Source organism: Duffyella sp. Ts4, from assembly GCF_051851875.1.
Lineage (GTDB): Bacteria > Pseudomonadota > Gammaproteobacteria > Enterobacterales > Enterobacteriaceae > Duffyella > Duffyella gerundensis.
The window spans coordinates 1-57,188 of record NZ_JBLYPN010000016.1 but is presented as its reverse complement, the minus strand read 5'-3'; the positions used below and the strand labels follow the sequence as shown (position 1 = coordinate 57,188).

The following is a 57,188-nucleotide window of genomic DNA, read 5'->3' as shown; positions in this document are numbered from 1 at the left end:
GACGCAGGCGGTTAATCAGTGCGTATCGAACCAGCTTTCAAGAATGATTACCGCCGACAGCGAGTCGACGCTGCCTTTGTTCAGCGCACGAAATCCGCCGTGAGCAAACAGCTCTGCCCGTGCTTCAACGGTGCTGAGACGTTCATCGTGCAGCTCAACGCGCACGCCAAAACGGCCATGCAGGCGCTGGGAGAATTTCCGTGCGCGGTCGGTTAACGGTTGTTCGGTGCCATCCATGTTGAGCGGCAAGCCAACCACCACGAAATCGGGCTGCCACTCTTTCAGCAGGCGCTCGATCAGCTGCCAGTCGGGAATGCCGTCACGTGCTTTAATGGCGGTTAGCGGACGGGCGCTGCCGGTGATCTGCTGGCCAATCGCCACGCCGATACTTTTGGTGCCAAAATCAAAGGCCAGAAGCGTATGCGACATCAGGCATGACCTGCTTCACTGGCGATATTGTGAATATCCACGCCAATGCTTTTCGCCGCTTCACGCCAGCGTTCAGCAATCGGGGTATGGAACAGGATGTTGCTGTCGGCGGAGGTGGTCAGCCAGGCATTTTCCAGCAGCTCCTCTTCCAGCTGATCTTTCTCCCACGCGCAATAGCCCAGCGCCACCAGCACATGCTGCGGCTGCTCTGGGGTGCCCAGGGATTCCAGCACGTCGCGGGAAGTGGTAATCACCGTGTTATCAGAGATACGAATGCTGGAGGCGAAAGTGCGCTGCGCAGAATGCAGAATAAAGCCGCGATCCTCCGCCAGCGGGCCACCGGAGAACACCGGTTTATCAAGCTTATCGGCCGGATCACGCGTGGTTGGAGAGATCTTCAGCTTTTTCAACATGCCGTCAACGTTGAGGTTTTCCATCGGCTTATTCACGATAATGCCCATTGCTCCCTCATCGTTGTGCTCGCAAATGTAGACCACCGAGCGTTTGAAGAGCGGGTCCTGTAGCGAAGGCATCGCAATTAAAAAATGATGCTGTAAATTCATTCTCACTCGTTTTATCTGCGGTCAATTGCTGTTGGCAACACACCGCGCCGCTTCATAATACGGCACTCTATCGACTCGCCTGGCTCATCGGCAGCAGGCAAGCGTAAGCGCAATATGAAGCTCGCGGTTTGTGCCGAAAGTACAATTAACGGGTTGGCAAAACGGGGATCACCCCCCGTTTGCTGAATCAGCCCAAACGCTTTTCAATGGCGTCCATTAACATGCCGGTAATGGAGATCGGGAAAGCGGCTTCGATTTCGCGAATGCAGGTTGGGCTGGTTACATTAATTTCGGTGAGTTTATCACCAATGATGTCGAGGCCAACAAAAATCAGCCCTTTGGCTTTCAGGGTTGGACCAACACGGCGGGCAATTTCCAGGTCGCTTTCGGTCAGCGGACGCGCTTCGCCACGGCCACCGGCCGCGAGGTTACCACGGGTTTCGCCCGACTTAGGAATGCGCGCCAGGCAGTAAGGCACCGGCTCACCGTCGACCATTAGCACGCGCTTGTCACCTTCGGTAATCGCAGGCAGATAGTTCTGCGCCATGCAGTAAAAGTTACCGTGTTCGGTCAGCGTTTCGATGATCACCGACAGGTTCGGATCCTCTTTCTTCACGCGGAAAATCGAGGCGCCGCCCATGCCGTCCAACGGTTTCAGAATGATATCGCCGTGCTCTTCCCAGAAGGCGCGGATCTGCTCTTTGCTGCGCGTTACCAGCGTATCTGGCGTCAGCTCGGCAAACCAGGCGGTAAACAGCTTCTCGTTACAGTCACGCAGGCTTTGCGGTTTGTTGACGATTAGCGTGCCCTGTTCTTCAGCGCGTTCCAGAATATAGGTCGCGTAGATAAACTCGGTATCAAACGGCGGATCCTTACGCATCAGTACGACGTTAAGATCGGCCAGCGCAATGTCCTGCTCGCTGCCGAATTCATACCATTTGTCGTAGTTCTGCTCGACGCTCAGCGTGCGCGTGCGGGCGCGGCCCACGCCGCCGCGCAGATAGAGATCGTTCATCTCCATGTAGTGAATTTCGTAACCACGGCGCTGTGCTTCCAGCAACATGGCAAAGCTGCTGTCTTTTTTAATATTAATGGACGCGATGGGGTCCATTACAATGCCTAACTTAATCATCTTATTCTCCCGGTGAGCCTTAATGGCTCGCTTCATTTATTCGTTTAGTTTAGCTGTGCAGTAGCATGCCACAAACAGGCCAGGCTGACTTAGCGCCGCGGGGCAACGTTAGCCGAGATCGCCAAATCGAACCTGCAATGCGGTAATGGCCGTCAACGCGGTGGTTTCGGTGCGCAAGACGCGCGGGCCGAGCAAAATATCAGTAAAGCCCTGATCCGCCGTCATCGCAATTTCTTCTGTGGTCAGGCCGCCTTCAGGACCAATCAGCAGGCGCACGCGTTCTACCGGCTGCGGCAGCGTATTGATGCTGTGCTGCGCGCGCGGATGAAGATTAAGCTTTAGCCCGCTGTCCGCTTCCGCACACCAGGCCTGCAGCGTCATCGCCGGGCGAATTTCAGGCAGCCAGTTACGGCCGCATTGTTCACAGGCGGCAACGGCAATTTTTTGCCACTGCTGAATCTTCTTTGCCAGCCGCTCAGCGTCTAACTTCACGCCACAGCGTTCAGAAAACAAGGGGGTAATGACGTTCACGCCCAGCTCAATGGATTTTTGGATGGTGAACTCCATTTTCTCGCCGCGCGACATCACCTGCCCAAGATGCAGATGCAACGGCGATTCGCGGTTATCCGCATTGCTGCTAACAACTCTTACTTTTACACGCTTTTTGTCCGCTTGCGTTATCTCAGCCGAAAAAGTCAGATTAGTGCCATCAAATAGCTCGAGTTGCTGACCGGCGCTCATGCGCAGTACGCGTCCAACGTGGTTGGCGGCATCCTCTTCCAGATCGATTTCGCTGCCAACGTGAAGAGGTTCTGAGTGATAAATGCGGGGTATACGCATGGGCTTCCTGAGAATAAAAAGCCTCGCGTTATAACGCGTGGCCAGGACGTAAGTGAAAGGCCGGGCCAGCGTTAACCGCAGGCCCGACGTAAAAGGGTGTCTTAGTGTAGGGCAGAGATTTTAGCGCTGGCAAGCACGCTGCACGTACGGATTATGGTTGCCCTGAACCCGCGCAATGCGCGTATCGCGCTCACATTCCCACGCCGATACCGGATACTGTTTATCCCATACTTCAAACAGCTGCGTTTGTGGGCGTGACAGGCGCAGCTTGTACTGGTCGCGCATGTAAAAGTAGGTGCGTGCGATGGCACCGCGGGCACGGGCGGGCGGCTCCGCCTGCTTATTTTTAAAGTCTACCTTCATCTCACACCGGCCATACTGCTGCTCGCTGCCGTTCCACTGGCTGTAGGGAAAATTGCCGCGATCGCCGTTCACTTCGCCGATGGCGGGCTGCAGGTTATGCAGGTCGCTTTCGATTTTGCGGTATACCGCATCTTTGCTGCAGTTTTTGCGGCCGCCATCCTGCCAGCACTGACGCTGATGACCAAACTCCCAGGCTGGCATCACGTGTTCCCATTCGATGCGGCTGGCACGTTCAGCGTTTTTACGCGGCTGATAGCCACAGGAAGCGAGATCGGGCGTGCCTTTCTTGCCCTGCCAGCTGATTTTACAGCCGCAGTAGAAAGAGGGCGCGCCGCTGTTGATCTCAACGGCATAGGTTTTCGCCTGCTGAAAATTATTCTGATGATAATTATTCAGGTTGAGGCTCTGTGCGGCGAAAGAAGTAAAAAGCAGCGCAGATGCGATGATTAATTTGCGAGGCATATTCCAGATTTTATCTTTAGCTAAGCGTGCTCGCAGGGTAGCAGATTTAGCTGCTGGCGGATAATTCCGCCTGCAAAACGTCGCCGCAGTGCACGCAACGATACTGCGTTTCGCCACGTTGCACGCGATTATGACGGCGAACCGTTAGCTGATGTTGCTGGCAACGACAGCGATAGGGAAAGGTATTGCGCCGCACCGAGGCGACGGCAAACTGATGAGTACGACGCGCCGGAACGCCGAGCACGGTTTCCATCATCCAGCGCCACTCTTTGCCGTGCGGCGGTACGCGGCCAAAATGTTTCCATACCAACAGATGCGCCAGTTCGTGCGGCACCACTTCGTCGACAAAGGCCTGCTGGTTTTCCAGCAACAGCACAGGATTGAGGCGAATCTCCCAGCTCTCCAGCCAGGCGGTGCCCGCAGCCGTGCCGCGTTGTTGATAATTGAGCGCGGGTTCCGGGTAGTGGGTTTTCAGCGCCTGATTAGCCTGCTGCAAATGGGTGCGCAACGACTGCATCACGGCCTGTTGCAGGGCGACGGGAAGACGAATCGGTTTCATGTCAGGGAGGATAAATCGCAGAAAAGGGGATGGCAATCAGTGAAAAGAAAAACGGCGGGAGGTCCCGCCGTTAATTTACTCTCAGTCGCGATGACCGATATCACGCAGTTTCTTACCGGCGAGCAGGTTACGCTCGATATGCTCCAGCGAAACGCCTTTGGTTTCAGGAATCAGCATCAGCGTCAGCACGATGAAGAAGAGGTTCAGACCCGCGTAAACCCAGAAGGTATTCGCGTTGCCGAGCGTATTCAACATGGTGAGGAAGGTGGCGCCGACAATCATGTTCGCGATCCAGTTGGTGGTGGTTGAGACGGTAACACCGAAATCACGGCCTTTCAGCGGCTGAATTTCAGAACACAGTACCCAAATCAGTGGACCCGCACTCATGGCAAAACCGATAATGAACATCAGCAGCATCGCGATGGCGAAGTACTGCGCGCCAACGGAGTGAATGCCCATGTGCAGCATGGTACCCAGAATGCCCATGCCCGCTGCCATCACCAGGAAGCCCAGCGTCAGTGTAGGCTTGCGGCCCCAACGGTCAACCAGACCGATAGCGATAAAGGTCGCCAGTACGTTGATCAGACCCACAATCACCGTGCCCCACATCTGTTCGGTGGTGTTGGTAAAGCCAGCGATTTCAAAAATTTTCGGCGCGTAATACATGATGACGTTCATACCGGTGAACTGCTGCATAACCTGCAACAGAACGCCCAGATAAACAGCGCGACGGAAATGGGTATTGGACTTAAACAGGCTCCAGCCACTCTGTTTGATCTTCAGGCTTTCACGAATCTCATCCAGTTCACGTTTCGCTTGTTCGCTGGTGTCACGCAGACGATCCAGCACGCGCTGTGCATCACGGAAGTTGCCTTTCGCTGCCAGCCAGCGTGGGCTGTTCGGCAGGAAGAAAACACCAACCAGCAGCAACAGAGCCGGAATAGTGATGATGCCCAGCATCCAGCGCCAGTTACCGGTGAAGCTGAACGCGGTATCGGTGAGATAAGCGCCCAGAATACCGATGGTGATCATCAGCTGATAAAGAGAGATCATGCTGCCGCGAATTTTTTCCGGCGCAATTTCAGAAAGGTAAAGCGGCGCGGTGTAAGAAGCGATACCCACCGCCAGACCCAGCAGCACGCGTGCCACGATCAGCATATCGGGGTTTGGCGCCATCGCTGACCAGAGCGAGCCGATCACAAACAGAACGGCACCGGCCATCAGGCTTTTCTTACGTCCCAGACGCGAAGACATCCAACCGCTGCCGATCGCACCGATCGCCGCGCCGAACATCATTGAGCTGACAATCCATTCCTGCTGGTGAGCAGTGACGTTGAAGTCTTTAGCAATAAACGGCAGCGCACCGGCGATCACGCCGATATCGAGTCCGAAAAGTAAGCCCGCCAGTGCGGCAAGAAAGCAGACAAATAAGGTCATTGCCTTATTTGAAGTCCTGCTTTTGTGTGTCTTCCCAGGCATTTTGCCTCCACATGTATCTATCATTGTTTTTATGAATGTTAAAAAACCCGCGCAGAGTAAAAAGTGAGACAGATCACACTGGTGTAATCGGTTACACACGCCGAAACCCTGTTTTTCAGCATTTATCACCCTGAATTGGTCAATAACCAGTAAGGTAGAGCAGTTGTTAAGTTTCTGACATCCTTCTGTTTATCGGCTATCAGACGACGCTGAAAATAGCGCATTTCAATGACGAAAACCACGACCTGAAATTCTTAAATTACAGATAACTAAAGCATTTCAAATTGTAATCGTTATCATTTAAATGCTTCAGCGGGCAGGGAAAATTGTGAATGAGAAGGATAAAAAACAGGGCGTCAAAGCACGATTATCAGCGGTTTTTTGGCAGGATTTGGGACGATTTTTCAGAAAAATCGCTATCAGAAAATAAGCATAAAGTTGCGCAGGAACAAAAAAAGCGGGCCAGAGCCCGCTTTAGTCGGAAATAAAATGGATAATCAGAAGCCAGCAGCTTCACGCAGCTGCACTGCTTTGTCCGTTTTTTCCCATGGGAAATGTTCGCGGCCAAAGTGACCGTAGGCAGCGGTTTCACGGTAGATCGGATGCAGCAGATCCAGCATCTGAATCAGACCGTAAGGGCGCAGGTCGAAGAATTCACGCACCAGCAGCGTCAGCTGCTCGGTAGAGATCTTCTCGGTGCCAAAGGTTTCCACCATGATGGAGGTCGGTTCTGCCACGCCGATAGCGTAGGAAACCTGAATTTCACAGCGATCTGCAAGGCCGGCAGCAACGATGTTTTTGGCAACGTAGCGGGCCGCGTAGGCCGCTGAACGGTCAACCTTTGACGGATCCTTGCCGGAGAAAGCACCGCCGCCGTGACGCGCCATGCCGCCGTAGGTATCAACGATGATTTTACGGCCGGTCAGACCACAATCGCCCATTGGGCCACCGATAACGAAACGGCCGGTTGGGTTGATGTGATATTTGGTGTCGGCGTTCAGCCATTCAGCAGGCAGTACCGGCTTGATGATGGTTTCCATCACCGCTTCCTGCAGGTCTTTCTGACCAATCTCTTCAGAATGCTGCGTGGAGAGCACGACCGCATCAATACCGACAATTTTGCCGTCGGCGTACTGGAAGGTCACCTGGCTTTTCGCATCCGGACGCAGCCATGACAGCTCGCCGCTTTTACGAACTTCAGCCTGACGCTGCACTAAACGGTGCGCATAGGTCACCGGTGCAGGCATCAGCACGTCGGTTTCGTTGGTGGCGTAACCAAACATCAGGCCCTGATCGCCAGCGCCTTGCTGCAGCGGATCGCTGCGGTCAACGCCCTGGTTGATATCCGGCGACTGTTTGCCGATGGCGTTCAGCACGGCGCATGAGTTCGCATCAAAGCCCATATCGGAATGGACATAGCCGATATCGCGTACGGTATTGCGGGTAATCTCTTCGATATCGACCCATGCGCTGGTAGTGATTTCACCACCAACCAGCACCATACCGGTTTTGACGTAGGTTTCGCAGGCTACGCGCGCTTTAGGATCCTGAGCGAGAATCGCATCCAGCACGGCATCGGAAATCTGGTCAGCGATTTTATCGGGATGTCCTTCGGATACGGACTCGGATGTGAAAAGGTGTTTAGCCATTTATCTGTACCTTAGAAATCGGTTTAGAAAGCACTGCATAGCATGCGTGGCTGCGCCATCTGCATGCTCCATCAGGCAACGCCGTGAGCAGCAAAAAAGGGTTTAGATGGATTAACATCTGGACGTCCATTCTAGGTTACAGCTCAGGCGAATTGCCAGTAATTTTTTTGTTAGATCGCGCGTGAGGCGGGAAAGATATATTAAATATTCGGACATCTGCTGCAAATTCAATATTTTGTTTTTGCATTTAACCCTTATCCGCTGTATAAAACGCCGCTGCTCTGTTGGCACTTAGTCAGGCGCGGGAAGGTTACGCGATATCTGATATTCATCCTCTTACCGTTTATCCACATGCTGACCGTATGTGTGGAGGTGATGCGAGTAATGAACCAGGCTTTTCTTCTCTCTTCCGGTTCGCTGCGCGGCTTCGTGCTTCAGTGCCTCATCCCGTTGATCTCTTCCTTCGCAATCAGCCGAAATTTTAATCGATTCGGTAATCATCACGACACGAGCGCCGGTTAAATTTGTGATTTCCGGACCTCTCAGCCTCTGCTGAGGGATGGCTTACGCTTTTTTATCATTCGTAACACGGAGTTTGGCGACGTGTTTTACACTTTATCAGTAACTACTTATATTGAGGTTCGCAATGTCTGACGACATGAAAAACATTAAGGGTTCGTCAGCAGGCGAACAGGGTGTACTCCGCTCCATGCAGGAGGTAGCGATGAGCGATCAGGATGCCAGCAAAATGCTGCGCACATACAACATTGCCTGGTGGGGAAATAACTATTATGACGTTAACGAATTAGGTCATATCAGCGTTTGTCCCGATCCGGATGTGCCCTCAGCGCGCGTCGATCTGGCGAAGCTGGTTAAAGAACGCGAAGCGGAAGGGCAACGACTGCCTGCGCTGTTCTGTTTTCCACAAATTCTGCAACACCGCCTGCGCTCCATCAATGCCGCATTCAAACGTGCGCGCGAATCCTATGGCTATACCGGCGACTACTTCCTGGTTTATCCCATTAAGGTTAACCAGCACAAACGCGTGATTGAGTCGCTGATCAACTCCGGCGAGCCGCTGGGTCTGGAAGCGGGTTCTAAAGCTGAGCTGATGGCGGTGCTGGCGCATGCCGGTATGACGCGCTCGGTGATTGTTTGTAACGGCTACAAAGATCGCGAATATATTCGTCTGGCGCTGATTGGCGAGAAAATGGGCCACAAGGTCTATCTGGTTCTCGAAAAAATGACCGAAGTGAAGCTGGTGCTGGAAGAAGCAGAACGGCTGAACGTGGTGCCGCGCCTCGGTATTCGTGCGCGTCTGGCGTCGCAGGGCTCCGGTAAGTGGCAGTCAAGCGGCGGCGAAAAATCGAAGTTCGGTCTGTCGGCGACGCAGGTGCTGGAACTGGTTAGAATCATGCGTGAAGCGGATCGTCTGGAAAGCCTGCAGCTGCTGCACTTCCATCTCGGCTCGCAGATGTCCAATATCCGCGATATCGCCACCGGCGTGCGCGAGTCGGCGCGCTTCTATGTTGAGCTGGCCAAGCTGGGGGTGAACATCAAATGTTTCGATGTTGGCGGCGGCTTGGGCGTTGACTATGAAGGTACGCGCTCACAGTCAGATTGTTCGGTGAACTACGGCCTGAACGAATATGCCAACAACGTGATCTGGGCGATTGGCGATGCCTGTGAAGAGCATGGTCTGCCGCATCCAACGGTGATCACCGAATCGGGCCGTGCGGTAACCGCGCACCATACGGTGCTGGTTTCTAACATCATCGGCGTTGAACGCAACGAGTTCAGCACACCGGTGGCGCCAGAAGCTGATGCGCCGCGTCCCATCATCAGCCTGTGGGAAACCTGGCTGGAGATGCACGAGCCAAACAATCGTCGTTCACTGCGTGAATGGCTGCACGACAGCCAGATGGATCTCTCTGATATCCATACCGGCTACTCGGCGGGCACTTACGATCTCGGCCAGCGCGCCTGGGCGGAACAGCTTTATCTGAGCATCTGCCACTATATTCAGCAGCATCTGGATCCAAGCAACCGCGCGCACCGTCCGATTATCGACGAACTGCAGGAGCGCATGGCGGATAAGATTTACGTCAACTTCTCGCTGTTCCAGTCGATGCCGGATGCGTGGGGTATCGATCAGCTGTTCCCGGTATTGCCGCTGGAAGGGCTGGATAAGGTGCCTGAGCGCCGTGCAGTATTGCTGGATATCACCTGTGACTCCGATGGCACCATCGATCACTATGTTGACGGTGACGGCATCGCCACTACCATGCCGATGCCGCAATACGACGTGGAAAATCCACCGATGCTCGGTTTCTTTATGGTTGGCGCCTATCAGGAAATTCTTGGCAACATGCACAACCTGTTTGGCGATACCGAAGCCGTTGACGTCTTTGCCTTCCCGGATGGCAGCGTTGAAGTGCAGCTCTCTGATGAAGGCGATACCGTTGCCGATATGCTGGAATATGTGCAGCTTGATCCGGAAGAGCTGATGACGCTGTTCCGCAATCAGGTGAAGCAAACCGATCTCGACGAAGAGCTGCGCGCGCAGTTCCTTGAGGAGTTTGAAAGCGGCCTGTACGGTTACACCTATCTGGAAGATGAGTAACCGCGTTACTGCCCTAAAGTTAACGTTGTCTGGTGACGTTAACTAACGTTATCGATCCCTTCCTCGTCGGGTTAACGACGCGGAGGGGATTTTTTTAGCCTGATACCGCTGTGCACAGGCAAAACAGAGGATTTGTTATGAATAACACCCTTGGTCATGAATATGACAACTCGCTGGTTTCCAACGCCTTTGGGTTTATGCGCTTCCCGGTTCACTTTACCCCGTGGGATAGCGATGCGGAGTGGGTTATTACCGGTATTCCATTTGATGCGGCGACCTCAGGCCGTCCTGGCAGCCGCCTTGGCCCGGGCGCGATCCGTCAAATTTCTACTAACCTGGCGTGGGAAGGCTGCCGCTGGCCGTGGAACTTTAACCTGCGCGAGCGCCTGAACGTGGTGGACTGTGGCGATCTGGTTTACGCCTTTGGTGATTCACAGGATCTCACCGACCGACTGCAGGCGCACGCAGAAAAAGTGCTGGCCAGCGGCAAGCGCATGCTGACTTTCGGCGGCGATCACTACATCACGCTGCCGCTGCTGCGCGCGCACGCCAAACATTTTGGCAAAATGGCACTGGTGCATTTTGATGCGCATACCGATACCTATTCCAACGGCGCTAAGTTTGACCACGGCACCATGTTCCATCATGCGCCAGGCGAAGGGCTGATCGATCCAGCGCATTCCGTGCAGATCGGTATTCGTACCGAATTTGATAAAGATCTCGGCTATACCGTGCTGGATGCCGCACAGGTGAATGACCGTAGCGTTGACGATATTCTGCAGCAGGTGAAGCAGATTGTGGGCGATTTGCCGGTTTACCTGACCTTTGACATCGACTGCCTCGATCCGGCGCACGCGCCTGGTACCGGCACGCCGGTGATCGGCGGTTTGACCACCGATAAAGCGACCAAGCTGGTACGTGGCCTGCAGGGCATGAACATCGTGGGTATGGATCTGGTGGAAGTGGCACCGGGTTACGACCAGTCGGACCTGACCGCCCTGGCGGCGGCGACGCTGGCGCTGGATATGCTGCACGTGCAGGCGGTCAATAAAGGTTGATAGCCGCTTCGCCGACTACACTTAACTCTGTTCAGAAGCTTGCAGGAGAGAAATATGGGATTACTTGATGATTTAAGCGGCGCGCTCGGCGGTGCTCAGGGCGGGAAGTTTAATCAGCTACTCGCTATCTGGAAATGGGTACAGGAGCAGGGTGGGCCGGATCGGCTGCTGGAAAAACTGCGCAGCGGCGGTCTGTCGTCGGTAGTTGACTCCTGGCTGAGCAACAGTGGTAACAAGCCGGTGAGCGGCGAAGAAGTGCATGCTGCGCTGGGCGAAGAGAGTCTGAAATCGCTGGCAGATAAGCTGGGCACGGATATTCACAGCGCCGCATCCACGGTGGCAAAAATGCTGCCGATGGTGGTAGATAAGCTGTCGCCGAAAGGCGAGCTGGATACCAGTTCACCGGGCAAAAGTGATGTTGGCGGCCTGCTAAAAGGCTTCCTGAAATAGAAAAAGGGGCGCAACTGGCGCCCCTTTTTGTTTCACTGATTTATTTGCCTGCGGCGATACGCTGACGAATGTGCTCAGCGCGGGCGCTGGATGACGGATGCGAGTCAAACATGCTGCTGCTCTGCTGCGCGCCTTCGAGTTTTGCCAGCTTCTCAAAGCTGGTCACCAAACCTTCCTGACTGATGCCGCGTTTTTTCAGCAGATCGAACGAGTAATCATCCGCCTGTGATTCCTGGCTCTGTGAGAACTGGGCATTCACCAGCTTTTCACCCATTTCACCCAGCTGTGACTGCGAAAGCGTGGCCGCAATGCCGCCCGCTGAAGCCGCCGCGGTGCGCGCCGCCGTGGTGCCGTACGCAACCTGCATCGCTTTGCGCGTATGGCCCAGCGCAACGTGACCCATCTCATGACCCACTACCGCGGTCACTTCATTGTCGGACATTAAATCCATCAGGCCGCTATAAACACGGATACAGCCGTTGGCCATCGCCCAGGCGTTGACGTCTTTGGTCAGATAAACCTTGTAGTTAGCGGGCGTGCCGTTGATGTTGTCGCCCAGCGCGGCAGCAATTTTATTCAGTCGTTGCTGATACGGATCGTTGGCATCCGCTACCTTATTTTCGCTGTCCATTTTCTGGCACGACTGATCGCTCAGGGTTTTCACCTGCTGATCGTTGAGCGTGACGGCCTGAAAAGCCTGCGCACCGGACTGCATCAGCGCATTGCTGTCGAAATTCTGGCAGCCGGCTAGCAGCAGGGTAACGCCGAGAGTGGCGGCGAGTTGGGTCATTTTCATCAGATTGTTTCCATTCAATAACAAGGCAAAAAAGCGTGTGTAAAGTAGCCTGCGCAACAGAGGCCAGCGCAGAATCTGTTGTTTATAACGGGAGTGTGCACAGATTTCCAGCAGCACGCCGCGGAATGCGCGAATTACGCATGATAAATCGCATTGTACGCCATGTACTTTCTACCCTTATTTCATGTACATTGATCGGCATCTTTCCCCTGGCTTTGCCTTATAATCCATTAATTACAATAGGTTAAGTGTGGCCAAGCCGTATATCCGATCTGGAGTAAAACATGTCTTCTCGTAAAGAGCTGGCCAATGCCGTTCGCGCATTGAGTATGGATGCTGTGCAAAAAGCAAAATCGGGCCATCCGGGCGCCCCGATGGGCATGGCGGATATCGCTGAAGTGTTATGGCGCGACTACCTGAACCACAACCCGGTAAATCCTCTGTGGGCCGATCGCGATCGCTTTGTGCTCTCCAACGGCCACGGCTCCATGCTGATCTACAGCCTGCTGCACCTCACTGGCTACGATCTGCCGATCAACGAGCTGCAAAACTTCCGTCAGCTGCACTCTAAAACGCCAGGCCACCCGGAATATGGCTACACCGCGGGCATTGAAACCACCACCGGTCCGCTGGGCCAGGGCATCGCTAACGCTGTGGGTTTCGCCATTGCTGAACGCACACTGGCCGCACAGTTCAACCGTCCGGGACACGACATCGTTGACCATAATACCTACGTGTTTATGGGCGATGGCTGCATGATGGAAGGCATTTCCCATGAGGTCTGTTCACTGGCCGGTACGCTGAAGTTGGGCAAGCTGGTGGCATTTTATGATGACAACGGCATTTCCATCGATGGTCATATTGATGGCTGGTTTACTGACGATACCGCGAAACGTTTTGAGGCTTACGGCTGGCACGTGGTGCAGGGCGTAGACGGACACAACGCCGATGCCATTAAAGCCGCGATTGAAGAAGCGAAAACCGTCAGCGATAAGCCATCACTGCTGATGTGTAAAACCGTTATCGGCTTTGGTTCACCGAATAAAGCGGGCACGCACGATTCCCACGGCGCGCCGCTGGGCGATGACGAAATCACGCTGACCCGCAAACAGCTGGGCTGGGAACACGCACCGTTCGTGATTCCACAAGACATCTACGCCCAGTGGGATGCCAAAGAGATGGGCCAGGCGAAAGAGTCAGCCTGGAACGAGAAATTTGCTGCCTATGCGCAGGCGCATCCTGAGCTGGCCGCGGAATTCAAGCGCCGCTCAACCAACCAGTTGCCCGCTAACTGGCAGCAGGAATCGCAGAAGTTTATTGAGCAACTGCAGGCAAATCCGGCCAAAATCGCCAGCCGTAAAGCGTCGCAAAACGCCATCGAAGCCTTCGGTAAGATTCTGCCGGAATATCTGGGCGGTTCTGCGGATCTGGCCCCGAGCAACCTGACCATCTGGTCTGGCTCAAAGCCAATCAACGACGATACTGCCGGTAACTACATTCATTACGGCGTGCGCGAATTCGGTATGACCGCTATCGCCAACGGCATTGCGCTGCACGGCGGCTTCCTGCCGTACACCGCAACCTTCCTGATGTTTGTGGAATATGCCCGTAACGCGGCGCGTATGGCTGCACTGATGAAAATCCGTCAGATCATGGTGTATACCCATGATTCCATCGGCCTGGGTGAAGACGGCCCAACGCATCAGCCGGTTGAGCAGATGGCCAGCCTGCGTACTACGCCAAACATGAGCCTGTGGCGTCCCTGCGATCAGGTTGAATCTGCCGTGGCATGGAAATATGCCATCGAGCGTCAGGATGGCCCAACCGCGCTGATCTTCTCGCGTCAGAACCTTGCCCAGCAGGATCGTACAGCCGAGCAGCTGGCCAACGTGGCGCGCGGCGCCTATGTGCTGAAGGATTGCGATGGCCAGCCTGAGCTGATTCTGATCGCAACCGGTTCTGAAGTGGAACTGGCGGTAGGTGCGTACAACACGCTGACCGCCGAAGGCCGCAAGGTGCGCGTGGTTTCCATGCCGTCTACCGATGCGTTCGACAAGCAGGATGAAGCCTATCGCGAATCGGTGCTGCCGAAAGCGGTCAGCGCACGCGTCGCCATCGAAGCGGGCATTGCCGATTACTGGTACAAATACACCGGCCTGAATGGCGCTATCGTCGGCATGACCAGCTTTGGTGAATCCGCACCGGCCGAGCAGCTGTTCGAGCTGTTTGGCTTTACGGTTGATAACGTGGTGGCAAAAGCGAAAGCGCTGCTGTAATCGCGTTTAATCACTTTGCCTGCAGAAAGGGGACGAGCATATCGTCCCCTTTTTTATTGCGGTTTGTTCTCACTGACGATGATCTGTTTGATGCGCATTCAGCAGCCAGAATTTTGCTGGTTTTGTGATGTGGATCGAAAATTCGCACGATGAATTGATCGCAATCATTCCGCTTATTCCTGCCTTCCATTATCGTAGCTGAACCGTTTCAGTAAAGGTGCCATATACACGTTACGCTGAAACAAGGGCGGCGAAAATTCCTGTACAAATTACGCTGTCTGACTCACGCTTACCGCCTTATTCACTGGGGTTGCAGGAAAAGTATGACTGTTCGTGTGGCGATAAATGGCTTTGGACGTATTGGGCGTAACGTATTGCGTGCCCTGTATGAAACCGGCCGTCGCGCGGAAATCACCGTGGTTGCCATCAATGAGCTGGCGGACGCGGCAGGAATGGCGCATTTGCTGAAGTATGACACCAGCCACGGGCGCTTCGCGTTTGACGTGCGTCAGGAACGCGATCTGCTGTGGGTCGGCGATGATACGCTGCGCCTGCTGCATCAGCCCGCCATCGCCGATCTGCCGTGGCGCGAACTCAATGTGGATGTGGTGCTGGATTGCACCGGCGTGTATGGCAGCCGCGCGGACGGTGAAGCACATTTGCAGGCGGGCGCCAAAAAGGTGCTGTTCTCGCATCCTGGCGGCAACGATCTCGACGCAACCGTGGTATTTGGCGTTAACGAACAGGCGCTGCAGCCTGATGACCGTATCGTTTCTAACGCCTCCTGCACCACCAATTGCATTATTCCCGTCATCAAGCTGTTGGATGATGCATTTGGTATCGAATCGGGCACGGTCACTACGATTCACTCGGCGATGCACGATCAGCAGGTGATCGACGCCTATCACAGCGACCTGCGGCGGACACGCGCGGCCAGTCAGTCGATCATTCCGGTGGATACGCGGCTGGCGGCTGGCATTACCCGTATTTTTCCTAAATTTAACGATCGCTTTGAGGCGATTGCGGTGCGGGTGCCTACGATAAACGTGACGGCCATTGACCTGAGCGTCAGCGTTGAACAGGCGGTGACGGCAACAGAGGTTAACGCCTTGTTACGCAAGGCGGCAGAAGGGGCATTTCGTGGTATAGTTGACTATACGGAATTGCCGTTAGTCTCAGTAGATTTTAACCACGATCCGCACAGTGCCATTGTGGACGGCACGCAAACGCGGGTCAGCGGTCAGCACCTGATCAAGACGCTGGTTTGGTGCGACAACGAGTGGGGCTTTGCTAACCGGATGCTCGATACCACGTTAGCCATGGCCGCAAGCGGTTTCAGGTAAGGCGCGGACTGCGTCTGACAAAATTAGATGAGAATCAACGAGAGGGTTCACCATGTCTGTAATTAAGATGTCCGATCTGGATCTGGCAGGTAAACGTGTTCTGATCCGTGCGGATCTGAACGTACCGGTAAAAGCAGGAAAAGTGACGTCCGACGCACGTATTCGTGCTTCGCTGCCAACCATCGAAGCGGCGCTGAAGCAGGGCGCTAAAGTGATGGTAACGTCTCATCTGGGTCGTCCAACTGAAGGCGAGTATAACGAAGAGTTTTCTCTGCTGCCGGTGGTTAACTACCTGAAAGAGAAACTGAACGGCACCAACGTTACGCTGGCAAAAGATTACCTTGATGGCGTTGAAGCAGGCGCAGGCGAACTGGTTGTGCTGGAAAACGTGCGCTTCAACAAAGGTGAGAAAAAAGACGACGAAGCCCTCTCGAAAAAATACGCGGCACTGTGCGATGTATTTGTAATGGATGCCTTTGGCACCGCACACCGCGCGCAGGCTTCGACCCACGGCGTGGCAAAATTTGCACCTGTTGCCTGCGCTGGCCCGCTGCTCTCTGCTGAACTGGAAGCGCTGGGTAAAGTAATGAGCAACCCGGAACGTCCGCTGGTGGCGGTGGTTGGCGGCTCAAAAGTCTCTACCAAATTTGATGTACTGCAATCGCTGGTGAAAATTGCTGATACCGTGATCGTTGGCGGCGGCATCGCGAATACCTTCGTCGCGATCGACAACAAGGTCGGTAAATCACTCTATGAACCAGACTTCGTGGCAGCAGCGAAAGACCTGCGCGATCAATACGGTATTCCAGTACCGACTGATTCCCGCGTCGGCATGGAATTCTCTGAAACTGCCCCGGCAACGGTGAAAAAAGTTTCCGACGTTCAGGAAAACGAAGAGATTATGGACTTCGGTGATGAAACCGCACAGGCGATGGCTGACATTCTGAAAAATGCCAAAACCATCCTGTGGAACGGCCCGGTAGGCGTGTTTGAGTTTCCTAATTTCCGCAAGGGCACTGAAATTGTGGCCAATGCAATCGCGGACAGCGACGCGTTCTCTGTGGCTGGCGGCGGCGATACCTTAGCGGCTATCGATCTGTTCGGCATCGAGGATAAAATCTCCTACATCTCAACCGGTGGCGGTGCTTTCCTGGAATTCGTGGAAGGTAAAACATTGCCAGCTGTTGCTATGCTCGAAGAGCGTGCGAAACAGTAACCTTATGGAGGCAGGCGCAGTGTCCTGCCTGAAATATTGCCCGCAAGGGCGCTAAATCCCTTGTACCCCGTATACACGGCCGACAAAACAGGACCTATGAGATGTCTAAAATTTTTGATTTCGTAAAACCAGGCGTTGTCACCGGTGATGACGTGCAGAAAATCTTTAAAGTCGCCAAAGAGAACAAGTTTGCTCTGCCCGCAGTGAACTGTGTGGGTTCCGACTCCATCAATGCCGTACTGGAAGCTGCCGCGAAAGTCAAAGCGCCGGTCATCATCCAGTTCTCCAACGGTGGTGCCGCGTTTATCGCGGGTAAAGGTTTCAAAACTGACAAGCCACAGGGCGCCGCTATTTTCGGTGCTATCGCCGGTGCACAGCACGTTCACCTGATGGCCGAGCAGTATGGCGTGCCGGTTATCCTGCACACTGACCACTGCGCCAAGAAACTGCTGCCGTGGATCGACGGTCTGCTGGACGCGGGCGAAGAGCACTACAAGAAAACCGGTAAGCCGCTGTTCTCTTCACACATGATCGACCTGTCTGAAGAATCACTGGAAGAAAACATCGAGATCAGCAGCAAATATCTGGCGCGCATGGCCAAACTGGATATGACGCTGGAGATCGAATTAGGTTGTACTGGTGGTGAAGAAGATGGCGTCGACAACAGCCACATGGACGCATCAGCCCTTTATACTCAGCCAGAAGATGTGAACTACGCGTATGAGAAACTGAGCGCTATCAGCCCACGTTTCACCATCGCCGCTTCCTTTGGTAACGTGCACGGCGTTTACAAGCCAGGCAACGTGAAGCTGACCCCAACCATCCTGCGTGATTCTCAGGAATTCGTGACCAGTAAACACAATCTGCCGCACAACGCGCTGGATTTCGTGTTCCACGGTGGTTCCGGTTCTTCTGCTGCAGAAATCAAAGAATCTATCAGCTACGGCGTGATCAAGATGAACATTGATACCGATACCCAGTGGGCAACCTGGGACGGCATTCTGCAATATTACAAAAAGAACGAAGGCTATCTGCAGGCGCAGCTGGGTAACCCGGAAGGCGCTGAGAAGCCAAACAAAAAGTACTACGATCCACGCGTATGGCTGCGTGCGTCACAATCTTCTATGGTTGTGCGCCTGGAGCAGGCATTCCAGGAACTGAACGCGATCGACGTGCTGTAAGCTGCGAAAGTTTGTACAAAACAGGGCCCTTCGGGGCCTTTTTTTATGGAATTAGCTCAAAAAACAGAGCAAATTCAACGGGGATTTGGCGTATCCGTTATTTATTAGTTACCCTTTCTCTGTGGATTGCCGAAGCGCTTCGGCAATAATGCTTCTTTTCAGGAACAACAACAGGGCTAACAGATGGAAGATTTGCATGTAGTTGATGGCATTAACAGCGCCGGGAGCTGGCTGGTGCGCAATCAGGCGCTGCTGCTGAGCTATGCGGTGAACATTGTGGCCGCTATCGCCATTTTGATTATCGGCATGCTCATTGCGCGCATTATTTCTAACGGTGTCAAACGCTTGCTGCGTGCACGTCATATTGATGACACGGTTTCTGACTTCCTGGCCACGCTGGTGCGTTATGGCGTAATCGCCTTTACGCTAATCGCCGCACTGGGGCGGGTTGGCGTGCAGACAGCATCGGTGATTGCCGTGCTGGGTGCAGCCGGTTTGGCCGTTGGCCTGGCACTTCAGGGATCGCTCTCTAACCTGGCGGCTGGCGTGTTGCTGGTTACGCTGCGTCCGTTCCGCACCGGTGAGTTTGTCGATCTCGGCGGCGTGATGGGCACGGTATTAAGCGTGCAGATCTTCTCTACCACGTTACGTACCGCCGATGGCAAAATTGTGGTGGTGCCGAACAGCAAAATTATCTCCGGTAACATCGTCAACTTTTCGCGCGAGCCGGTACGACGCAACGAGTTCATTATCGGTGTCGCGTATGATGCGGATGTCGATCAGGTGCTGACGCTGCTGCGCGAAGTGGTTGATGCCGATTCACGCGTACTGCAGGAAAAAGGCGTGCAGATTGGCCTGAACGAAATGGCAGCGTCATCGCTGAACTTCGTGGTGCGCTGCTGGAGCAACAGCGGCGATCTGCAGAATGTGTACTGGGATCTGATGAAGAACTTCAAGCTCAAGCTGGACGAGCACGGCATCGGTATTCCTTATCCACAGATGGATGTGCATCTGCATCGCGCTGAGCCTGCGCAGCCGGATGCTGAGCAAAAAGTGTCGCTCAGCAAATAACACGCTGTATTGAATAAGGGAGCCTGAGGGCTCCTTTTTTTATGTCGGTTGTCAGGTTATCAGCTGCGCTAATGCTCTATCACTATTTTGAATTTCCACTAATAGTGGTCGCGATTTACACTGCGTCTGTTCATAGCCATAACGGGAAAACGGCATGCTCTCCTATTATTTTCAAGGCGTTATGCTTGGTCTGGCGCTTATTTTACCTTTAGGCCCACAAAATGCGTTTGTGCTCAATCAGGGCGTGCGTCGACAGTTTCACATTATGACCGCCGCGCTTTGCAGCCTGAGCGATATGGTGCTGATCTGTGCCGGGATTTTTGGCGGCAGCGCGTTGTTAACACAGTCACCGCTGCTGCTTAATCTGGTGACCTGGGGCGGCGTAGCATTTCTGCTGTGGTATGGCTTTGGTGCATTACGTATTGCCTGTAATCGCAACCTGTCGCTGGCTGACGAAACGGTGGCAAAGCAGAGCCGCTGGCGGATTGTTGCCACCATGATGGCGGTGACCTGGCTTAATCCGCACGTTTATTTAGATACTTTTGTGGTGCTGGGTAGCCTGGGCAGTCAGCTACCGCAGGCGGCACGTGGCTGGTTCGCTTTTGGCACCATCAGTGCCTCGCTGGCCTGGTTTTTTGGCCTGGCGCTGTTAGCGGCATCGCTTTCACCGGTTCTGCGCACGGCCGCCGCCCAGCGCATTATCAATTTGCTGGTGGGTGTCATCATGTGGTTTATCGCGTTTCGCCTGGCGCAACAGGGCATTGCCGGTTTTCACTAAAGAGTTCGCGCGCGTTGGCGGAACTTTTGCCACAATGAAAACTCAGAACATCGCACATGGAAAACCGCTTGCTGCTCAGGCAAGCTGGCGTTGTAATCCCATCTTTTAGCGATAACCCCTCAAGGAGGACTTTGGTGAAAATGAAAGCTCTGGCTCTTTCAGCCCTAATGGCAATGGGCACGCTGCCGCTGGTTTCTCAGGCGGAAGAACTGCCTAACGGCCCGCACGTTGTGACGTCTGGCCAGGCCAGCGTTGACGCAACGCCTGACATCGCCACGCTGGCTATCGAAGTGAATGTTTCGTCTAAAGAAGCCGCAGAGGCAAAGAAACAGGCTGACGATCGCGTCGCACAGTATTTTGATTTTCTGAATAAAAATGGCATTGAGAAAAAAGATATTGATGCCGCTAACCTGCGTACGCAGCCGGAATATGATTACACCAAAGAGGGCAAAGCGGTGCTGAAAGGCTACCGTGCCGTGCGTCAGGTGCAGGTCACATTGCGCCAGCTCGATAAGCTTAATGAGCTGCTGGACGGTGCGCTGAAGTCGGGTCTGAATGAGATTCGCTCGGTTGAGTTAGGTGTAGCCAACCCGGAAGCGTTCAAGGATAAAGCGCGCCAGGCAGCAATTGCCAATGCGACCCAGCAGGCACAGGCACTGGCTGAAGGTTTCCACAGCAAGCTTGGCGCGGTATGGAGCGTGCGGTATCACGTCTCAAATTATCAGCCAATGCCGGTGGCTCGCATGTATAAATCAGCTTCGGCAATGGCGGACACGACCGCGCAGCAAACCTATGAGCAACAGAGCATCCACTTTGACGATCAAGTTGATGTGGTGTTCCAGCTTCAGCCGCAGTAAATCAGTTAACAGGGCGGCATCCCGCCCTATTTTTTAGATCATCTCCGCATCCTGTCTTAACACGCGATGACCATGCGCCAGCAGCGCATCCGTTACCCGACGCATCAGGCGACTTTCGGGCGCAAAACGGTGCCAGTAAAGCATGCGTCGCTGCAGCAGTCCTGGCGTTAAATCCACCAGTTCGCCATTCGCCAGCTCGCGCTCAATCTGCAAGTGCGGGATCATACAACAGGTTGAACCCTGTCTTGCCAGCTGCACAAAGGCCTCTGACGAGTTGACGATATGGCAGGGTACGCTGCCCGGAGAGAGATCGAAGTTCTGCTGCAGAAACGCCTGATGCATATCATCAAGATGGTCAAACGCCACCGCGGGTGCCTTCAGCAGCGCTGAGCGGGTGACGCCGTTGGGAAAATAGCGGGCGGCAAAGTCGGGCGAGCCAACAAACAGATAGTCCAGCGCGCCCAGCTGATCGACCAGGCAACTGGGTAATGGCTGCGGCTGGATACTTACCGCGCCGACCACTTCACCGCGGCGCAGGCGCTCCTGAGTGCGTGTTTCATCTTCCACCTGCAAATTGAGGCGCACCGGTGAATCAGCCAGCACATCTTTTAACGCAGGCAGTAACCAGGTCGCCAAACTGTCGGCATTGACCGCCAGCGACAGCAGCAGTGGTGTGGTGCCGCTGTTCTCATCGCCCAGCCACTCCTCTTCCAGCAACTCAACCTGATGCAGCAGTGCCAGCAGTTTTTGTCCCTGTTCGGTGGGGCGGGGCGGCACGGTGCGCACCAGTAGCGGCTGGCCAAACAGATTTTCCAGTTGTTTGATACGCTGTGAGACCGCTGACTGCGTAATGCAAAGCTTTTGTGCCGCGCGCTCAAAGCCGCGTTCACGAATCACTGCGTCCAGCGCCTGAAGCGTTCGATAATCCGGGCGTTTCATTAGCGTTCTGTTTCTCTCTCAGGATGGTTTTCTGCACTATGCCATAAAACAGCCTGTTGCCGGGTACTTCTCGTTACAGCGTGTTTTGTGGGCTGGCTTACAAAGCTGCGAATCGCTCTCTGTGCTATGCGCACTTTCACAGAAGCTTGATTTATACTACGCGCCTCAACTTAGTGGCAGCACAGGTTTATATCATGACTCAGGATGAACTGAAAAAGGCCGTAGGCTGGGCCGCGCTGGAATATGTCCAGCCCGGCACGATTGTTGGCGTGGGCACCGGCAGCACCGCCGCGCATTTTATTGATGCGCTGGGCACGATAAAACACCAGATTGACGGTGCGGTATCCAGTTCGGAAGCTTCGACGTTAAAACTGAAGGCGTTGGGCATTCCCGTTTTTGACCTGAACGAGGTCGATTCGCTGGCGATATATGTCGATGGCGCAGATGAAATCAATCCGCAAATGGAAATGATCAAAGGCGGTGGCGCGGCATTAACGCGCGAAAAGATCATTGCCGCCGTGGCGACCAGGTTTATCTGCATCGCCGATGCGTCAAAAGAAGTCGACGTGCTGGGGCACTTTCCGTTGCCGGTTGAGGTGATCCCGATGGCGCGCAGTTTTGTTGCCCGCGAGCTGGTTAAGCTGGGTGGTCTGCCGGAATATCGCCAGCATGTGATTACCGATAACGGCAATATCATTCTGGATGTGCACAACTTGCGTATCATGGAGCCGATTGCGCTTGAGCAGGCCATTAACGCGCTGCCTGGCGTGGTGACGGTAGGGCTGTTTGCTGCCCGCGGAGCCGACGTGGCATTGATTGGCGGTCCAAATGGCGTGCGAACCATTGAGAAATGATCTGCAGCGCTGAGTTTTTTCCGCTAAAACGTAACTTTTGTTAACCCGCAATATTTAGTGACTTATGTCACAAACAGCACGCTGACATTGCTAACATTCTGGGGCTAAATTCCTTAGCCAGATTTTGTGCCATGTCGCAGCAACAGGCGCTCTGCCTGTGCTGCATGTCAGGCAATCGTTTGTATTGCTCCATACGTAAATTTTGTTATTTTGGCAGAAGGCTGGCTTATATCTGGTTAGCTGACGCAGGCAGAAGAGAATTGTCCGGTTGGTCACCGTGCTGAATCGTGACGGACAGGAGAAACGCTCTTTTGCATGGGTACAGCTACCGATCATCAGCTCCATCTGAAGTCTGCATAATAAGGTCGGGAAATGGCAAAGGTATCACTGGAGAAAGACAAGATTAAGTTCCTGCTGGTGGAAGGCGTGCACCAAAGCGCGCTGGAAAATCTGCGTGCTGCGGGTTACACCAACATCGAATTTCATAAAGGTGCGCTGGATACAGAAGCACTGAAAGCGTCAATTCGCGATGCGCATTTCATCGGCATCCGTTCGCGCTCGCAGCTGACAGAAGAAGTTTTCGCGGCGGCAGAAAAACTGGTGGCGGTTGGCTGCTTCTGCATCGGCACTAACCAGGTTGATCTCAATGCTGCGGCGCAGCGCGGTATTCCGGTGTTTAATGCACCTTTCTCTAATACCCGATCTGTTGCAGAACTGGTGATCGGCGAGCTGCTGCTGCTGCTGCGCGGTATTCCGGAAGCGAATGCCAAGGCGCACCGTGGTATCTGGAACAAGCTGGCGGTTGGCTCCTATGAAGCGCGCGGCAAAAAGCTCGGCATCATTGGCTATGGCCACATCGGTATGCAGCTTGGCGTGCTGGCGGAAAGCCTGGGCATGCACGTCTATTTTTACGATATCGAGAATAAACTGCCGCTGGGCAATGCCACTCAGGTTAACCAGCTCAGCGAACTGCTGGGAATGAGCGATATCGTCACGCTGCACGTGCCGGAAACTGCCTCAACGCAGGATATGATCGGTGAGAAAGAGCTGGCCTGGATGAAGCCAGGCGCGCTGCTGATCAACGCCTCGCGCGGTACAGTAGTAGATATTCCTGCGTTGTGCGATGCGCTGAAGCGTAAACACCTTGCTGGCGCCGCAATTGACGTTTTCCCTACCGAGCCGGCAACTAATAGCGATCCTTTCACGTCGCCGCTGTGTGAGTTCGACAATGTGATTCTGACGCCGCACATTGGTGGTTCCACCGAAGAAGCGCAGGAAAATATCGGCATTGAAGTGGCCGGTAAGCTGGCGAAGTACTCCGATAACGGTTCAACGCTCTCTGCGGTTAACTTCCCGGAAGTCTCTCTGCCAGTTCATGGCGAGCATGTCAGCCGACTGCTGCATATCCACGAGAACCGTCCTGGCGTGCTGACTGCGCTCAACCAGATCTTTGCTGAGCAAGGCATCAACATCGCCGCCCAGTTCCTGCAAACCACGCCGTATATGGGCTACGTGGTGATCGACATCGATGCCGATCAAACGGTAGCGGATAAAGCGCTACAGCTGATGAAGGCCATTCCAGGCACCATGCGCGCGCGCCTGCTCTACTGATTTAACGACGCTCACTGCTGATGTCCCGGCCCGCATGCCTGTTTCAGGCGGCGGGCTATTTTGTTTCCCCCTATGCTCTGTAAGCGCATCCGTTCTCTCCTCATGTTAGATCCCATTGCCACAGTTTTGCTGGCGTAATCACTGCGCTCAGCGGTACATCCCATTCTGCGACCGGTAAGGCATCCACATGCTGACAATCGTGCGCCAGGCCGATCGTGGCCAGGCGATGCTGCTGCCAGTGCTGTAACGTGCGATCGTAAAATCCACCGCCCATGCCCAGCCGCTGGCCGTAACTGTCAAAAGCAACCAGCGGCATCATGATGATATCCAGCTGAGACAGCGGAATAATATGACGCACGTCCAGTGGCGGTTCCGGAATGCGCAGACGATTAAGGCGCAGGTCGCTTTCTGGCGTATAGCGCAAAAACAGCAGCTGACCGCGTGAAAAAGGATGCAGGACAGGCAAAAAGACGTTTTTATGCTGCTGCCAGAGACGCGCTATCAACGGCCGGGTATTCAGCTCGCCGTCGAAGGAGAGAAACAGAGCGATGTTCTGCGCTTGTGAGACCGGGGCGAAGTTGATGGCGTGTTCAGCAACCCGATCGGCTGCCGTCTGCTGTTGCGCAGCAGAGAGCGAGCGGCGCAGATGCCGAATATGGCTGCGGATATCCTGTCTGTCACGTAATGAGAGCGACGGCATTGAGTTACCTGCTAACGCGGAAAGTGAATAAAATCACTATAACAGGATGATTAACGAGAAGAAGTGCAGGATGAAAAAAGCGTTGCTCACAGCAAGAGTTAAGACAAAAGAAGATGCTTTTTTTTAGAAGTGGGTTTTTTCACGTGTAACGCGCTGGTACTTAAAGGGTGATAGAAGAGGGGAGATCTCCGAGATGCCGCCGCAGGCTGTAACCCTTGAACCCTTGGTTCAAGGTGAGTATGCCGTCGCAACCATTAGGCTTCTCGGACGGACCGAGCATGCACACAGGTAGCAGAGCGTCACACTCTGTTGGTATGAAATATCGGCTCAGGGGACTGGCCCGCTTGCAAACATCTCAGAGAAAATTTGCTTCACCGTTACTCTATCACAGTAACCATGAAGTACTATTCGAACTTAGCACCCTGGCGTTCAGTAATGCGACCTTGCTCAAGTAATGCCTGCTCAATGGTCTGCTGCAGCATTCGGATGCGTTGTTCCATGTTAGCAGCATAGTCGCGGGTCTTGCTTTTTTCCTGCGCCAGCTCATGGCAAATATTCAACGCAGCGATGAACACCAGCTGCTCTGTATTTGTGACTCTAGTGCGAACTTTTAAATCTTGCAACCGCTGATTGAGATCTTCCGCCGCCAAATTTAAAGCATCTTGCTGTTCTGGCGGACAATTTACTCGTAAAGAACGGCCAAAAATATGTATATCTACCGGTTGTGCCGACATTGAACCTTCCCGACTGATTACTGCGCCCGCTTCACCCTTACCGTTCAATGGCTTGGGAGGGGCGCCACTATATAGACCCGCTAAATAAGTTACAACCCCTTTTCTGGAATCGTTGCGGCACCTGGTGGTAGCATACCATGAACTTATTCCGCCAACGACGATGAATACTTATGTCTTTACAGAACTCTGCGCCAGACTACGACACCCTGGCAGCCGTACTTACCCAGCAGGGCGTCGGCATGACGCCCGCCGAAATCCACGGATTACTGAGTGGCATTATCTGCGGCGGCAATCTTGACCACAGCTGGAAACCGCTGGTTAACGATTTGATTAATGAAGGTTTGGCTTTTCCACAGGCGGTTTCCCAGCCGCTGCTGCTGCTGCACGGCAGCGTGCTGGATGCGCTGGAAGATGATGGCTTTATGTTCCAGCTCTATCTGCCAGAAGGCGACGATATTACTGTCTTCGATCGTGCAGATGCATTGGCCGGGTGGGTTAACCACTTCCTGCTGGGTTTAGGCGTGACGCAAACGAAACTGGATAAGGTCACCGGCGAGACGGGCGAGGCGATTGATGACCTGCGCACCATTGCCCAGCTTGGCTATGATGAGGATGAAGATCAAGAAGAGCTGGAGCAGTCGCTGGAAGAGGTGATCGAATATGTACGCGTTGCCGCCGTGCTTTGCTTCAGTTCTTTTACCCATCAGTCACCCACCGCGCCTGAAGTGCAAAAAAAACCGACGCTACACTAACTTAGCCGCGCGTGGCGCAGTGACCGCCGGGGTATAAACGTCCATTTAACAGGGAGTGCAGATAATGATTACGCTGAACACTTTTCAGCAACGTCGTCAGGCGTTGCTGTCTCGTATGGCCCCAGCCAGCGCCGCGCTGATTTTCGCCGCACCGGAAGCGCCGCGCAGCAACGACACCGAATATCCTTATCGCCAGAACAGCGATTTTTGGTACTTCACCGGTTTTAATGAGCCGGAAGCGCTGCTGCTGCTGATTAAAAGCGACGAAACGCATAACCACAGCGTGCTGTTTAACCGGGTTCGCGATCTGACGGCGGAGACCTGGTTTGGCCGCCGTCTCGGGCAGGATGCCGCGCCTGAGAAACTGGGTGTTGATCGCGCACTTCCCTGGAGCGACCTGCCGGAGCAGCTGCATCTGCTGTTAAATGGTCTGGATGTGGTGTACCACGCGCAGGGCGAATACGCTGACGCCGATCGCCAGCTGTTCGACGCCCTGGAAACACTGCGCCGCGGCTTTCGTCAAAACCTCTCGGCGCCGGCAACCGTAACTGACTGGCGTCCCTGGGTACACGAAATGCGTCTGTTCAAAAGTGCTGAGGAACTGGCCGTGCTGCGCCGTGCCGGTGAGATCAGTGCGCTGGCTCACACGCGCGCCATGCAAGCCTGTCGGCCCGGTATGTATGAATATCAGCTGCAGGGCGAAATTGAGCATGAATTTATTCGTCACGGTGCTCGCTTCCCGGCCTATAACACCATTGTCGGCGGCGGCGTAAACGGCTGTATCCTGCATTACACCGAAAACGAGAGTGAGCTGCGCGACGGTGATTTGGTGTTGGTTGACGCCGGTTGCGAGTTACACGGCTACGCTGGCGATATCACGCGCACCTACCCGGTTAACGGTAAATTTACCGCCCCGCAGCGTGCCATTTATGACATCGTCCTTGATTGCCTGAATCAGTCGCTGGCGCTGTTTCGCCCCGGTATCAGCATTCGTGACGTCAATGATGTTGTTGTACGCACTATGGTCACCGGCCTGGTGAAGCTGGGCGTTATGCAGGGCGATGTTGATGAGCTGATTGCAGCTTCTGCACATCGTCAGTTTTACATGCATGGCCTCGGCCACTGGATGGGGCTGGATGTGCATGACGTCGGCAACTATGGCACCGCGGATCGCACCCGCACGCTGGCACCGGGTATGGTGCTCACCATTGAGCCTGGACTCTATATTGCGCCAGATGCTGACGTGCCTGCTGAATATCGCGGTATCGCTATACGCATTGAAGATGACATCGTGATTACCGAAACAGGTAATGAGAATCTCACCGCCAGCGTGGTTAAAGAGGCGGCTAAGATTGAGGCATTAATGGCGGCGGCAAAATGAGCATCATCATTGCGGGCGGTGGCATGACCGGCGCCACGCTGGCGCTGGCCATTTCCGCGCTGACCCAGGGCACGTTACCGGTTACCTTAATCGAAGCGCGCCAGCCGGGCAGCAATGGGCATCCTGGCTACGATGGTCGTGCAATTGCGCTGGCTGAGGGTACCTGCCAACAGCTGGCGGCCATTGGTTTATGGCCTGCGCTGCAAAGCCTGGCCACGCCGATTACCCATGTGCACGTAAGCGACCGCGGCCACGCGGGTTTTGTCTCTCTCAATGCACAGGATTATGGGTTGCGGGCGCTGGGGCAGGTGGTCGAGCTGCACGACGTCGGCCAGCGCCTGTTCACGCTGTTGCAGCAGGCACCGGGCATTAGCCTGCGCTGCCCGGCATCGGTAAAAACGGTTTCCCGGCAGCAGGATAACGTCGAGGTTACGCTGGCTGACGGCGAAACGTTGACGGCACAACTTCTGGTCGCTGCCGATGGTACGCGTTCGCCGCTGGCCGCCTCCTGCGGCATTCACTGGCAGCAGGAGGCGTATCAACAGGTGGCATTGATCGCTAACGTCTCCACGCAGATCGCGCATCAGGGCCGCGCTTTTGAGCGCTTTACCGAACACGGGCCGCTGGCGCTGTTGCCGATGTCAGGCGGGCGCAGTTCACTGGTTTGGTGTCATCCGCAGGAAAAGCGTCACGCGGTTGAAAACTGGAGCGATACGCAGTTTCTCGCCGAGCTACAGCGCGCCTTTGGCTGGCGGCTGGGACGTTTCACGCAAGTCGGCACGCGCAGCTGTTATCCGCTGGCGCTGCAGCAGGCCAATCAGCAGATCAGCCACCGTTTGGCGTTGGTGGGCAATGCGGCGCAAACGCTGCATCCGATCGCTGGCCAGGGATTCAACCTGGGCATGCGCGATGTGATGTCGCTGGCGGAAACGCTGGCCGCGGCGCATCACCAACAGAGGGATATCGGCAGCTTTAACGTTCTCCAGCAGTATCAACAGCGTCGGCAGCCCGATCGACAGGCAACCATTGGTGTCACCGACAGCCTGGTGCGCCTGTTTGCCAATCGCTACTCTCCGTTAGTTGTGGGCCGTAATCTGGGGCTGATGACCATGGACAATTTACCGTTACTGCGCAACCAGCTGGCGTCACGTACGCTGGGCTGGGTTAAGCGTTAACATGAGGCTTTGAATGCAAACTTATGATGTGATAATCGCCGGTGGCGGAATGGTTGGGCTCGCCGTGGCCTGTGGTTTGCAGGGCAGTGGATTGCGCGTGGCGGTGCTGGAAAAGGCGCAGCCGCAGCCCTTCCAGCCTGATGACGCGCCGGGATTGCGCGTATCGGCGATTAATGCAGGCAGCGAGACATTGCTGCAGCATCTGGGCGTCTGGTCTTCCATTCTTGAATTACGCGCCAGCTGCTATCACGGTATGGAAGTGTGGGATCGGGACAGCTTTGGCACCATTAGCTTTGATGATGAACAACAGGGGCTGTCGCATCTTGGCCACATCGTTGAGAATCAGGTGATTCATCAGGCGCTCTGGCAGCGTGCATCTTCGCTCAGTGAAGTGACGCTGATTGCTCCGGCGCAGCTGCAGCAGGTGGCGTTTGGCGATAACGAAGCGTTTGTGACGCTGCAGGATGGCACCATGATGAGCGCTCGCTTGCTGATTGCCGCCGATGGCGCCAACTCCTGGCTGCGTAACAAAGCGGATATTCCGCTCACCTTTTGGGATTATGAACATCATGCGCTGGTCGCTAATGTGCGCACGGATCTACCGCACGATGGCGTGGCACGTCAGGTGTTTCATGGCGAAGGCATTCTGGCGTTTCTGCCCTTAAGCGATCCGCATCTTAGCTCGATCGTCTGGTCGATTTCACCGCAGGAGGCTTCACGCCTGCAATCGATGCCCGCTGCGCTGTTTAATCAGCAGCTCTCGGTAGCGTTCGATATGCGTCTTGGTCTGTGTCAGGTTGAGAGCGAGCGACACACCTTCCCTCTGGTGGCGCGCTATGCGCGTAATTTTGCCGCGCACCGGCTGGCGCTGGTCGGCGATGCCGCCCATACGATTCATCCGTTGGCCGGGCAGGGTGTCAATCTTGGCTTTATGGATGCCGCCGAGTTGATTGGTGAAATTAAGCGGTTGCATACACAGGGCAAAGATATCGGTCAGCATCTTTATCTGCGTCGTTATGAACGCAGCCGCAAACACAGTGCCGCTATGATGCTGGCAGGCATGCAGGGTTTTCGTGAGCTGTTTGCCGGTACGCATCCCGCTAAAAAACTCTTTCGCGATGTGGGCCTGAAGCTGGCAAATAACCTGCCGGGCGTTAAGCCGCTGATGCTCAGGCAGGCGATGGGTCTGAATGACCTGCCGGAATGGCTACGCCAGCCGCGCTAATCCAACAGATAACTGGCCAGCTTGCTGGCCTTTTTTATACTTCTGGTTTGCTCAACCCTCGCTGTTTTGCCGCCTTTGCACTCTGCTGGTGCGCGCCTGCCCCGAAACGATCCTTCATTTGAATAATTCTAATTTTGCTGCGTAATCGGATTAGATTTTCTCATTCGAAAGACGAGGTGATGGTGAATAAAAAAATCAACAAACGCGAGCCTGCGCACAATTTTACTGGTTGCAGCCTTTAGATGCGGTTCAATCCTCTGCTTTCATAAAAATAATTGGTTATATTCGCTGTTAGCGCTTGCGAGTAGAAAGCGCAGCGCAACGGTTTCGACCCTGTTTTGCTTATGGTTAATCCCGATTGAAGGTGATAACGTCAGAATAAAGATAACGTTTGCGTCGGCCATTACGGCCGGTAAAAACGCCAGAAAATAACGACTTGCTTATGCACAGGATAGTTATGACTCAACAGACTCCATTGTATGAACAGCATCAGGCCTGCGGTGCACGTATGGTCGATTTCCATGGTTGGATGATGCCGCTGCATTATGGCTCGCAGATGGACGAGCACCATGCGGTGCGCAACGATGCCGGCATGTTTGATGTCTCGCACATGACCATCGTTGATCTGCACGGCAGCCGCACCCGTGATTTTCTGCGTTACCTGCTGGCCAATGACGTCGCCAAACTGACGCAGCCGGGCAAGGCGCTTTATACCGGCATGCTTAACGCCTCCGGCGGCGTTATTGACGATCTGATCGTCTATTTCATGGCGGAGGATTTCTTCCGTCTGGTAGTGAATTCCGCCACGCGTGAAAAAGATCTGCAATGGATCCGCGAACACGCCGCGCCTTTTGCCGTGGAGTTGACCGAACGTGACGATCTGGCGTTGATTGCCGTGCAGGGTCCGCAGGCGCAGGCAAAAGCGCACTCTTTACTCAGCGACACGCAACGGCAGGCCGTGGCCGGCATGAAGCCATTCTTTGGCGTGCAGGCTGACGATCTTTTTATCGCCACCACCGGTTACACCGGCGAAGCAGGCTATGAGATTGCCCTGCCTGCCGCGCAGGCCGCTGACTTTTGGCAGCAGCTGATCGCTGCTGGGGTGAAACCGGCAGGGCTGGGCGCGCGTGACACGCTGCGGCTGGAAGCGGGCATGAACCTGTATGGTCAGGAGATGGACGAAGGCGTCTCGCCGCTGGCCGCCAACATGGCATGGACGGTGAGCTGGGAACCGGCCGATCGTCAGTTTATTGGTCGTGAGGCACTGGAAGCGCAACGCGCCAATGGCAGCGAGAAGCTGGTGGGACTGATCCTGCGTGAAAAAGGCGTGCTGCGTAATGCGCTGCCGGTGCATTTCACCGATGAACTCGGTCAGCAACAGCAGGGCATTATTACCAGCGGCAGCTTCTCACCGACGCTGGGCTACAGCATCGCCTTAGCACGTGTACCGGCCGGAATTGGCCAGCGTGCCATCGTGCAGATTCGCAACCGCGAAATGCCGGTTGACGTCACTAAACCCGTTTTTGTTCGTGCCGGTAAGCCGGTCCAGTAATTTACGTCAGGAGAGAATGGCGATGAGCAATGTACCTAATGAATTGAAATATCGCGACAGCCACGAATGGGTGCGCAAAGAGACCGACGGCACTTACACCGTTGGCATCACCGAGCATGCACAGGAGCTGCTGGGCGATATGGTGTTTGTCGATCTGCCTGATGTTGGCGCGATTTATAACGCTGGCGATGACTGTGCCGTAGCCGAATCAGTTAAAGCCGCATCCGATATTTATGCACCGTTAAGCGGCGAAGTCGTGGCGGTGAATGATGCGCTGACGGACTCACCAGAGCTGGTTAACAGTGGCTCTTATACCGATGGCTGGCTGTTTAAAATCAAGGCCAGCGATGCATCAGAACTGGACGACCTGTTAGATGCTGACGCTTACAAGGCGTCTATCGAAGAGTAAACCCGCGTTGGCCCTTTTTGTCCGCGAGAAAGGGCCTGGGCGAGGCCAGCCTCGCCTGCACCCTTTGCTTATCGAAGGGATTTTTATTCACCATGCCCGATGCAGGATTTACCGCTAATGACCCAGACTCTCAGTCAGCTTGAACATACCGGTGCATTTATTGAGCGCCATATCGGCCCGTCACTACAGCAGCAGCACGACATGTTGCAGGCGATCGGCGCAGATTCTCTCGATGCGTTGATCGCTTCCATTGTACCCGCGGATATTCAGCTGCCGGGGCCTCCGGCGGTCGGCGAAGCGATGACGGAACATCAGGCGCTGGCCGAGCTAAAAGCGATTGCCAGTCAGAATCAGCGTTACAAATCTTACATCGGCATGGGATATACCCCGGTGCTGACGCCGCCGGTTATCCTGCGCAATATGCTGGAAAACCCCGGTTGGTATACCGCTTACACCCCTTATCAGCCAGAAGTGTCGCAGGGTCGTCTCGAAGCGCTGCTGAACTTCCAGCAGCTGACGCTGGATTTAACCGGGCTGGATATCGCCTCTGCCTCGCTGCTGGACGAAGCCACCGCCGCCGCCGAAGCGATGGCGATGGCGAAGCGCGTCAGCAAGCTAAAAAACGCCAATAAGTTTTTTGTCGCTGACGACATTCACCCGCAGACGCTGGACGTGGTACGCACGCGTGCTGAAACCTTCGGCTTTGAGGTACTGGTCGATCGCGCAGAGAAAGCGATTGAGCATGACTCGCTGTTTGGCGTGCTGTTACAGCAGGTGGGCACCGGTGGCGAAGTGCATGATTATCGTCAGCTGATTGCCGAACTCACCGCACGTAAAGTGGTGGTCAGCGTAGCGGCAGACTTTATGTCACTGTTGCTGCTCGAGGCGCCAGGCAAGCAGGGCGCCGATATCGTATTTGGATCGGCGCAGCGTTTTGGTGTGCCGATGGGCTACGGCGGGCCACATGCGGCGTTTTTCGCTGCCCGCGACGAGCACAAACGTTCGATGCCGGGACGCATCATTGGCGTATCGCGCGATGCTGCGGGCAATACCGCGCTGCGCATGGCGATGCAAACGCGTGAGCAGCATATTCGTCGTGAAAAAGCCAACTCCAACATCTGTACTTCACAAGTGCTATTAGCCAATATCGCCAGCCTGTATGCAGTATTTCATGGCCCGGTTGGCCTGCAGCGCATTGCCAGCCGCATCCATCGCCTGACCGATATTCTGGCTGCCGGCCTGCAGCAGGGCGGCCTGAAATGCCGCTATACCAGCTGGTTCGACACCTTAACCATTGAGGTCGCCGACAAGGCAGCAGTGCTGAATCGCGCGCTGAGCTTTGGCGTCAACCTGCGCAGCGATATTCTCAACGCCGTCGGTATTACGCTGGATGAAACCACCAGCCGTGAAGATGTCGCTACGCTGTTCGCTATCCTGCTTGGCGACGATCACGGTCAGGATATTGAGGCGCTCGATCGCGCGGCGAGCAACAGTAGCTCTATTCCAGCAGCACTGCAGCGTCAGGATGCCATTTTGACGCATCCGGTATTTAACCGTCATCACAGCGAAACCGAGATGATGCGTTACATGCATAGCCTGGAGAAAAAGGATCTGGCGCTGAATCAGGCGATGATTCCACTCGGCTCCTGCACCATGAAACTGAACGCGGCGGCGGAAATGATTCCGATTACCTGGCCGGAATTTGCCGAGCTGCATCCTTTCTGCCCGGCAGAACAGGCGGGCGGCTATTTGCAGATGATCGGCCAGCTGTCGCAGTGGCTGGTGCAGCTGACCGGCTATGACGCACTCTGCATGCAGCCAAACTCTGGCGCTCAGGGCGAGTATGCTGGCCTGCTGGCTATCCGCCGCTACCATGAAAGCCGCAATGAAGGTGAGCGTGAAATCTGTTTGATTCCGAGTTCGGCGCACGGCACTAATCCAGCATCGGCGCAGATGGCGGGTATGTCGGTGGTGGTGGTCGCCTGTGACAAACAGGGCAACATTGACCTGCACGATCTGCGCATCAAGGCCGAACAGGCGGGCAGCAAACTCTCCTGCATTATGGTGACTTATCCGTCAACGCACGGCGTGTACGAAGAAACGATCCGTGAAGTGTGCCAAATCGTGCATCAGTTTGGTGGCCAGGTTTATCTGGACGGCGCCAACATGAATGCGCAGGTGGGCATCACCACGCCAGGTTACATCGGCGCGGATGTTTCGCACCTGAACCTGCACAAAACCTTCTGCATTCCACATGGCGGTGGCGGTCCAGGTATGGGCCCTATCGGCGTTAAAGCGCATCTGGCGCCGTTCGTGCCAGGTCACAGCGTGGTGCAAATCGACGACTTGTTGACGCAGCAGGGCGCGGTGTCCGCTGCCCCGTTCGGCAGCGCATCGATTCTGCCGATCAGCTGGATGTATATCCGCATGATGGGCGCGGAAGGGCTAAAACAGGCCAGCTCAGTGGCGATCTTAAACGCTAACTACATCGCCAGCCGTCTGAAATCAGCCTACCCAATTCTCTATACTGGTCGTGATGGTCATGTGGCGCACGAATGTATTCTGGATATTCGACCGCTGAAAGAGCAAACCGGCATTAGCGAGCTGGATATCGCCAAGCGCTTAATCGATTACGGTTTTCATGCGCCGACCATGTCATTCCCGGTAGCCGGCACGCTGATGGTGGAGCCGACGGAATCGGAAAGCAAAATCGAGTTAGATCGATTTATCGATGCCATGCTGGCGATTCGTATGGAGATCGATCGCGTTGCCGCAGGCGAATGGTCTGCTGAAGACAACCCGCTGGTGAATGCTCCGCATACGCAGAAAGAGATCGTCGGTGAATGGACGCATCCTTACAGCCGTGAGCTGGCGGTGTTTCCTGGCGGCAGCGAAAACAAATACTGGCCAACGGTGAAACGCCTTGATGACGTCTTTGGCGACCGCAATCTGTTCTGTTCCTGCGTGCCGATCGGCGACTACCAGTAATTTTGCTCATAAAAAAAGCCGGGCAATGCCCGGCTTTTTATTGTGTGTTATCAGATAAACAGCGCGGTGTGTTACAGCTGCTCACCGTTGCTGGCAATCACCTGCTGATACCAGCTGAAGCTCTTTTTCTTCGCGCGGGAAAAATCGCCGCTGCCGTCGTCATGTTTGTTGACGTAGATAAAACCGTAGCGCTTATCATATTGTCCGGTGGTGAAAGAGACGCAGTCGATGCAGCCCCACGGCGTATAACCCATCAGCTCCACGCCATCGTCAAACACCGCTTTTTTCATCTCTTCGATATGCGCACGCAGGTAATCGATACGGTAATCATCTTCAATGATGCCGCTGTCGCCGATTTTGTCGTAGGCACCAAAACCGTTTTCCACGATGAACAGTGGTTTTTGATAGCGCTCATACAGTGCCGACAGCGCATAACGCAGGCCAACCGGATCGATCTGCCAGCCCCAGTCGGTGGCTTTCACATGCGGGTTCGGTACGCTGCCTTTGAAGTCAGCCACGCCGGAGGCATCACCCTCGGCATCGGCCTTGACCGCATTGCTCATGTAATAGCTCAGGCCGATGTAATCCGCGCAGCCATCGCGCAGCGTCTGTGCATCTTCTGGCGCCATGTCGATCTGATAGCCTTTTTTCGCCCACTCCAGCTGTGCATAGGTAGGCCATGCGCCGCGCATCTGTACATCACTGAAGACATAGCGATGACGCATCGCTTCCTGGGCATACATCACATCATCAGGATGACAGGAGAAGGGATAGATCGGCACCATGGCGATCATGCAGCCAATGTGTAAATCAGGGTTGATCGCATGGCCCAGTTTCACCACTTTCGCGCTGGCTACAAACTGATGGTGCATTACCTGGTACATCGCCTGTTCAGGCTTTTCATGATCGGTAAACACCACACCAGAACAACAGTAGCCAAACAGCGGATATTTCCAGTCGCGCTGGTTGTTAATCTCATTGAAGGTCATCCAGTACTTCACTTTGTGCTGGTAACGCGCAATCACCACTTCGCTGAAGCGTACGAAGAAATCAACCACCTCACGGTTTAGCCAGCCGCCATAATGCTTAACCAGGTGGTAAGGCATCTCAAAGTGAGAAAGGGTGATCACCGGTTCAATGCCGTGCTTCAGCAGTTCATCAAACAGATCGTCATAAAATTGTAGGCCAGCTTCGTTGGGTTCCTGCTCATCGCCATTGGGGAAAATGCGCGTCCAGGCGATGGAGGTGCGAAAACATTTAAAGCCCATTTCCGCCAGCAGCGCCACATCCTCTTTATAGCGGGAATAAAATTCCACGCCCTGATGATTGGGATAGCTGTAACCGGGCTGTACGCCATCGGTCATTACGCGATCGACACCGTGTGAACCGCCGGACAGCACGTCAGCGATGCTGACGCCTTTGCCGCCCTGATCCCAACCGCCTTCAACCTGATGTGCGGCAACCGCGCCGCCCCAGAGGAAATCTTTTGGTAACTGCTGAAACTGGCTCATCAAACCCCTCATTTATTTTGCTGGACTGATAACATTTTTCTGTTAATGCGGCGAGTTTAGCAAAGCGGAATTGAATGTCACGATATAACGCCGGAGACAATTTGTAATTTGTCACACTGAAAAAACAGGCTGTTTTATTTCGGCAGATATTGCGCCAGCTGACGGCCAATGGTTTCCAGAATATAGAGCACCGGCACCTGAGTCGTAATATCAAAGCCGCCGTTTACGCGAATAAGGGGCATGTGATAAGAGAGATTGAAATCGGCGATTTTGGCCAGCGAGGAGTTTTCGCTGTTGGTCAAACTAATGATTTTGCAGCGATGTAGGCTGAACTGGCTGGCAAGGCGCAATATTTCCGGCGTTTCACCCGACACGGATAAAATAATTGCCACCGCATCTTTATACATATCGCTATTAACCGGAAAATAAGGGTCATCAATGTGACTGCTAAATTTACCGATATTAGAGAAGAAGCGTGCGCCATATTTACCCAGTGTGCCTGATGTGCCGGCGCCAACAAATATAACCCGCCGTGCGTCAATAATATGCGCAACCGCCTGTGCTATTAAATGCTCAAACTCATCGTTATTAATGCTTTTAAAAAAGCTGACGATTTCATTCACGCCATAATGAATAGGCGGCTGCTGTTCCTGCTCAAGATAGAGCTTCAGGCGCACACGAAATTCAGCATAACCCTCGCACTGCATTTTGCGGCAGAAGCGCAGCACGGTGGTGGTGGATACGCCTGCCGCATCGGCCAGTTCGCGAATCGTCATGTACATTACATTCGATTGCTTAATAACCACCTGATAAACCTGCATTTCAAGATCGTTAAGCGAAGCCAGTGCGGTATGAGTGAACATAACAAAAGCGTTTCCTGAAGCAATGAAGCGCGAGTTTATCAGACTTTAGGGCAGGGCTGATATCGTCTGTGGCGCACGGCGCGCTTTCCGTTACCGTGCTACACAAAATATTACGGCGTACACGTGTACACTGAAATAATTCTCAGATAGGCTATTCGTGCTGCATCCTGCGGCGCGATAACAGCATTTGAGGAACCTATGGCGAAAACCCCATTACCCGCGCAGGGATATTCTGTGGCGGAGGAGATCGCCAACAGCATCAGCCACGGCATTGGCTGTCTGTTTGGCATTATCGGCCTGGTGCTACTGTTGAATCAGGCCTGGGCGGCGCAGGCTGACGCAGTGGCTATCGTCAGTTACAGCCTCTACGGCGGCAGCATGATTCTGCTTTTTCTGGCTTCTACGCTCTATCATTCCATTCCGCATCCTGCTGCGCGGTACTGGCTGAAAAAGTTCGATCACTGCGCCATCTATCTGCTGATTGCCGGGACCTACACGCCTTTCCTGCTGGTAGGATTAAAATCTCCGCTGGCGCACGGCCTGATGGTGGTGATCTGGGGTCTGGCGCTGGCGGGCATTATTTTCAAATCCACCATAGCGCACCGTTTTGAAAAACTTTCCGTAATAACCTATCTGCTGATGGGCTGGCTTTCGCTGGTGGTGATTTATCAGCTGGCGCTGATCCTACCGGCGGCAGGTATCTGGCTGTTGGCAGCAGGTGGCGTGATCTATTCGCTGGGAGTCATCTTCTACGTCTCGGAACGTATCCCTTATAACCACGCCATCTGGCACGGTTTTGTGCTCGGTGGCAGCCTGTGCCATTTCCTCGCCATCTATTTATACGTGATGTAAAAAAGGGGCCGTATGGCCCCTGAATCCGTTATTCAATCACATAAGGCAACGGTTTGATCGCCAGTGCGCCGCCTTCATCGCCCTGCAGGCGAAACGGGGTAGCGGGTTCCAGGTCGTTGTTCATGACCGCCTGCACCCATACTTCACCGGTATCGAGCTGCACGGCGCTGAGAATGGTGCCGGTGCGGCGCCAGTTTTCACCCAGCTTCATCTCCAGCGCATCGCCTGCTACCGGCACATGACCGGCGCTGCCAGCCAGCCAGTAAAGGGCGCGCTTGTTGGCACCACGAAACTTGGCGCGTGCCACCATCTCCTGGCCGGTGTAGCAGCCTTTTTTAAAGCTGATCGCGTCCAGCGACTGAAGATTGGTCGCCTGAGGAATAAACTGCACGCTGTTTTTATCTTCGATAATCGGCAGTCCCGCTTCGATATCCAGCGCCAGCCATTGCGCGCTGTCGCTGAGCTGCGCTTCACCGGCCAGTTTGTTTTGCAGCGCCTGCGCCTGCTCCAGCGAGGTAACAATCATGAAGCGCTCGGCTGGCTGTTCAAACCACAGCAGCGTGCTTTCACCCTGTTGCACCACCGGCGACGCGGCATCAGGCAAGGTATCAAACAGCCCGGTCAGCGCGGCACGCGCCTGAAAACCGGCAACGCCAACCAGCACCGCATCTTCATCGGCGGCAATGGTCACTTTGGCAAAAATGGCATATTTCTTTAGTTCAGCAATCTGCGTTTCATGCAGGTTGCGACGCTCAACATACGCATAACCCTCACCGCGATGAAACAACCGCAGGTTGCTCCACATTTTGCCTTTGGCATCACAGTGGGCGGCGAGTTTATGCGCACTGGCATCCAGTGCGGCGACATCCAGCGTCAGCTGGCCCTGCAGATAAGAGGTGCTGTCTGCGCCTTGCACGGTGACCAGCGCCCACTCTTCCAGAGAAATCAACGTTAAAGGCAGGCGAGCCGAGGCGGCGGGCTGACGTGGCGGTAAGCTAAAGCGTGGCATAAAAGTATCCTGGCAATGTACGACAATGGTATTCATGTTAAAAGAGCATCGCGTCTTTGCAACCTGTTTCCGGAAAAGGGCGCACAAAAGGCGTGATACGTCATGAGCCGCACTGATGCCAGCTGCGAGGGGTGCCGCAAAGCGCTAATTTGGCTTCGGCAGCGTGCTAAAAAACCGCTACACTGAGCGCCATTATTTTCGTTGCGGATGACTGAGCTTATGGATATTCACGAAAAATCACGCATTCACTGGGCCTGCCGTCGCGGCATGCTTGAACTGGATATTTCCATCATGCCGTTCTTTGAATATGAATATGATTCACTGAATGATGAGGATAAACAGTTATTTATTCGCCTGTTAAAAAGTGACGATCCCGATCTGTTTAACTGGATGATGAATCACGGCGAACCCGCTGATGAAGAGTTAAAACGCATGGTGCGCCTGATTCAGCAGCGGAACCAGCAACGTGGTCCGGTGGCGCGCTGATTTACAGGCCTCCGTGCTGGCACAGCGCTGGGGCCATGGGCTGTTTTTGACAGCGGCGCTGCTGGTGACGCTATTGCCGCCGTGGCAGCTGAGCTATGGGTTACTGAACCTGCTGCTGTTGGCCGCGGTGATGTATGAGTGGCGACGCCATCATCACGTGCTACAGCGACGCTGCGGCGCGCTGGTATGGAAAGAGAATGATGACTGGCGCTGGCAGCAGCGCCACTGGCGGCTCTGCCCGGCAACCTGCTGCCTGAACGCGGCGATCCTGCTGCGTTTACGCGGTGAGGCGGGGCAGCAGCAGTTTTGGCTGATGCGTGACAGCATGAGCGAGGCGGAATGGCGCGCGCTGCGCTATCAGATTCTGACGGCTGGTCCGCCTGATTCGCCTGTTTAGTCTTGCATATTGAGCAGGCAAGCTGAGCAGATAACGACCGCTACAGCAGCTCAGCCGTTTCGGTCAGGATCTGTTCGCACCACTGTTGAATGCGTTCATCGCTGAGCTCAAACTGGTTAACATCGTCGAGCGCCAGGCCGACAAACTGTGTGCCGTCAGCGGTTAACGGCCGCGCGCTGGTGAACTCATAGCCTGCCAGCGGCCAGTAGCCCACAACGCGCACGCCCATTGGCGTCAGCAAATCGTGCAGCATGCCCAGCGCATCAAGAAACCATTCGCCGTAACCAAACTGATCGCCCATGCCGTACATCGCAACGATTTTCCCCTGCAAATTCACTGCGGGAATTTCCTGCCAGATCGCCTCCCAGTCCTCCTGTAGCTCGCCAAAATCCCAGGTGGGAATGCCAAGAATCAGCAGATCGTACTGCGCCATCAGCGCCGGAGAATCGTCTTTCACATTGTGTAAGGTCACCAGCTCAGCACCGATAAAATCACGGATCTTTTCCGCAACCATTTCGGTGTAACAGGTGCTGGAGCCATAGAAGAGGCCAATTTTCATGCGGGTAGAGCTCATATTGACGTACCGTTGGCGCAAGTGTACCAGACAGGGGCGGAATTCAGGCATAATGAGCACAAATTCACACCCTTCACGCGTGGTTTTACTGTGCAAGATACTGAACTGCTTGAGCAATTTCTGGATGCGCTCTGGATCGAGCGTAATCTGGCGCAAAATACGCTTGCCTCTTATCGGCAGGATTTGCAGACGCTGACCGGCTGGCTGGCGCATCAACAGCTCACGTTGTTGCAGGCTGGCGCGGCTGATCTGCAGGCGTTCCTCGCTGAGCGTATCGACGGCGGCTATAAAGCTACCAGTTCGGCGCGGCTGCTCAGCGCCATGCGTCGGCTGTTTCAGTATCTCTATCGTGAAAAGCTGCGCGATGACGATCCCAGCGCGCTGCTGGCGGCGCCCAAATTGGCGCAGCGTTTGCCGAAAGATCTCAGTGAAGCGCAGGTGGGGCGCCTGTTACAGGCGCCGGTAACCGATCAGCCGATTGAGCTACGGGATAAAGCGATGCTTGAGCTGCTCTACGCCACCGGGCTGCGCGTCACCGAGCTGGTGAGCCTGACGCTCAGCGACGTCAGTTTGCGCCAGGGCGTGGTGCGCGTGATTGGTAAAGGCAATAAAGAACGGCTGGTGCCGCTGGGCGAAGAGGCAGTGCACTGGCTGGAGCAGTATTTGGAACACGGTCGCCCCTGGTTGACCAATGGTCGCACGCTGGATGTCCTGTTTCCCAGCAATCGCGCGCAACAAATGACCCGGCAAACCTTCTGGCATCGCATCAAACATTATGCCACGCTGGCGGGTATCGATAGCGAAAAGCTCTCGCCTCACGTATTACGGCACGCTTTTGCCACTCATCTGCTGAACCATGGCGCCGACCTGCGTGTCGTACAGATGTTGTTAGGCCACAGCGACCTGTCGACCACCCAAATTTATACGCACGTTGCCACCGAGCGACTGCGTCAACTTCATCAACAGCATCATCCACGCGCATAGCCAGAACACAAGGAATCAGGATGTATAAGCGTATTGCAGTTCTCTCTTTACTGGCGGCTTCGCTGACGAATGTCGCCCACGCAGACGATGCGGCCATCCAACAATCACTAAAAAAACTGGGCCTGCAGCAGACCGAAATTCAGCCGTCGCCGCTGCCCGGCATAAAAACGGTGCTGAGCGAAAGCGGCGTGCTTTATGTCACTGAAGATGGCAAACACTTCATTCAGGGTCCGCTGTATAACGTCAGCGGCGCGCAGCCGGTCAACGTCACCAACCAGTTGCTGCAAAAAAAGGTCGATGCGCTGAGCAAAGAGATGATCGTGTATAAAGCGGCGAAGCAGCAGCATGTGATCACCGTGTTCACCGACATCACCTGCGGCTACTGCCACAAACTGCATGAGCAGATGGCCGATTACAACGCGCTGGGCATCACCGTGCGCTATCTCGCGTTTCCGCGTGAAGGTCTGAACGGCCAGGTGGAAAAACAGATGAAGTCGATCTGGTGTGCGGCGGATCGTAACAAAGCCTTTGATGAAGCGATGAAAGGCAATGCCGTCTCGCCAATCGCCTGCGATATCAAACTGGATGAGCAGTACAAGCTGGGCATTCTGTACGGTATTCAGGGCACGCCAGCCATGCTGCTGGAAAATGGCATGATGATTCCGGGCTATCAGGGACCGAAAGAGCTGAAACAGGTGCTGGATAGCCAAAAAAGTGGTGGTTAAGTCTGCGTGAAAGGGTCTTCTGAATTACGGCGGCGCGAAGCCGTTGACAACACGCTGCCCGTTGAGCTGCATCCATTGCTGCGTCGCCTTTACGGGCTGCGCGGCGTGCGTCAGCCTGAAGAGCTGGAGCGCGGTGCGAAAAATCTGCTGCCCTGGCAGCAGCTCAGCGGCATCGACAGCGCCGTCAGGCTGCTGCATCAGGCGCTGCAAAGCCAGCAGCGCATTATGGTGGTGGGCGATTTCGATGCCGATGGCGCCACCAGCACCGCGCTAAGCGTGCTGGCGTTGCGCAGCATGGGTGGCGCTAACGTGCAGTATCTGGTGCCGAACCGCTTTGATGACGGCTATGGACTGAGCCCGGAAGTAGTGGAGCAGGCGGCGGCGCGCGGCGCTGAGCTAATTCTGACCGTGGATAACGGCATCTCTTCCCACAGCGGCGTGGAGCTGGCGCATCAGAAAGGGATTCCGGTACTGATCACCGATCACCATCTGCCGGGCGACACCTTGCCGGCCGCTGAGGCGATCGTTAACCCTAATCTGGCTGACTGCAATTTTCCTTCGCGCGCGCTGGCGGGCGTTGGCGTGGCGTTTTATCTGATGCTGGCTCTGCGTGCGCACCTGCGTGAACAGGGCTGGTTCAGTGATGCGCGACCGATGCCGAACCTTGCGGAATGGCTCGACCTGGTCGCGCTTGGCACGGTAGCCGACGTGGTGCCGCTGGATGCCAACAACCGCATTCTGGTCTGGCAGGGCTTGAGCCGTATTCGCGCCGGTAAATGTCGGCCAGGCATTCGCGCGCTGCTGGAGGTCGCCAATCGTGAAGCGCATCAGCTGGCGGCCAGCGATCTCGGCTTTGCGCTCGGGCCGCGGCTGAATGCAGCAGGGCGGCTGGACGATATGTCAGTGGGCGTTGCGTTGTTGTTGACCAACGATGTGGCGCAGGCGCGCATGCTGGCCAGCGAACTTGATGCGCTGAACCAGACGCGCAAAGAGATTGAGCGCGGTATGCAGGCAGAAGCGCTGGCGCTGTGCGACAAGCTGGAAAATACGCACGAAACGCTGCCGTTGGGCCTGGCGTTTTACCATCCGGAGTGGCATCAGGGCGTGGTGGGTATTTTGGCATCGCGGCTGAAAGATCGCTTTCATCGGCCGGTGATCGCCTTTGCGCCAGCGGGCGACGGCACGCTAAAAGGGTCGGGCCGATCGATTGCCGGGCTGCATCTGCGCGATGCGCTGGAGCGACTGGACACGCTCTGTCCGGGCCTGATCATTAAGTTTGGCGGTCACGCTATGGCGGCTGGCTTGTCGCTGAATAGCGAACGCTTTGAGGAATTCAGCGAGCGTTTCAGCGCGCTGGTGGGCGAATGGCTTGATGGCGAAGCGCTGCAGGGCATTATCTGGTCCGATGGCGAACTGCAGCCCCAGGAGTTTTCGCTGGCTACCGCCGAGCTGCTGCGTGATGGCGGCCCGTGGGGCCAGGCGTTCCCGGAGCCGCTGTTTGACGGCAAGTTCAAGCTGCTGCAGCAAAAACTGGTTGGCGAACGTCATCTGAAAGTGATGGTGGAGCCACTGGGCGGCGGGCCGCTGCTGGATGGCATCGCCTTTAATATCGATCCGCTGATCTGGCCCGACAACAGCGTGCGCCAGGTTGAACTCGCCTATCGTCTCGACATTAACGAGTTCCGCGGTAACCGCAGCGTGCAGCTGATTATCGAACACCTGCGTCCACTGTAACCTTCCGCTCAGCCCATGTCGGCATTCTGCTGTTTTTTAACGGCAGAATGCCGTGAGAAGGGCAAAGCAGCGCTACAAACTACCCACCATTTCAGGTAAACTTCGCCGTTACATTATCGACTTTCTGCGAAAAAGATCCGAAATCATGTTTGAAATTAATCCGGTCAAAAATCGTATTCAGGACCTTAGCGAGCGCAGCAACGTGCTCAGGGGGTATCTTTGACTACGATGCCAAGAAAGAACGCCTCGAAGAAGTAAACGCCGAGCTGGAACAGCCGGACGTCTGGAACGAACCTGAACGCGCTCAGGCGCTGGGCAAAGAGCGCTCCTCGCTGGAAGCGATCGTGGATACGCTGGATCAGCTGCGTCAGGGGCTGGAAGATGTCAGCGGCCTGCTCGAGCTGGCGGTAGAAGCCGACGACGAAGAGACCTTCAATGAAGCGGTTGCCGAGCTGGAAACGCTCGACAAAAAACTCGCTGATCTTGAGTTCCGTCGCATGTTCTCCGGCGAATATGACAGCGCCGATTGCTACATGGATATTCAGGCAGGTTCCGGCGGCACCGAAGCGCAGGACTGGGCCAGCATGCTGCTGCGTATGTATCTGCGTTGGGCGGAAGCGCGCGGTTTCAAAACCGAAATCATCGAAGAGTCCGACGGCGAAGTGGCGGGCACCAAATCAGCCACCATCAAAGTGATTGGCGACTATGCCTTTGGCTGGCTGCGCACCGAAACCGGCGTCCATCGCCTGGTACGTAAAAGCCCGTTCGATTCCGGCGGCCGTCGTCACACCTCATTCAGTTCGGTGTTTATCTATCCGGAAGTGGATGACAACATCGATATCGAAATCAACCCAGCCGACCTGCGCATCGACGTTTACCGCGCATCCGGTGCCGGTGGCCAGCACGTGAACAAAACCGAGTCAGCGGTGCGTATTACGCACTTACCGACCAACATTGTGGTGCAGTGCCAGAACGATCGCTCTCAGCATAAGAACAAAGATCAGGCTTTCAAACAGCTGCGCGCCAAGCTGTATGAATATGAAATGCAAAAGAAAAATGCTGACAAACAGACCGCTGAAGATAATAAATCTGATATCGGCTGGGGCAGCCAGATCCGTTCTTACGTACTGGATGATTCGCGCATCAAAGATCTGCGCACCGGCGTAGAAACGCGTAACACGCAGGCGGTGCTGGATGGCGATCTGGACCGTTTTATTGAAGCAAGTTTGAAAGCAGGGCTATAAGGAACCGACATGTCTGAACAACAACCGCAGAATGCTGACGCCGCCGTTGAGCTAAATAACGAATTAAAGGCGCGTCGCGAGAAACTCAGCGCGCTGCGTGAGAAGGGTGTGGCGTTTCCCAATGATTTCCGTCGTGACAGCCTGTCCGATGCGCTGCACGCCAGCCATGATGGCAAAGAGAACGAGGAACTGGAATCGCTGGGCATTGAGGTCAGCGTAGCGGGCCGCATGATGACGCGCCGTATTATGGGCAAAGCGTCGTTCGTCACCCTGCAGGATGTCGGCGGCACCATTCAGCTGTACGTTTCCCGTGACGATCTGCCGGAAGGTTATTACAACGAGCAGTTCAAGAAATGGGATCTCGGCGATATCCTCGGCGCACGCGGCAAGCTGTTCAAAACCAAAACCGGCGAGCTGTCGATTCACTGTAGCGAGCTGCGCCTGCTGACCAAAGCGCTGCGTCCGCTGCCGGATAAATTCCACGGCCTGGCCGATCAGGAAACGCGCTATCGCCAGCGCTATCTCGATCTGATCGCCAATGCCGAGTCGCGTAACACTTTTAAAATTCGTTCGCAGATCATGGCGGGCATCCGTCAGTTCATGGTGTCGCGCGACTTTATGGAAGTGGAAACGCCGATGATGCAGGTGATTCCTGGCGGTGCCTCAGCGCGGCCTTTTATTACCCATCACAACGCGCTCGATATCGATATGTATCTGCGTATCGCGCCGGAACTCTACCTGAAGCGTCTGGTGGTTGGCGGCTTTGATCGCGTGTTTGAGATCAACCGTAACTTCCGTAACGAAGGCATTTCGCCGCGCCATAACCCAGAGTTCACCATGATGGAACTCTATATGGCGTATGCGGATTACCGCGACCTGATCGAACTGACCGAAAGCCTGTTCCGCACGCTGGCGCAGGATGTGCTGGGCAGCACCGTGGTGCCTTACGGCGACCAGGAATTTGATTTCGGTAAGCCGTTTGAGAAGCTGACCATGAAGCAGGCGATCCAGAAATACCGTCCGGAAACCGACCTTGCCGATCTGGATGATATGGAAAAAGCGTCGGCGATTGCTGCTTCGCTGGGCATTAAGATCGAGAAGAGCTGGGGCCTTGGCCGCGTCGTGACCGAAATCTTTGAAGAAACCGCGGAAGCGCACCTGATTCAGCCAACCTTCATTACGGAATATCCGGCCGAGGTTTCTCCGCTGGCGCGTCGTAATGATGAGAACCCTGAAATCACCGATCGCTTTGAGTTCTTCATTGGCGGCCGCGAAATCGGCAACGGCTTCTCGGAACTTAACGACGCGGAAGATCAGGCAGAGCGTTTCCTGCAGCAGGTGAATGCCAAAGATGCAGGCGATGACGAAGCGATGTTCTATGACGAAGATTACGTGACCGCACTGGAGCACGGCCTGCCGCCAACGGCTGGCCTGGGCATCGGTATCGATCGCATGGTTATGCTGTTTACCAACAGCCATACTATTCGCGATGTGATCCTGTTCCCGGCGCTGCGTCCAACCAGCAAGTAACGGTATCGGTAACGCGTAAAGTATTGAGCCAGCCTGCGGGCTGGCTTTTTTATGTTCGGGCCACCAACCCTCAGGAGTGATGATGTCAGCGAACAGACCGGATTGCATTCGCCACTGGCATGAACTGGAAGGCGACGATCACATGCACTATCCCGACAGCAACGAGCGGATGTCGATTGGCGCACCCTTGGGCAGGGCGCTGGGCCTGACGCGGCTCGGCATTCATCATGAGCGTCTGCTGCCGGGGCGTCGGCTCTCTTACCCGCATGCGGAAAGCGCCGAAGAGGAGTTTGTCTATGTTTTGCAGGGATCGCCACACGCCTGGATCAACGGTGAACTTTATGCGCTCCAGCCCGGCGATGCGGTGGCTTTTCCCGCGGGCACCGGCGTTTGTCACACCTTTATCAACAACGGCAAAGAGGAAGCGCACTTGCTGGTGGTAGGCGAAGCCAACAAGCCGGAGAATCGCATTTTCTATCCGCTGAACCCGGCTTATGCCGCCACGCGAGAAGATCGCTGGCTCAATCCACCGGCGCAGATCATGGGCGGGCATTCCGGCCTGCCAGATAAACCGCAGGACGACTAGCTTTTTAACACCGTGTCCAGCCAGCCTTTGAACTGCAGGTAAGGCACGTAGAGCGCGACATCTTTGTAGAGCGTTTTGCCGCTGGCGTTGTCGTCGATATGGCTGCTGTAGCCAACGATCACGCCAGCCAGCGTATCGTCATCGGCGTTGTAAACCGCGCCGCCGGACATGCCTTTAACCACGCCCGCGTTGGCCGCCACCACCACGCAGCTGAGCTTGTTCCAGCTGTTTTCCAGGCCAGTGTTAATCAGGTTGGTGCCGCTGGAGCTGACCGGCATAGCTGAGATAAAGCTGTAGCCGTAGAAGTTGACCCGTTCGCCGATATGGCTGTTACGAAAACGCGGCGGCAGATCCTTTTCGCTGTTTTTGTGGTAGACCACGGCGATATCGCATTCCGGATGCCACGCTTTAACCTTATAGAGCGAAAACTTGGCCACGTGCGCCGCGGTGAGGCTGTAATCCGCCGTCAGGGGAATGGTGGTGCCCAGTGTGCCCAGGCCCAGCACGGTAGGAATACCGGTGACCGTCATATCGACCCGTTTCTGCGCTTCTTTGCTGTACTCATAATGCCCGACCGAGCAGCCGCTCAGACAGACCGCCATAATGGCCACGCGCAGATACATGCATTCTCCCGTTTATCAATTGCTGCTGTTAACCACAGGATATCGGCACGGCCTGCGCCGATCTTTAAGGCAAATCACGACCCATAAAGCGCAACAGCACCAGCCTGAACCAGAGCTTAACCCTTTGAATCGGCATGCACATGGGGCCTGCTCCAGTTAAGCGCGGCGCGCATCATCACGTTCAACTGCTGCATTGTTGCGCGATAAGCAACATTGCCTTGCCGTTATCCGGGTATATGCGCAACGATGGCTATGCTTTAATGTCGCGCGTGATCAAGATCAACTATTTATACCGTCATTTATGCTGCACAGGAACCTCTGCTGCGGTCGGGGTGGCCTGTTTTTATCTTTTTGGGAGAGTGTGTTATGCCTGTTTCACTACTGGCTCTGGCGCTGAGTGCATTTGCTATCGGCACCACGGAGTTTGTCATCATGGGATTGCTGCCGGAGGTCGCCCGCGATCTGCAAGTATCGATTCCGTCAGCAGGCTGGCTGATCAGCGGTTATGCGCTGGGTGTGGCGATTGGCGCGCCGATTATGGCGCTGCTGACCGCCTCGCTGCCGCGTAAGCGCACGCTGATTCTGCTAATGGTGATCTTCATCGTCGGCAATATCTTTTGCGCGCTGGCGTACACCTATAACCTGCTGATGCTCGCCCGGGTGATTACCGCGCTCTGCCACGGCGCCTTCTTTGGCATCGGTGCGGTGGTTGCCGCCAGCCTGGTCGCGCCCAACAAACAGGCTTCTGCGGTAGCGCTGATGTTTACCGGCCTGACGCTGGCGAACGTGCTCGGCGTGCCGCTCGGCACCTGGTTTGGGCAGCTGTTTGGCTGGCGCGCCACTTTCTGGGCGGTCTCGGTGATCGGCGTGCTGGCCTTTATTGCGCTGATTATCAGCCTGCCGGTGAATAAAGAGGAGAAACCGGTGCATCTGGGCAGCGAAGTCAGTGCGCTGGCTAACGGCAAACTCTGGCTGTCGCTGTTGATGACCGCCTGCTTTGCCGCCGCAATGTTTGCCCTGTTTAGCTACATTGCGCCCTTGCTGCTGGAAGTGACCGGCATCAGCGATCGCGGCGTCAGCTGGACGCTGTTCCTGATCGGCGCGGGCCTGACGGTGGGCAATATCCTCGGCGGCAAAATGGCAGACCGCAAGGTTTCTACCAGCCTGATCCTCAGCTTTTCGCTGATCGCGGTGTTCTCGCTGCTGTTTAGCTGGACCAGCCACGCGCTGTGGCTGGCAGAAATCACGCTGTTTCTGTGGGCGATGGCCACGTTCGCCACCGTACCGGGGCTGCAAATCAACGTCGTGCGCCACGGCAAAGAGGCACCTAACCTGGTCTCGACGCTGAACATTTCCGCTTTTAACGTCGGCAATGCGGTGGGTGCCTGGTTGGGCGGCGCGGTCATTGGCGGCGGCTACGGCCTGACCGCGGTGCCGGTTGCGGCGGCGGCGATGGCGCTGCTCGGCCTGCTGGTCTGCTTAATCACCTTCCGCCGTTCACGCGGTCCGGGCGAGACCGCGCACGCTTAAAAGCGTAGCGCCGGTTCCTGCTCTCGCAGCTGGCTGCACTGTTGCTGTAGCCAGCTGATAAATGTATCGACCAGCGCCGAGGCGGGCCGATGCAGAGGCCGAATCAGACTGACGGTAAACGGCACCGCCACGCTGAAGGGCTTGATGATCACCCCGCTGTCGGCGTAATCCAGCGCCGTCAGCGGATTCACCACCGATACGCCCACGCCCGCTTTCACCATCGCGCACACCGATGCCGCACTGTGCGTCTCCATCACCATTCGCCGTTCCACCCGATGCTCAAGAAAGAGCGTATCCAACAGCTGACGATAGCTGTCGGTGCGCGACAGGCTGATGTAATGTTCGTCGGCAAAGTCAGCGGGCGACAACCGTTCCGCCTGCGCCAGCCGATGGCCGGTCGGCAGCACGCACACTTCGTTGCAGGTCAGCAGCGGCAGGCGTTCGGTTCCGGCGGGCGTGCTGTGCGTCTCCGTCAGGCCAATATCGTAACGCTGCGCCGAGAGCCACTCTTCCAGCAGCGGCGACTCCTGCGGAATAATGTTCATGCTGACATCGGGGTAGCGCTGTAAAAATGGCTGGCAAACGCGCGGCAGCAGCGACTGGGAAAACACCGGCAGGCAGGCGATCGACAGCTCGCCCTGGCGAAAATGGCGCAGACCCGCGGCGGCATCAATAATGCGATCCAGCCCGTACCACGAGCGTTGCACCTCTTCAAACAGCCGCAGCCCCTGAAGCGTAGGTTGCAAACGTCCACGCACCCGCTCAAACAACTGCAGGCCGATCTGCTGTTCAAAACGCGCCAGTTCGCGGCTCACCGTGGGCTGTGAAGTGTGCAGCATCTCCGCCGCCTGCGTCAGGTTGCCGCTGGTCATCACAGCGTGGAAAATCTCGATTTGTCGCCAGTTGTTTTTATTGGTCATTGCGCATCCGTGGAGCAGAAGGTTACTACCCTAAGCCTGCAAGTTGTCTCGATCTAACCATATCCTGAATGAATAGATCCTGGATAAACAGATATTTTTCAGCATGCTTTTTTTATGGCGTAATAACCGAATACTGACAGGAGAAAGCCATGCCGCGCCCGCTGAATAATACTGACACCGCCCTTAACCGTGACAACCTGCTGCCGCTGGCGCAGCGCTACAATGCGCCTTTCTGGGCCTATGACGCCGACATTATTCGGCAGCGTATCAGCCAGTTACAGCAGTTTGATACCGTGCGTTTTGCCCAGAAAGCCTGCTCGAATATTCATATTCTGCGTCTGATGCGTGAAGCGGGCGTCAAGGTCGATTCCGTTTCGCTGGGTGAAGTTGAACGGGCGCTGGTTGCCGGTTTTCAGCCGGGCGGCGATGAGATCGTTTTTACCGCTGACCTGCTGGATCACGCCACGCTGGCGCGCATTGTTGAACTGAAGGTGCCGGTGAATGCCGGATCGATCGACATGCTGCATCAGCTGGGTACAGCTTCGGCGGGTCATGCGGTCTGGCTGCGGGTAAATCCTGGTTTTGGTCACGGCCACAGCCAGAAAACCAACACCGGCGGCGAAAACAGCAAGCACGGCATCTGGCACAGCGATCTGCCGGAAGCTCTGGCGGCGGTGCAGCGCTACGGCCTGCATCTGGCAGGGATTCATATGCATATCGGCTCCGGCGTGGATTACGCCCATCTTGAGCAGGTGTGCGATGCGATGGTGGATATGATTATCACCAGCGGGGCCGATCCCAAAGCGATCTCCGCGGGTGGCGGGCTCTCCATTCCTTACCATTATGGCGAAGAGGCGATTGATACTGAACACTATTATGGCCTGTGGAACACCGCGCGCGATCGCGTGGCGGCACATCTCGGCCATGCGGTGCAGCTGGAAATCGAACCGGGTCGTTTTCTGGTCGCCGAGTCGGGCGTACTGGTCTCGCAGGTGCGGGCGGTGAAAGCGATGGGCAGCCGTCACTTTGTGCTGGTGGATGCCGGTTTTAACGATCTGATGCGGCCTTCGCTCTACGGCAGCTATCACCATATTTCTCTGCTGCCTGCCGATGGTCGCAGCCTGGATGAGAACGCCACCATCGACAGCGTGGTAGCCGGTCCGCTGTGCGAATCTGGCGACGTCTTTACCCAGCTGGAAGGCGGCATGGTTGCGCCGCGTGCTTTGCCATCGGCGAAGGTGGATGATTATTTGGTGTTCCACGATACCGGTGCCTATGGCGCATCCATGTCTTCAAACTACAACAGCCGTCCGCTGATTGCGGAAGTGCTGTTCGACGGCGGCAAAGTGCGAGAAATCCGCCGCGCGCAGACCATTCAACAGCTGCTGGCGCTGGAGCTGTAAGCCAGACCGCCTTCTCAGCAAGGCGGCTGCGCTAGCTCTTTTCGCAATAACACCAGCTCTTCTGCCAGATCGCGGCAGAGCAGGGCGTTCATCAGATGATCCTGGGCATGAACCAGGATCAGCGTCACCGGCACCTTGCCTTCGCCTTCATCCGCGCCAATCAGCGCCGTCTGCACCTTGTGCGCCTCTTTCGCCGCCGCCGTTGAAGCCAGCAGCGCGTCGTCCGCTTCCTGCCAGGCGCGTCGCCGCGCAAACTGAATTGCCATCATCGCCTGCGATCGCGCTTCACCCGCACTGATCAGCAGTTCCATCATCACCTGTTCATAATCCATACGCCATTCTCGCTATTGGTATGCCAATATTGGAATATTCATCGTACCGGAATACCAAAAATCGGTTCCGGGAGCTTTGTCACAGAAAAAAACGCTGCGCAGGTTATTTTTGGTATGCCACGCGAAAGGAATCCGTAGAAGGCACATAACGGGATGCCAACTCTCTTACCTGAGGTATGAATGATGTCTCTACAGGATCGACTTATTGACTCGCTGGGCAGCTTCGCTACCCGCTTCAACAGTTATCGCTACATCATGGCGATCAAAGCGTCGTTTATCACCCTGATGCCGGTGATCATCGTCGGTGCTTTTTCCGTGCTGATCTCCAACATGGTGCTGGATCCGAAAAATGGTCTCGCCAGCTTCGCGTCACTGAGCTTTCTGGCTGACCTGAAGCCGATCACCAGCAGCATTAACTACGCCACGCTGAGCTTTCTCAATATTGGCGCGGTGTTTTTAATCGGTATCGAACTGGGCCGCATCAACGGTATTAAAACGCTGTTTCCCGGCCTGCTGGCGATCATCTGCTTTATTTCCGTTACGCCGACCACGTTGCAGATGATGGTCAACGGTGAAATGCAGCTGGTGACCGACGTGCTGGCAAAACAGTTTTCCGATACCAAGAGCCTGTTTCTCGGCATGTTCATCGCTATTCTGTCGGTGGAGATCTACTGTCGGCTGGAGAACATCGATCGCTTAAAGATCAAAATGCCTGACACCGTGCCGCCCAACGTTGCCGCCTCGTTTTCCGCGCTGATTCCGTCGCTAATCACTGTCTCTGCCGTCGCCGTTTTTGGTTTTATCTTCCACCGCGTCACCGGCATGTATCTCTATGATGCGGTGTACAAAGTGGTGCAGCAGCCGCTGGAATCGGTGGTGCAGAGTCTGTGGGGCATTCTGCTGCTGATGTTCGTTGCCCAGCTGTTTTGGGTGATCGGTATTCACGGCAATCAAATGGTCAAACCGATTCGCGAGCCGCTGCTGCTCGGCGCCATTCTGGTCAATATGAACGCCTTCGAGCAGGGCATTGAGGCGCCGAACATCATCACTATGCCATTCTGGGATGTTTATATGAGCATTGGCGGTTCCGGCCTGACCATTGGCCTGCTCAGCGCGGTTCTGCTGGCCACCAAACGCAAAGAGATGCGGGAAATTGCCAAACTTTCCATCGGACCGGGTCTGTTCAACATCAATGAGCCGGTGATTTTTGGTATGCCGATCATGCTGAATCCGATCCTCGCGATCCCGTTCATTATCACGCCGCTGATCACCGGATCGATCGGCTACTTCGCTACCGCGATGGGTTTTGCCGGTAAAGCGGTGGTGATGGTGCCCTGGACCACGCCGCCAATCATTAACGCCTGGCTCTCTACTGCTGGATCGATGGGCGCGGTTTTAACTCAAATTGTCTGCATTGTGGTGTCGGTGCTGATTTACCTGCCGTTTGTCAAAGTTGCCGCGCGCCGTGCAGAAGCCGCCGAGGCGAAGCTGGCGCAGCCTGATGCCGTGCAAAACTAAGGAGATATCATGAGCAAGCAGCAGATAGCTATTCCCGATGACTTCATTCTCGGTGCGGCGGCCTCCGCCTGGCAAACCGAAGGCTGGAGCGGCAAAAAACCGGGTCAGGATTCCTATCTCGACGCCTGGTACAAGCAGGACCGCCACGTCTGGCACAACGGCTACGGCCCGGCGGTGGCGACCGATTTCATTAACCGCTTCGAGGAAGATGTGGCATTGATGAAGGCCGCCGGGCTGACGCACTACCGCACTTCGATCAACTGGTCGCGTTTTCTCACCGACTACGAACAGGGCACGGTAGATGAAGAGTATGCGGCTTATTACGATCGGCTGATCGATGCGCTGGAGGCACAGGGCATTGAGCTGATGCTCTGTCTGGAGCATTACGAACTGCCGGCGGTACTGCTGGAACAGTACGGCGGCTGGGCATCCAAACATGTGGTTGAGCTGTTTACCCGTTACGCCGACCAGGTTTTTGCCCGCTATGCCGGTCGCGTTTCGCGCTGGTTTGTGTTTAACGAGCCGATTGTAGTGCAGACGCGGGTCTATCTCGATGCGCTGCGCTGGCCTTATCAGCAGAACACCCACACCTGGATGCAATGGAACCACCATAAAAATCTCGCCACGGCGAAGGTGGTGAAGCTGTTTCGTGAACAGGGCTACAGCGGCAGCGTCGGTACGATTCTCAATCCCGAAGTGACCTATCCGCGTTCTGCGGCCGCCCACGATCAGCAGGCGGCGGAGATCTACGATCTGTTCTACAACCGCGTATTTCTCGATCCGGCGATCAAAGGCGCTTATCCCGCCGAGCTGATGGCGCTGCTGCAAAAACATGATATTCAATGGGATTATACTGCCGAAGAGCTGGCGCTGATCGCCGAACATCGCGTCGATGAGGTTGGGCTGAATCTCTATTATCCGCATCGGGTAAAAGCGCCGTCGCGCGCCTGGCATGCGGAAACGCCTTTTCATCCTGCCTTTTATTACGAGCACTTTGAGCTGCCGGGACGACGGATGAACCCATCACGCGGCTGGGAAATTCAGCCACGCATCGTCTGGGATATGGCGCAGCGCATGAAGCAGGAATATGGCAATTTTCCGTGGTTTATCGCCGAAAACGGTATGGGCATCGAAAATGAGGCGCGTTTTCGTCAGGAGGATGGCGAAATTCAGGACGATTACCGCATCAATTTTATCGCTGAGCATCTTTACCAGGCACTGCTGGCCCGCGAAGCGGGCTGTAACTGTCTGGGTTATATGCTGTGGGCGTTTACGGACAACGTCTCACCGATGAACGCCTTTAAAAATCGCTACGGCCTGATTGAGATCGATCTTGAGCATCAACGTCAGCGCCGGATGAAAAAATCCGCGCACTGGTTCCGCACGCTGCGCGACAGCCGACAGTTAACCCTCACGCTGGATGATGAGGATAAATAAGGAGTTACCCATGAAACGTATCGTACTCGCCTGCGCTGCAGGCATGTCTACCTCGATGGTGATGACGCGGATGGAAAAAGAGGCGGCCGCCCGTGGCCTGAGCTATCACATTTATGCCATTCCGGAGCAGAACCTGCGCGAAGAGCTGGAAAATAATCCCGGCGAGGTGGCGGTGGTGCTGCTTGGTCCGCAGGTACGCTTCAAGCTGGAGGAGAACCGCAAACTCACCGACAGCCATCAAATTCCCATCGCGGTGATCGATTCCGTCGCCTATGGCACGCTCAATGGTGCAAAAGTACTCGATCAGGCGCTGGCTTTGGTAAACTAGCGCTTCATCGTCATAATGCGCTGCCGCAGCCAGGCGGCGCATAACGTATCATCATATGCGCTGACGATTTTATCTGTTCGTTAAGGGTTAAGGTGATCACGTGGAGAAGGGTGCAGTGCCGCAAGAAAAGAAGCAGTATCAGGAGATTGGCCAGCACCTGCGCCAGCAAATTATCGATGGCATGTATGCGGTGGGCTCGCGCTTGCCGACCGAACGCGCCATTGCCGAAACCTGGGGCGTCAGCCGCACTATCGTGCGCGAAGCGTTATTGATGCTGGAGCTGGAGGGCACCGTTGATATCCGGCAAAGCTCCGGCGTGTATGTGATGCGCATTCCTTCCGCCACCAGTGACGAAGAAGAGGCCTTTTTTCGCAGTGACGTTGGCCCGTTTGAGATGCTACAGGCGCGTCAGCTGTTGGAGAGTAACATCGCCGCCTTTGCTGCCCGCATGGCGACCAAAGCGGATATTGAGAATCTGCGCCGCACGCTGGAGCAGGAACAGCGTGCCATCGCCATGAACGACAGCAGTCAGGACAACGATAAGCTGTTTCATCTGCTGCTGGCGGGCGCCACGCAAAATCAGATGTTGCTGGATACCGTGACCAGCGTCTGGCGCCATCATGAAAACAATCCCTTATGGCAACAGCTGCGTGCGCACATTGAAACCCGCAGCTATCGCCTTAAGTGGCTGAGCGAGCACCAGACTATTCTCGCCGCGCTGCGACGCCGCGACGTGATGGGTTCCTGGCAGGCGATGTGGCAGCACCTGGAAAATGTAAAAAACACGCTGCTTGAGATCTCGGATGCTAACGCGCCGGATTTCGATGGTTATCTGTTTGAATCGGTGCCGATTTTTCAGGGCAAGCTGATGTAGGAGGGGGGGCTGGGCCAGAAAGGCCAGCGGGTTTGCCCGAAAGCGGGCGGCTTTGCGTTGTGCCTGGCAGGCGGCTTGTTAAGTTCAATGTCTTAAGGTCAATGTCTTAAGGTCAATGTCTTAAGGTCAAAAGCTATTTCGTACTGCCTGAAGGCAGCCCGGGCAGGGCCAGGTCAAGGGCCATTTCGTCCAGGCTAAAGCCTGCCCGAGCAGGGCCAGGTCAAGGGGCATTTCGTTCTGCCTGAAGGCAGCCCGGGCAGGGCCAGGTCAAGGGCCATTTCGT

54 protein-coding genes and 1 other RNA gene (1 of these 55 running past the window's edge) are annotated in these 57,188 nt (G+C 55.2%); 35 read left to right on the top strand and 20 right to left on the bottom strand.

Annotated features, from left to right (window positions below; all coding sequences use genetic code 11):
• Positions 1–15, top strand: the 3' end of a protein-coding gene (locus ACJY2L_RS17655) for a type IV pilus twitching motility protein PilT (protein ID WP_439213808.1). It extends 1,008 nt beyond the left edge of the window; 15 of the gene's 1,023 nt are visible here — the last part of the coding sequence; its start codon lies off the left edge, out of view; it ends in the stop codon at positions 13–15.
• Here the strand turns inward: ACJY2L_RS17655 and ruvX are convergent, their stop codons facing one another.
• The 8 genes from ruvX to metK form a co-directional block, all read right to left on the bottom strand.
• Positions 16–429, bottom strand: a complete 414-nt coding sequence (ruvX, locus tag ACJY2L_RS17650) for a Holliday junction resolvase RuvX (protein ID WP_173645378.1) — start codon at positions 427–429, stop codon at positions 16–18.
• On the bottom strand, positions 429–992 hold the full coding sequence (locus ACJY2L_RS17645) for a YqgE/AlgH family protein (protein WP_067433517.1): 564 nt from the start codon (positions 990–992) through the stop codon (positions 429–431). Before ACJY2L_RS17645 ends, ruvX begins: the two co-directional genes overlap by 1 nt.
• A 187-nt stretch (positions 993–1,179) precedes the next feature.
• Positions 1,180–2,124, bottom strand: a complete 945-nt coding sequence (gene gshB, locus ACJY2L_RS17640) for a glutathione synthase (RefSeq protein WP_067433514.1) — start codon at positions 2,122–2,124, stop codon at positions 1,180–1,182.
• Positions 2,125–2,232: 108 nt separating this feature from the next.
• Positions 2,233–2,964: a 16S rRNA (uracil(1498)-N(3))-methyltransferase gene (gene rsmE / locus ACJY2L_RS17635; RefSeq protein ID WP_067433511.1), complete on the bottom strand. Its 732-nt coding sequence runs from the start codon at positions 2,962–2,964 to the stop codon at positions 2,233–2,235.
• A gap of 120 nt (positions 2,965–3,084) precedes the next feature.
• Positions 3,085–3,789 carry a deoxyribonuclease I gene (gene endA, locus ACJY2L_RS17630; RefSeq protein WP_067433507.1) on the bottom strand — a complete coding sequence of 235 codons (705 nt, stop codon included), beginning with the start codon at positions 3,787–3,789 and terminating at the stop codon, positions 3,085–3,087.
• Between the two features lie 46 nt (positions 3,790–3,835).
• A complete protein-coding gene (locus ACJY2L_RS17625) occupies positions 3,836–4,348 on the bottom strand; it encodes a SprT family zinc-dependent metalloprotease (protein WP_439213809.1) in 513 nt (170 codons plus the stop codon).
• An 81-nt stretch (positions 4,349–4,429) separates the two neighbouring features.
• Positions 4,430–5,827 carry a sugar porter family MFS transporter gene (locus ACJY2L_RS17620; RefSeq protein ID WP_439213811.1) on the bottom strand — a complete coding sequence of 466 codons (1,398 nt, stop codon included), beginning with the start codon at positions 5,825–5,827 and terminating at the stop codon, positions 4,430–4,432.
• Positions 5,828–6,324: 497 nt separating this feature from the next.
• A complete protein-coding gene (metK, locus tag ACJY2L_RS17615; protein WP_439213812.1) occupies positions 6,325–7,476 on the bottom strand; it encodes a methionine adenosyltransferase in 1,152 nt (383 codons plus the stop codon).
• Between the two features lie 646 nt (positions 7,477–8,122).
• Here metK and speA point away from each other — a divergent pair.
• The 3 genes from speA (at position 8,123) to ACJY2L_RS17600 (ending at position 11,607) form a co-directional block, all read left to right on the top strand.
• Positions 8,123–10,099, top strand: a complete 1,977-nt coding sequence (gene speA / locus ACJY2L_RS17610) for a biosynthetic arginine decarboxylase (protein WP_067433497.1) — start codon at positions 8,123–8,125, stop codon at positions 10,097–10,099.
• A 137-nt stretch (positions 10,100–10,236) separates the two neighbouring features.
• Complete coding sequence (speB, locus tag ACJY2L_RS17605; RefSeq protein WP_439213813.1) at positions 10,237–11,157, top strand: agmatinase; 921 nt, start codon at positions 10,237–10,239, stop codon at positions 11,155–11,157.
• 54 nt (positions 11,158–11,211) lie between these two features.
• On the top strand, positions 11,212–11,607 hold the full coding sequence (locus tag ACJY2L_RS17600; protein ID WP_187486879.1) for a YidB family protein: 396 nt from the start codon (positions 11,212–11,214) through the stop codon (positions 11,605–11,607).
• A 40-nt stretch (positions 11,608–11,647) separates the two neighbouring features.
• On the opposite strand, the gene ACJY2L_RS17595 is transcribed toward ACJY2L_RS17600, so the two are convergent.
• Complete coding sequence (locus ACJY2L_RS17595; protein ID WP_067433488.1) at positions 11,648–12,403, bottom strand: M48 family metallopeptidase; 756 nt, start codon at positions 12,401–12,403, stop codon at positions 11,648–11,650.
• A gap of 284 nt (positions 12,404–12,687) precedes the next feature.
• On the opposite strand from ACJY2L_RS17595, the gene tkt reads away from it, so the two are divergent.
• The 7 genes from tkt to ACJY2L_RS17560 all read left to right on the top strand — a co-directional run bounded on the left by tkt (position 12,688) and on the right by ACJY2L_RS17560 (position 21,125).
• Positions 12,688–14,679, top strand: a complete 1,992-nt coding sequence (gene tkt / locus ACJY2L_RS17590; protein WP_439213815.1) for a transketolase — start codon at positions 12,688–12,690, stop codon at positions 14,677–14,679.
• A 323-nt stretch (positions 14,680–15,002) separates the two neighbouring features.
• On the top strand, positions 15,003–16,022 hold the full coding sequence (gene epd / locus ACJY2L_RS17585; RefSeq protein WP_067433482.1) for an erythrose-4-phosphate dehydrogenase: 1,020 nt from the start codon (positions 15,003–15,005) through the stop codon (positions 16,020–16,022).
• A 52-nt stretch (positions 16,023–16,074) separates the two neighbouring features.
• Positions 16,075–17,238: a phosphoglycerate kinase gene (gene pgk / locus ACJY2L_RS17580; protein WP_439213817.1), complete on the top strand. Its 1,164-nt coding sequence runs from the start codon at positions 16,075–16,077 to the stop codon at positions 17,236–17,238.
• 101 nt (positions 17,239–17,339) lie between these two features.
• A complete protein-coding gene (fbaA, locus tag ACJY2L_RS17575; protein ID WP_439213818.1) occupies positions 17,340–18,419 on the top strand; it encodes a class II fructose-bisphosphate aldolase in 1,080 nt (359 codons plus the stop codon).
• Between the two features lie 183 nt (positions 18,420–18,602).
• On the top strand, positions 18,603–19,490 hold the full coding sequence (gene mscS, locus ACJY2L_RS17570; protein ID WP_439213820.1) for a small-conductance mechanosensitive channel MscS: 888 nt from the start codon (positions 18,603–18,605) through the stop codon (positions 19,488–19,490).
• A gap of 154 nt (positions 19,491–19,644) precedes the next feature.
• Positions 19,645–20,268 (top strand): arginine exporter ArgO, encoded by a 624-nt coding sequence (gene argO / locus ACJY2L_RS17565; protein ID WP_439213821.1) that lies wholly within the window; start codon positions 19,645–19,647, stop codon positions 20,266–20,268.
• Positions 20,269–20,402: 134 nt separating this feature from the next.
• Positions 20,403–21,125: an oxidative stress defense protein gene (locus ACJY2L_RS17560; RefSeq protein ID WP_067433467.1), complete on the top strand. Its 723-nt coding sequence runs from the start codon at positions 20,403–20,405 to the stop codon at positions 21,123–21,125.
• A gap of 33 nt (positions 21,126–21,158) precedes the next feature.
• Here ACJY2L_RS17560 and ACJY2L_RS17555 read toward each other — a convergent pair whose 3' ends face one another.
• On the bottom strand, positions 21,159–22,064 hold the full coding sequence (locus ACJY2L_RS17555) for a LysR family transcriptional regulator ArgP (protein WP_187486882.1): 906 nt from the start codon (positions 22,062–22,064) through the stop codon (positions 21,159–21,161).
• A gap of 194 nt (positions 22,065–22,258) precedes the next feature.
• On the opposite strand from ACJY2L_RS17555, the gene rpiA reads away from it, so the two are divergent.
• Together rpiA and serA are read left to right on the top strand one after the other, a co-directional pair.
• Positions 22,259–22,918, top strand: coding sequence for a ribose-5-phosphate isomerase RpiA (rpiA, locus tag ACJY2L_RS17550; protein WP_067433462.1), 660 nt, complete (start codon positions 22,259–22,261; stop codon positions 22,916–22,918).
• 372 nt (positions 22,919–23,290) lie between these two features.
• A complete protein-coding gene (serA, locus tag ACJY2L_RS17545; RefSeq protein ID WP_067433459.1) occupies positions 23,291–24,529 on the top strand; it encodes a phosphoglycerate dehydrogenase in 1,239 nt (412 codons plus the stop codon).
• 100 nt (positions 24,530–24,629) lie between these two features.
• On the opposite strand, the gene ACJY2L_RS17540 is transcribed toward serA, so the two are convergent.
• The 3 genes from ACJY2L_RS17540 to zapA all read right to left on the bottom strand — a co-directional run bounded on the left by ACJY2L_RS17540 (position 24,630) and on the right by zapA (position 25,963).
• Complete coding sequence (locus ACJY2L_RS17540; RefSeq protein WP_439213823.1) at positions 24,630–25,229, bottom strand: 5-formyltetrahydrofolate cyclo-ligase; 600 nt, start codon at positions 25,227–25,229, stop codon at positions 24,630–24,632.
• Between the two features lie 181 nt (positions 25,230–25,410).
• Positions 25,411–25,594: non-coding RNA, 6S RNA (ssrS, locus tag ACJY2L_RS17535), on the bottom strand.
• 39 nt (positions 25,595–25,633) lie between these two features.
• Positions 25,634–25,963, bottom strand: a complete 330-nt coding sequence (gene zapA / locus ACJY2L_RS17530) for a cell division protein ZapA (protein WP_067433453.1) — start codon at positions 25,961–25,963, stop codon at positions 25,634–25,636.
• 170 nt (positions 25,964–26,133) lie between these two features.
• On the opposite strand from zapA, the gene ACJY2L_RS17525 reads away from it, so the two are divergent.
• The 7 genes from ACJY2L_RS17525 to gcvP all read left to right on the top strand — a co-directional run bounded on the left by ACJY2L_RS17525 (position 26,134) and on the right by gcvP (position 35,445).
• Complete coding sequence (locus ACJY2L_RS17525; protein WP_187486886.1) at positions 26,134–26,715, top strand: YecA/YgfB family protein; 582 nt, start codon at positions 26,134–26,136, stop codon at positions 26,713–26,715.
• A 64-nt stretch (positions 26,716–26,779) separates the two neighbouring features.
• Positions 26,780–28,096: a Xaa-Pro aminopeptidase gene (gene pepP / locus ACJY2L_RS17520; RefSeq protein ID WP_439213824.1), complete on the top strand. Its 1,317-nt coding sequence runs from the start codon at positions 26,780–26,782 to the stop codon at positions 28,094–28,096.
• Positions 28,093–29,271: a 2-octaprenyl-6-methoxyphenyl hydroxylase gene (ubiH, locus tag ACJY2L_RS17515; protein ID WP_439213825.1), complete on the top strand. Its 1,179-nt coding sequence runs from the start codon at positions 28,093–28,095 to the stop codon at positions 29,269–29,271. The genes pepP and ubiH overlap by 4 nt, the downstream gene beginning before the upstream one ends.
• A gap of 13 nt (positions 29,272–29,284) precedes the next feature.
• A complete protein-coding gene (gene ubiI / locus ACJY2L_RS17510) occupies positions 29,285–30,496 on the top strand; it encodes an FAD-dependent 2-octaprenylphenol hydroxylase (protein WP_067433440.1) in 1,212 nt (403 codons plus the stop codon).
• 457 nt (positions 30,497–30,953) lie between these two features.
• Complete coding sequence (gcvT, locus tag ACJY2L_RS17505; protein ID WP_187486890.1) at positions 30,954–32,048, top strand: glycine cleavage system aminomethyltransferase GcvT; 1,095 nt, start codon at positions 30,954–30,956, stop codon at positions 32,046–32,048.
• 22 nt (positions 32,049–32,070) lie between these two features.
• Positions 32,071–32,457: a glycine cleavage system protein GcvH gene (gcvH, locus tag ACJY2L_RS17500; RefSeq protein WP_439213827.1), complete on the top strand. Its 387-nt coding sequence runs from the start codon at positions 32,071–32,073 to the stop codon at positions 32,455–32,457.
• A 117-nt stretch (positions 32,458–32,574) separates the two neighbouring features.
• Positions 32,575–35,445 (top strand): aminomethyl-transferring glycine dehydrogenase, encoded by a 2,871-nt coding sequence (gcvP, locus tag ACJY2L_RS17495; RefSeq protein ID WP_439213829.1) that lies wholly within the window; start codon positions 32,575–32,577, stop codon positions 35,443–35,445.
• 71 nt (positions 35,446–35,516) lie between these two features.
• On the opposite strand, the gene ACJY2L_RS17490 is transcribed toward gcvP, so the two are convergent.
• On the bottom strand, positions 35,517–36,956 hold the full coding sequence (locus ACJY2L_RS17490; RefSeq protein ID WP_439213830.1) for a 6-phospho-beta-glucosidase: 1,440 nt from the start codon (positions 36,954–36,956) through the stop codon (positions 35,517–35,519).
• 134 nt (positions 36,957–37,090) lie between these two features.
• Entirely contained in the window at positions 37,091–37,819 is a 729-nt protein-coding gene (locus tag ACJY2L_RS17485) for a MurR/RpiR family transcriptional regulator (protein WP_439213831.1), read from the bottom strand.
• 198 nt (positions 37,820–38,017) lie between these two features.
• Here ACJY2L_RS17485 and trhA point away from each other — a divergent pair, with 198 nt between their 5' ends.
• Positions 38,018–38,671, top strand: coding sequence for a PAQR family membrane homeostasis protein TrhA (trhA, locus tag ACJY2L_RS17480; protein ID WP_439213833.1), 654 nt, complete (start codon positions 38,018–38,020; stop codon positions 38,669–38,671).
• 28 nt (positions 38,672–38,699) lie between these two features.
• On the opposite strand, the gene ygfZ is transcribed toward trhA, so the two are convergent.
• Positions 38,700–39,680 carry a tRNA-modifying protein YgfZ gene (gene ygfZ / locus ACJY2L_RS17475; RefSeq protein WP_439213834.1) on the bottom strand — a complete coding sequence of 327 codons (981 nt, stop codon included), beginning with the start codon at positions 39,678–39,680 and terminating at the stop codon, positions 38,700–38,702.
• Between the two features lie 219 nt (positions 39,681–39,899).
• On the opposite strand from ygfZ, the gene sdhE reads away from it, so the two are divergent.
• Both sdhE and ACJY2L_RS17465 read left to right on the top strand, forming a co-directional pair.
• Positions 39,900–40,166, top strand: coding sequence for an FAD assembly factor SdhE (gene sdhE / locus ACJY2L_RS17470; protein WP_067433428.1), 267 nt, complete (start codon positions 39,900–39,902; stop codon positions 40,164–40,166).
• A complete protein-coding gene (locus tag ACJY2L_RS17465) occupies positions 40,147–40,563 on the top strand; it encodes a protein YgfX (protein ID WP_439213835.1) in 417 nt (138 codons plus the stop codon). Before sdhE ends, ACJY2L_RS17465 begins: the two co-directional genes overlap by 20 nt.
• A 40-nt stretch (positions 40,564–40,603) precedes the next feature.
• Here ACJY2L_RS17465 and fldB read toward each other — a convergent pair whose 3' ends face one another.
• The gene (gene fldB, locus ACJY2L_RS17460; protein ID WP_439213908.1) at positions 40,604–41,122 is read right to left on the bottom strand and encodes a flavodoxin FldB; all 519 of its coding nucleotides are present in this window, start codon (positions 41,120–41,122) and stop codon (positions 40,604–40,606) included.
• A gap of 105 nt (positions 41,123–41,227) precedes the next feature.
• Here fldB and xerD point away from each other — a divergent pair, with 105 nt between their 5' ends.
• From xerD to ACJY2L_RS17430, 6 genes are all read left to right on the top strand, one after another.
• Positions 41,228–42,121 (top strand): site-specific tyrosine recombinase XerD, encoded by an 894-nt coding sequence (gene xerD / locus ACJY2L_RS17455; protein WP_439213836.1) that lies wholly within the window; start codon positions 41,228–41,230, stop codon positions 42,119–42,121.
• A 20-nt stretch (positions 42,122–42,141) separates the two neighbouring features.
• Entirely contained in the window at positions 42,142–42,846 is a 705-nt protein-coding gene (dsbC, locus tag ACJY2L_RS17450) for a bifunctional protein-disulfide isomerase/oxidoreductase DsbC (protein ID WP_067433419.1), read from the top strand.
• A gap of 6 nt (positions 42,847–42,852) precedes the next feature.
• Positions 42,853–44,580: a single-stranded-DNA-specific exonuclease RecJ gene (gene recJ / locus ACJY2L_RS17445; RefSeq protein WP_067433415.1), complete on the top strand. Its 1,728-nt coding sequence runs from the start codon at positions 42,853–42,855 to the stop codon at positions 44,578–44,580.
• Between the two features lie 145 nt (positions 44,581–44,725).
• Positions 44,726–45,824, top strand: a protein-coding gene (gene prfB / locus ACJY2L_RS17440) for a peptide chain release factor 2 (RefSeq protein ID WP_439213837.1) whose coding sequence is annotated in 2 segments (ribosomal slippage) — positions 44,726–44,800 and positions 44,802–45,824 — 1,098 coding nt in all. Because the reading frame shifts where the segments join, the coding sequence is not laid out codon by codon here.
• A 9-nt stretch (positions 45,825–45,833) separates the two neighbouring features.
• Positions 45,834–47,354, top strand: coding sequence for a lysine--tRNA ligase (gene lysS / locus ACJY2L_RS17435; RefSeq protein ID WP_067433412.1), 1,521 nt, complete (start codon positions 45,834–45,836; stop codon positions 47,352–47,354).
• Between the two features lie 82 nt (positions 47,355–47,436).
• Positions 47,437–47,940, top strand: coding sequence for a cupin domain-containing protein (locus tag ACJY2L_RS17430; protein ID WP_439213838.1), 504 nt, complete (start codon positions 47,437–47,439; stop codon positions 47,938–47,940).
• On the opposite strand, the gene ACJY2L_RS17425 is transcribed toward ACJY2L_RS17430, so the two are convergent.
• Positions 47,937–48,563 (bottom strand): serine protease, encoded by a 627-nt coding sequence (locus ACJY2L_RS17425; RefSeq protein ID WP_187486894.1) that lies wholly within the window; start codon positions 48,561–48,563, stop codon positions 47,937–47,939. The two genes, ACJY2L_RS17430 and ACJY2L_RS17425, sit on opposite strands and share 4 nt — an antisense overlap.
• A gap of 366 nt (positions 48,564–48,929) precedes the next feature.
• Here ACJY2L_RS17425 and ACJY2L_RS17420 point away from each other — a divergent pair, with 366 nt between their 5' ends.
• A complete protein-coding gene (locus tag ACJY2L_RS17420; RefSeq protein ID WP_067433403.1) occupies positions 48,930–50,093 on the top strand; it encodes an MFS transporter in 1,164 nt (387 codons plus the stop codon).
• On the opposite strand, the gene ACJY2L_RS17415 is transcribed toward ACJY2L_RS17420, so the two are convergent.
• Entirely contained in the window at positions 50,090–51,013 is a 924-nt protein-coding gene (locus ACJY2L_RS17415) for a LysR family transcriptional regulator (protein WP_067433400.1), read from the bottom strand. The two genes, ACJY2L_RS17420 and ACJY2L_RS17415, sit on opposite strands and share 4 nt — an antisense overlap.
• 149 nt (positions 51,014–51,162) lie before the next feature.
• Here ACJY2L_RS17415 and lysA point away from each other — a divergent pair, with 149 nt between their 5' ends.
• Entirely contained in the window at positions 51,163–52,416 is a 1,254-nt protein-coding gene (gene lysA / locus ACJY2L_RS17410; protein ID WP_439213839.1) for a diaminopimelate decarboxylase, read from the top strand.
• A 14-nt stretch (positions 52,417–52,430) separates the two neighbouring features.
• On the opposite strand, the gene ACJY2L_RS17405 is transcribed toward lysA, so the two are convergent.
• Positions 52,431–52,748: a PTS lactose/cellobiose transporter subunit IIA gene (locus tag ACJY2L_RS17405; RefSeq protein ID WP_439213840.1), complete on the bottom strand. Its 318-nt coding sequence runs from the start codon at positions 52,746–52,748 to the stop codon at positions 52,431–52,433.
• Between the two features lie 183 nt (positions 52,749–52,931).
• Here ACJY2L_RS17405 and ACJY2L_RS17400 point away from each other — a divergent pair, with 183 nt between their 5' ends.
• The 4 genes from ACJY2L_RS17400 (at position 52,932) to ACJY2L_RS17385 (ending at position 56,905) form a co-directional block, all read left to right on the top strand.
• The gene (locus tag ACJY2L_RS17400; RefSeq protein WP_439213910.1) at positions 52,932–54,266 is read left to right on the top strand and encodes a PTS sugar transporter subunit IIC; all 1,335 of its coding nucleotides are present in this window, start codon (positions 52,932–52,934) and stop codon (positions 54,264–54,266) included.
• A 9-nt stretch (positions 54,267–54,275) separates the two neighbouring features.
• Positions 54,276–55,703, top strand: coding sequence for a glycoside hydrolase family 1 protein (locus ACJY2L_RS17395; RefSeq protein WP_439213841.1), 1,428 nt, complete (start codon positions 54,276–54,278; stop codon positions 55,701–55,703).
• A gap of 10 nt (positions 55,704–55,713) precedes the next feature.
• Positions 55,714–56,031, top strand: a complete 318-nt coding sequence (locus ACJY2L_RS17390) for a PTS sugar transporter subunit IIB (RefSeq protein ID WP_439213842.1) — start codon at positions 55,714–55,716, stop codon at positions 56,029–56,031.
• A 100-nt stretch (positions 56,032–56,131) separates the two neighbouring features.
• The gene (locus tag ACJY2L_RS17385) at positions 56,132–56,905 is read left to right on the top strand and encodes an FCD domain-containing protein (protein ID WP_067433381.1); all 774 of its coding nucleotides are present in this window, start codon (positions 56,132–56,134) and stop codon (positions 56,903–56,905) included.
• Positions 56,906–57,188: the final 283 nt, after the last annotated feature.

Excerpts from the sequence above, each read along its gene's own strand:
- ruvX (WP_173645378.1), bottom strand. The coding sequence starts at position 429 with ATGTCGCATACGCTTCTGGCCTTTGATTTTGGCACCAAAAGTATCGGC.
- ACJY2L_RS17645 (WP_067433517.1), bottom strand. The coding sequence starts at position 992 with ATGAATTTACAGCATCATTTTTTAATTGCGATGCCTTCGCTACAGGAC.
- gshB (WP_067433514.1), bottom strand. The coding sequence starts at position 2,124 with ATGATTAAGTTAGGCATTGTAATGGACCCCATCGCGTCCATTAATATT.
- rsmE (WP_067433511.1), bottom strand. The coding sequence starts at position 2,964 with ATGCGTATACCCCGCATTTATCACTCAGAACCTCTTCACGTTGGCAGC.
- endA (WP_067433507.1), bottom strand. The coding sequence starts at position 3,789 with ATGCCTCGCAAATTAATCATCGCATCTGCGCTGCTTTTTACTTCTTTC.
- ACJY2L_RS17625 (WP_439213809.1), bottom strand. The coding sequence starts at position 4,348 with ATGAAACCGATTCGTCTTCCCGTCGCCCTGCAACAGGCCGTGATGCAG.
- ACJY2L_RS17620 (WP_439213811.1), bottom strand. The coding sequence starts at position 5,827 with ATGCCTGGGAAGACACACAAAAGCAGGACTTCAAATAAGGCAATGACC.
- metK (WP_439213812.1), bottom strand. The coding sequence starts at position 7,476 with ATGGCTAAACACCTTTTCACATCCGAGTCCGTATCCGAAGGACATCCC.
- speA (WP_067433497.1), top strand. The coding sequence starts at position 8,123 with ATGTCTGACGACATGAAAAACATTAAGGGTTCGTCAGCAGGCGAACAG.
- speB (WP_439213813.1), top strand. The coding sequence starts at position 10,237 with ATGAATAACACCCTTGGTCATGAATATGACAACTCGCTGGTTTCCAAC.
- ACJY2L_RS17600 (WP_187486879.1), top strand. The coding sequence starts at position 11,212 with ATGGGATTACTTGATGATTTAAGCGGCGCGCTCGGCGGTGCTCAGGGC.
- ACJY2L_RS17595 (WP_067433488.1), bottom strand. The coding sequence starts at position 12,403 with ATGAAAATGACCCAACTCGCCGCCACTCTCGGCGTTACCCTGCTGCTA.
- tkt (WP_439213815.1), top strand. The coding sequence starts at position 12,688 with ATGTCTTCTCGTAAAGAGCTGGCCAATGCCGTTCGCGCATTGAGTATG.
- epd (WP_067433482.1), top strand. The coding sequence starts at position 15,003 with ATGACTGTTCGTGTGGCGATAAATGGCTTTGGACGTATTGGGCGTAAC.
- pgk (WP_439213817.1), top strand. The coding sequence starts at position 16,075 with ATGTCTGTAATTAAGATGTCCGATCTGGATCTGGCAGGTAAACGTGTT.
- fbaA (WP_439213818.1), top strand. The coding sequence starts at position 17,340 with ATGTCTAAAATTTTTGATTTCGTAAAACCAGGCGTTGTCACCGGTGAT.
- mscS (WP_439213820.1), top strand. The coding sequence starts at position 18,603 with ATGGAAGATTTGCATGTAGTTGATGGCATTAACAGCGCCGGGAGCTGG.
- argO (WP_439213821.1), top strand. The coding sequence starts at position 19,645 with ATGCTCTCCTATTATTTTCAAGGCGTTATGCTTGGTCTGGCGCTTATT.
- ACJY2L_RS17555 (WP_187486882.1), bottom strand. The coding sequence starts at position 22,064 with ATGAAACGCCCGGATTATCGAACGCTTCAGGCGCTGGACGCAGTGATT.
- rpiA (WP_067433462.1), top strand. The coding sequence starts at position 22,259 with ATGACTCAGGATGAACTGAAAAAGGCCGTAGGCTGGGCCGCGCTGGAA.
- serA (WP_067433459.1), top strand. The coding sequence starts at position 23,291 with ATGGCAAAGGTATCACTGGAGAAAGACAAGATTAAGTTCCTGCTGGTG.
- ACJY2L_RS17540 (WP_439213823.1), bottom strand. The coding sequence starts at position 25,229 with ATGCCGTCGCTCTCATTACGTGACAGACAGGATATCCGCAGCCATATT.
- zapA (WP_067433453.1), bottom strand. The coding sequence starts at position 25,963 with ATGTCGGCACAACCGGTAGATATACATATTTTTGGCCGTTCTTTACGA.
- ACJY2L_RS17525 (WP_187486886.1), top strand. The coding sequence starts at position 26,134 with ATGTCTTTACAGAACTCTGCGCCAGACTACGACACCCTGGCAGCCGTA.
- pepP (WP_439213824.1), top strand. The coding sequence starts at position 26,780 with ATGATTACGCTGAACACTTTTCAGCAACGTCGTCAGGCGTTGCTGTCT.
- ubiH (WP_439213825.1), top strand. The coding sequence starts at position 28,093 with ATGAGCATCATCATTGCGGGCGGTGGCATGACCGGCGCCACGCTGGCG.
- ubiI (WP_067433440.1), top strand. The coding sequence starts at position 29,285 with ATGCAAACTTATGATGTGATAATCGCCGGTGGCGGAATGGTTGGGCTC.
- gcvT (WP_187486890.1), top strand. The coding sequence starts at position 30,954 with ATGACTCAACAGACTCCATTGTATGAACAGCATCAGGCCTGCGGTGCA.
- gcvH (WP_439213827.1), top strand. The coding sequence starts at position 32,071 with ATGAGCAATGTACCTAATGAATTGAAATATCGCGACAGCCACGAATGG.
- gcvP (WP_439213829.1), top strand. The coding sequence starts at position 32,575 with ATGACCCAGACTCTCAGTCAGCTTGAACATACCGGTGCATTTATTGAG.
- ACJY2L_RS17490 (WP_439213830.1), bottom strand. The coding sequence starts at position 36,956 with ATGAGCCAGTTTCAGCAGTTACCAAAAGATTTCCTCTGGGGCGGCGCG.
- ACJY2L_RS17485 (WP_439213831.1), bottom strand. The coding sequence starts at position 37,819 with ATGTTCACTCATACCGCACTGGCTTCGCTTAACGATCTTGAAATGCAG.
- trhA (WP_439213833.1), top strand. The coding sequence starts at position 38,018 with ATGGCGAAAACCCCATTACCCGCGCAGGGATATTCTGTGGCGGAGGAG.
- ygfZ (WP_439213834.1), bottom strand. The coding sequence starts at position 39,680 with ATGCCACGCTTTAGCTTACCGCCACGTCAGCCCGCCGCCTCGGCTCGC.
- sdhE (WP_067433428.1), top strand. The coding sequence starts at position 39,900 with ATGGATATTCACGAAAAATCACGCATTCACTGGGCCTGCCGTCGCGGC.
- fldB (WP_439213908.1), bottom strand. The coding sequence starts at position 41,122 with ATGAAAATTGGCCTCTTCTATGGCTCCAGCACCTGTTACACCGAAATG.
- dsbC (WP_067433419.1), top strand. The coding sequence starts at position 42,142 with ATGTATAAGCGTATTGCAGTTCTCTCTTTACTGGCGGCTTCGCTGACG.
- lysS (WP_067433412.1), top strand. The coding sequence starts at position 45,834 with ATGTCTGAACAACAACCGCAGAATGCTGACGCCGCCGTTGAGCTAAAT.
- ACJY2L_RS17430 (WP_439213838.1), top strand. The coding sequence starts at position 47,437 with ATGTCAGCGAACAGACCGGATTGCATTCGCCACTGGCATGAACTGGAA.
- ACJY2L_RS17425 (WP_187486894.1), bottom strand. The coding sequence starts at position 48,563 with ATGTATCTGCGCGTGGCCATTATGGCGGTCTGTCTGAGCGGCTGCTCG.
- ACJY2L_RS17420 (WP_067433403.1), top strand. The coding sequence starts at position 48,930 with ATGCCTGTTTCACTACTGGCTCTGGCGCTGAGTGCATTTGCTATCGGC.
- ACJY2L_RS17415 (WP_067433400.1), bottom strand. The coding sequence starts at position 51,013 with ATGACCAATAAAAACAACTGGCGACAAATCGAGATTTTCCACGCTGTG.
- lysA (WP_439213839.1), top strand. The coding sequence starts at position 51,163 with ATGCCGCGCCCGCTGAATAATACTGACACCGCCCTTAACCGTGACAAC.
- ACJY2L_RS17405 (WP_439213840.1), bottom strand. The coding sequence starts at position 52,748 with ATGGATTATGAACAGGTGATGATGGAACTGCTGATCAGTGCGGGTGAA.
- ACJY2L_RS17400 (WP_439213910.1), top strand. The coding sequence starts at position 52,932 with ATGTCTCTACAGGATCGACTTATTGACTCGCTGGGCAGCTTCGCTACC.
- ACJY2L_RS17395 (WP_439213841.1), top strand. The coding sequence starts at position 54,276 with ATGAGCAAGCAGCAGATAGCTATTCCCGATGACTTCATTCTCGGTGCG.
- ACJY2L_RS17390 (WP_439213842.1), top strand. The coding sequence starts at position 55,714 with ATGAAACGTATCGTACTCGCCTGCGCTGCAGGCATGTCTACCTCGATG.